The organism is Cruoricaptor ignavus (assembly GCF_900141665.1).
GTDB lineage: Bacteria > Bacteroidota > Bacteroidia > Flavobacteriales > Weeksellaceae > Cruoricaptor > Cruoricaptor ignavus.
Genome location: NZ_FQYI01000004.1, coordinates 56,730 through 114,400, shown reverse-complemented (window position 1 = coordinate 114,400; position 57,671 = coordinate 56,730). Strand labels below are relative to the sequence as shown.

At 46.8% G+C, this 57,671-nt stretch carries 52 protein-coding genes and 1 tRNA gene (2 of these 53 cut by a window edge); 41 read left to right on the top strand and 12 right to left on the bottom strand.

The window, feature by feature from the left end; all coding sequences use genetic code 11:
- The 12 genes from rffA to BUB43_RS05660 form a co-directional block, all read left to right on the top strand.
- A protein-coding gene (rffA, locus tag BUB43_RS05715; protein ID WP_073179158.1) for a dTDP-4-amino-4,6-dideoxygalactose transaminase crosses the window boundary here: on the top strand, nt 1-1,045 show its 3' portion. The gene continues 101 nt to the left of window position 1, outside the view; the window shows 1,045 of its 1,146 coding nt (coding positions 102-1,146); its start codon lies beyond the left edge, outside the window; the stop codon is at nt 1,043-1,045.
- Nucleotides 1,042-1,875: a glycosyltransferase family 2 protein gene (locus BUB43_RS05710; RefSeq protein ID WP_073179157.1), complete on the top strand. Its 834-nt coding sequence runs from the start codon at nt 1,042-1,044 to the stop codon at nt 1,873-1,875. The genes rffA and BUB43_RS05710 overlap by 4 nt, the downstream gene beginning before the upstream one ends.
- The gene (locus BUB43_RS05705; protein ID WP_073179155.1) at nt 1,872-2,684 is read left to right on the top strand and encodes a glycosyltransferase; all 813 of its coding nucleotides are present in this window, start codon (nt 1,872-1,874) and stop codon (nt 2,682-2,684) included. The genes BUB43_RS05710 and BUB43_RS05705 overlap by 4 nt, the downstream gene beginning before the upstream one ends.
- Nucleotides 2,681-3,628, top strand: a complete 948-nt coding sequence (locus tag BUB43_RS05700) for a glycosyltransferase family 2 protein (protein ID WP_073179153.1) — start codon at nt 2,681-2,683, stop codon at nt 3,626-3,628. The genes BUB43_RS05705 and BUB43_RS05700 overlap by 4 nt, the downstream gene beginning before the upstream one ends.
- On the top strand, nt 3,628-4,419 hold the full coding sequence (locus tag BUB43_RS05695; protein WP_073179151.1) for a glycosyltransferase family 2 protein: 792 nt from the start codon (nt 3,628-3,630) through the stop codon (nt 4,417-4,419). The genes BUB43_RS05700 and BUB43_RS05695 overlap by 1 nt, the downstream gene beginning before the upstream one ends.
- Before the next feature lie 4 nt (nt 4,420-4,423).
- Nucleotides 4,424-5,395: a glycosyltransferase gene (locus BUB43_RS05690; protein ID WP_073179149.1), complete on the top strand. Its 972-nt coding sequence runs from the start codon at nt 4,424-4,426 to the stop codon at nt 5,393-5,395.
- A gap of 3 nt (nt 5,396-5,398) precedes the next feature.
- Nucleotides 5,399-7,189, top strand: coding sequence for an asparagine synthase (glutamine-hydrolyzing) (gene asnB / locus BUB43_RS05685; protein ID WP_073179147.1), 1,791 nt, complete (start codon nt 5,399-5,401; stop codon nt 7,187-7,189).
- 48 nt (nt 7,190-7,237) lie between these two features.
- On the top strand, nt 7,238-7,486 hold the full coding sequence (locus BUB43_RS05680) for a hypothetical protein (RefSeq protein ID WP_073179145.1): 249 nt from the start codon (nt 7,238-7,240) through the stop codon (nt 7,484-7,486).
- 137 nt (nt 7,487-7,623) lie between these two features.
- A complete protein-coding gene (locus BUB43_RS11435; protein ID WP_260200469.1) occupies nt 7,624-7,752 on the top strand; it encodes a type II toxin-antitoxin system RelE family toxin in 129 nt (42 codons plus the stop codon).
- Nucleotides 7,753-7,764: 12 nt separating this feature from the next.
- Nucleotides 7,765-8,706, top strand: a complete 942-nt coding sequence (locus BUB43_RS05670; protein WP_073179141.1) for a glycosyltransferase family 2 protein — start codon at nt 7,765-7,767, stop codon at nt 8,704-8,706.
- On the top strand, nt 8,703-9,833 hold the full coding sequence (locus BUB43_RS05665; protein WP_143154046.1) for a hypothetical protein: 1,131 nt from the start codon (nt 8,703-8,705) through the stop codon (nt 9,831-9,833). Before BUB43_RS05670 ends, BUB43_RS05665 begins: the two co-directional genes overlap by 4 nt.
- Nucleotides 9,833-10,774 (top strand): glycosyltransferase family 2 protein, encoded by a 942-nt coding sequence (locus tag BUB43_RS05660; RefSeq protein WP_073179266.1) that lies wholly within the window; start codon nt 9,833-9,835, stop codon nt 10,772-10,774. The genes BUB43_RS05665 and BUB43_RS05660 overlap by 1 nt, the downstream gene beginning before the upstream one ends.
- Before the next feature lies 1 nt (nt 10,775).
- On the opposite strand, the gene BUB43_RS05655 is transcribed toward BUB43_RS05660, so the two are convergent.
- Nucleotides 10,776-11,546 (bottom strand): class I SAM-dependent methyltransferase, encoded by a 771-nt coding sequence (locus BUB43_RS05655; protein ID WP_073179138.1) that lies wholly within the window; start codon nt 11,544-11,546, stop codon nt 10,776-10,778.
- Between the two features lie 75 nt (nt 11,547-11,621).
- Between BUB43_RS05655 and BUB43_RS05650 the strand changes: the two genes are divergently transcribed.
- From BUB43_RS05650 to BUB43_RS05615, 8 genes are all read left to right on the top strand, one after another.
- On the top strand, nt 11,622-12,905 hold the full coding sequence (locus tag BUB43_RS05650; RefSeq protein ID WP_073179136.1) for a nucleotide sugar dehydrogenase: 1,284 nt from the start codon (nt 11,622-11,624) through the stop codon (nt 12,903-12,905).
- Between the two features lie 3 nt (nt 12,906-12,908).
- Nucleotides 12,909-13,748 carry a glycosyltransferase family 2 protein gene (locus tag BUB43_RS05645; protein WP_073179134.1) on the top strand — a complete coding sequence of 280 codons (840 nt, stop codon included), beginning with the start codon at nt 12,909-12,911 and terminating at the stop codon, nt 13,746-13,748.
- The gene (locus BUB43_RS05640; RefSeq protein ID WP_260200468.1) at nt 13,727-14,923 is read left to right on the top strand and encodes a glycosyltransferase; all 1,197 of its coding nucleotides are present in this window, start codon (nt 13,727-13,729) and stop codon (nt 14,921-14,923) included. The genes BUB43_RS05645 and BUB43_RS05640 overlap by 22 nt, the downstream gene beginning before the upstream one ends.
- Before the next feature lie 2 nt (nt 14,924-14,925).
- On the top strand, nt 14,926-15,489 hold the full coding sequence (locus tag BUB43_RS05635) for a DapH/DapD/GlmU-related protein (protein ID WP_073179131.1): 564 nt from the start codon (nt 14,926-14,928) through the stop codon (nt 15,487-15,489).
- A gap of 4 nt (nt 15,490-15,493) precedes the next feature.
- Nucleotides 15,494-16,558 (top strand): Fic family protein, encoded by a 1,065-nt coding sequence (locus BUB43_RS05630; RefSeq protein ID WP_073179130.1) that lies wholly within the window; start codon nt 15,494-15,496, stop codon nt 16,556-16,558.
- A gap of 134 nt (nt 16,559-16,692) precedes the next feature.
- A complete protein-coding gene (locus BUB43_RS05625; RefSeq protein ID WP_073179129.1) occupies nt 16,693-17,889 on the top strand; it encodes a glycosyltransferase in 1,197 nt (398 codons plus the stop codon).
- Nucleotides 17,890-17,912: 23 nt separating this feature from the next.
- Entirely contained in the window at nt 17,913-18,464 is a 552-nt protein-coding gene (locus tag BUB43_RS05620; protein ID WP_073179127.1) for a serine O-acetyltransferase, read from the top strand.
- A gap of 38 nt (nt 18,465-18,502) precedes the next feature.
- A complete protein-coding gene (locus tag BUB43_RS05615) occupies nt 18,503-19,183 on the top strand; it encodes a carbonic anhydrase (RefSeq protein ID WP_073179125.1) in 681 nt (226 codons plus the stop codon).
- 15 nt (nt 19,184-19,198) lie between these two features.
- On the opposite strand, the gene pth is transcribed toward BUB43_RS05615, so the two are convergent.
- The 4 genes from pth to BUB43_RS05595 form a co-directional block, all read right to left on the bottom strand.
- A complete protein-coding gene (gene pth, locus BUB43_RS05610; RefSeq protein ID WP_073179123.1) occupies nt 19,199-19,762 on the bottom strand; it encodes an aminoacyl-tRNA hydrolase in 564 nt (187 codons plus the stop codon).
- Nucleotides 19,763-19,798: 36 nt separating this feature from the next.
- Entirely contained in the window at nt 19,799-23,227 is a 3,429-nt protein-coding gene (gene mfd / locus BUB43_RS05605; protein WP_073179121.1) for a transcription-repair coupling factor, read from the bottom strand.
- A gap of 84 nt (nt 23,228-23,311) precedes the next feature.
- A complete protein-coding gene (locus BUB43_RS05600) occupies nt 23,312-23,794 on the bottom strand; it encodes a PIN domain-containing protein (RefSeq protein WP_073179119.1) in 483 nt (160 codons plus the stop codon).
- On the bottom strand, nt 23,787-24,032 hold the full coding sequence (locus BUB43_RS05595; protein WP_073179118.1) for a UPF0175 family protein: 246 nt from the start codon (nt 24,030-24,032) through the stop codon (nt 23,787-23,789). The genes BUB43_RS05600 and BUB43_RS05595 overlap by 8 nt, the downstream gene beginning before the upstream one ends.
- An 82-nt stretch (nt 24,033-24,114) precedes the next feature.
- Between BUB43_RS05595 and BUB43_RS05590 the strand changes: the two genes are divergently transcribed.
- The 3 genes from BUB43_RS05590 to BUB43_RS05580 all read left to right on the top strand — a co-directional run bounded on the left by BUB43_RS05590 (nt 24,115) and on the right by BUB43_RS05580 (nt 26,980).
- Nucleotides 24,115-24,360, top strand: coding sequence for a hypothetical protein (locus BUB43_RS05590; RefSeq protein WP_073179116.1), 246 nt, complete (start codon nt 24,115-24,117; stop codon nt 24,358-24,360).
- 66 nt (nt 24,361-24,426) lie between these two features.
- Entirely contained in the window at nt 24,427-25,932 is a 1,506-nt protein-coding gene (locus BUB43_RS05585) for a GH3 auxin-responsive promoter family protein (protein WP_073179264.1), read from the top strand.
- A gap of 88 nt (nt 25,933-26,020) precedes the next feature.
- Entirely contained in the window at nt 26,021-26,980 is a 960-nt protein-coding gene (locus BUB43_RS05580) for a T9SS type A sorting domain-containing protein (RefSeq protein ID WP_073179114.1), read from the top strand.
- Between the two features lie 33 nt (nt 26,981-27,013).
- Here BUB43_RS05580 and BUB43_RS05575 read toward each other — a convergent pair whose 3' ends face one another.
- Nucleotides 27,014-27,352 (bottom strand): DMT family transporter, encoded by a 339-nt coding sequence (locus tag BUB43_RS05575; RefSeq protein ID WP_073179112.1) that lies wholly within the window; start codon nt 27,350-27,352, stop codon nt 27,014-27,016.
- Between the two features lie 66 nt (nt 27,353-27,418).
- On the opposite strand from BUB43_RS05575, the gene BUB43_RS05570 reads away from it, so the two are divergent.
- From BUB43_RS05570 to BUB43_RS05540, 7 genes are all read left to right on the top strand, one after another.
- Nucleotides 27,419-27,856, top strand: a complete 438-nt coding sequence (locus tag BUB43_RS05570; protein ID WP_073179262.1) for a hypothetical protein — start codon at nt 27,419-27,421, stop codon at nt 27,854-27,856.
- Nucleotides 27,857-27,921: 65 nt separating this feature from the next.
- Nucleotides 27,922-29,499, top strand: a complete 1,578-nt coding sequence (gene dnaB / locus BUB43_RS05565; protein WP_073179110.1) for a replicative DNA helicase — start codon at nt 27,922-27,924, stop codon at nt 29,497-29,499.
- A gap of 109 nt (nt 29,500-29,608) precedes the next feature.
- Nucleotides 29,609-30,079, top strand: coding sequence for a ribonuclease HI (rnhA, locus tag BUB43_RS05560; protein ID WP_073179108.1), 471 nt, complete (start codon nt 29,609-29,611; stop codon nt 30,077-30,079).
- A 62-nt stretch (nt 30,080-30,141) separates the two neighbouring features.
- Nucleotides 30,142-31,722 carry an L-aspartate oxidase gene (nadB, locus tag BUB43_RS05555; protein WP_073179106.1) on the top strand — a complete coding sequence of 527 codons (1,581 nt, stop codon included), beginning with the start codon at nt 30,142-30,144 and terminating at the stop codon, nt 31,720-31,722.
- Between the two features lie 42 nt (nt 31,723-31,764).
- Nucleotides 31,765-32,400, top strand: coding sequence for a Type 1 glutamine amidotransferase-like domain-containing protein (locus BUB43_RS05550; RefSeq protein ID WP_073179104.1), 636 nt, complete (start codon nt 31,765-31,767; stop codon nt 32,398-32,400).
- 48 nt (nt 32,401-32,448) lie between these two features.
- A complete protein-coding gene (rseP, locus tag BUB43_RS05545) occupies nt 32,449-33,933 on the top strand; it encodes an RIP metalloprotease RseP (protein ID WP_073179102.1) in 1,485 nt (494 codons plus the stop codon).
- A gap of 73 nt (nt 33,934-34,006) precedes the next feature.
- Nucleotides 34,007-34,080: transfer RNA gene (locus BUB43_RS05540), tRNA-Asn, on the top strand.
- Nucleotides 34,081-34,249: 169 nt separating this feature from the next.
- Here BUB43_RS05540 and BUB43_RS05535 read toward each other — a convergent pair.
- Genes BUB43_RS05535 through BUB43_RS05525 form a run of 3 tightly spaced genes read right to left on the bottom strand, consistent with a single transcriptional unit; the run spans nt 34,250 to nt 39,615 of the window.
- Entirely contained in the window at nt 34,250-35,551 is a 1,302-nt protein-coding gene (locus tag BUB43_RS05535; RefSeq protein WP_073179100.1) for an alkaline phosphatase family protein, read from the bottom strand.
- A gap of 6 nt (nt 35,552-35,557) precedes the next feature.
- Nucleotides 35,558-36,970, bottom strand: coding sequence for a hypothetical protein (locus BUB43_RS05530; protein ID WP_073179098.1), 1,413 nt, complete (start codon nt 36,968-36,970; stop codon nt 35,558-35,560).
- Between the two features lie 2 nt (nt 36,971-36,972).
- A complete protein-coding gene (locus BUB43_RS05525; RefSeq protein ID WP_073179097.1) occupies nt 36,973-39,615 on the bottom strand; it encodes a TonB-dependent receptor domain-containing protein in 2,643 nt (880 codons plus the stop codon).
- A gap of 255 nt (nt 39,616-39,870) precedes the next feature.
- Between BUB43_RS05525 and BUB43_RS05520 the strand changes: the two genes are divergently transcribed.
- From BUB43_RS05520 to porW, 8 genes are all read left to right on the top strand, one after another.
- Nucleotides 39,871-40,422, top strand: a complete 552-nt coding sequence (locus BUB43_RS05520) for an RNA polymerase sigma factor (RefSeq protein WP_073179095.1) — start codon at nt 39,871-39,873, stop codon at nt 40,420-40,422.
- Nucleotides 40,423-40,432: 10 nt separating this feature from the next.
- Nucleotides 40,433-40,981: a hypothetical protein gene (locus BUB43_RS05515; protein ID WP_073179093.1), complete on the top strand. Its 549-nt coding sequence runs from the start codon at nt 40,433-40,435 to the stop codon at nt 40,979-40,981.
- Nucleotides 40,982-40,985: 4 nt separating this feature from the next.
- Nucleotides 40,986-41,435 carry a hypothetical protein gene (locus BUB43_RS05510; RefSeq protein ID WP_143154045.1) on the top strand — a complete coding sequence of 150 codons (450 nt, stop codon included), beginning with the start codon at nt 40,986-40,988 and terminating at the stop codon, nt 41,433-41,435.
- A gap of 151 nt (nt 41,436-41,586) precedes the next feature.
- Nucleotides 41,587-43,383, top strand: coding sequence for a translation elongation factor 4 (gene lepA, locus BUB43_RS05505; RefSeq protein WP_073179090.1), 1,797 nt, complete (start codon nt 41,587-41,589; stop codon nt 43,381-43,383).
- 107 nt (nt 43,384-43,490) lie between these two features.
- Complete coding sequence (locus BUB43_RS05500) at nt 43,491-46,193, top strand: TonB-dependent receptor (RefSeq protein WP_073179089.1); 2,703 nt, start codon at nt 43,491-43,493, stop codon at nt 46,191-46,193.
- A 34-nt stretch (nt 46,194-46,227) separates the two neighbouring features.
- Entirely contained in the window at nt 46,228-46,749 is a 522-nt protein-coding gene (locus BUB43_RS05495; protein ID WP_073179087.1) for a KdsC family phosphatase, read from the top strand.
- Entirely contained in the window at nt 46,749-47,324 is a 576-nt protein-coding gene (locus BUB43_RS05490; RefSeq protein WP_073179261.1) for a Maf family nucleotide pyrophosphatase, read from the top strand. The genes BUB43_RS05495 and BUB43_RS05490 overlap by 1 nt, the downstream gene beginning before the upstream one ends.
- 62 nt (nt 47,325-47,386) lie before the next feature.
- The gene (porW, locus tag BUB43_RS05485; protein WP_073179085.1) at nt 47,387-50,056 is read left to right on the top strand and encodes a type IX secretion system periplasmic lipoprotein PorW/SprE; all 2,670 of its coding nucleotides are present in this window, start codon (nt 47,387-47,389) and stop codon (nt 50,054-50,056) included.
- Nucleotides 50,057-50,110: 54 nt separating this feature from the next.
- Here the strand turns inward: porW and miaE are convergent, their stop codons facing one another.
- Nucleotides 50,111-50,689 carry a MiaE family protein gene (gene miaE / locus BUB43_RS05480; RefSeq protein ID WP_073179083.1) on the bottom strand — a complete coding sequence of 193 codons (579 nt, stop codon included), beginning with the start codon at nt 50,687-50,689 and terminating at the stop codon, nt 50,111-50,113.
- A gap of 103 nt (nt 50,690-50,792) precedes the next feature.
- On the bottom strand, nt 50,793-52,622 hold the full coding sequence (locus BUB43_RS05475) for a fibronectin type III domain-containing protein (protein WP_073179081.1): 1,830 nt from the start codon (nt 52,620-52,622) through the stop codon (nt 50,793-50,795).
- Nucleotides 52,623-52,848: 226 nt separating this feature from the next.
- Between BUB43_RS05475 and rplU the strand changes: the two genes are divergently transcribed.
- Nucleotides 52,849-53,223, top strand: coding sequence for a 50S ribosomal protein L21 (gene rplU / locus BUB43_RS05470; RefSeq protein WP_073179080.1), 375 nt, complete (start codon nt 52,849-52,851; stop codon nt 53,221-53,223).
- 27 nt (nt 53,224-53,250) lie between these two features.
- Complete coding sequence (gene rpmA, locus BUB43_RS05465; RefSeq protein WP_073179078.1) at nt 53,251-53,508, top strand: 50S ribosomal protein L27; 258 nt, start codon at nt 53,251-53,253, stop codon at nt 53,506-53,508.
- Nucleotides 53,509-53,575: 67 nt separating this feature from the next.
- On the opposite strand, the gene BUB43_RS05460 is transcribed toward rpmA, so the two are convergent.
- Nucleotides 53,576-55,855, bottom strand: a complete 2,280-nt coding sequence (locus tag BUB43_RS05460) for a DUF5686 family protein (RefSeq protein WP_073179076.1) — start codon at nt 55,853-55,855, stop codon at nt 53,576-53,578.
- A gap of 167 nt (nt 55,856-56,022) precedes the next feature.
- Here BUB43_RS05460 and BUB43_RS05455 point away from each other — a divergent pair, with 167 nt between their 5' ends.
- Nucleotides 56,023-57,671, top strand: the 5' portion of a protein-coding gene (locus BUB43_RS05455) for a glutamine synthetase III family protein (protein ID WP_073179075.1). The gene runs 553 nt beyond the window's last position; the window shows 1,649 of its 2,202 coding nt (coding positions 1-1,649); its start codon is at nt 56,023-56,025; its stop codon lies beyond the right edge, outside the window.

Here is a 57,671-nt window from a genome sequence, read left to right as displayed (position 1 = left end):
TCAAAAATGCCAAAAGTTTTTCGAAAACCGCTACGGCTTCCGCAAAACGCTGCTGACCACATCCTGCACCGATGCGCTGGAAATGTGCGCCATCCTTGCAGAAATTGGCACCGGGGATGAAGTCATCATCCCGAGTTTCACCTTCGTTTCCACGGCGCTTGCCTTTGTGCGCGAAGGTGCCAAAATCGTTTTTGCAGATTCCTGCGAAGAACAGCCCAACATAGATGCTGAAAAGATTGAAGCCCTGGTTACGGAGAAAACCAAGGCCATAGTTGCGGTGCACTATGCCGGTGTAGCCTGCGATATGGAGAAGATAATGGCTATAGCTGAGAGGCATAACCTGATTGTGATTGAAGATGCTGCACAGGCTATCGACAGCTACTACACTTTTAGCGACGGCAGCAGGAAGGCCTTAGGCAGCATTGGGCATCTCGGCGCGTTTTCCTTCCACGAAACCAAGAACATTATTTCCGGTGAAGGCGGAATGCTCACGATTAACGATGAGCGCTTCATCAGCCGTGCAGAGATTATCTGGGAAAAGGGTACCAACCGCTCCCAGTTCTTCCGCGGCGAAATCAACAAATATGGTTGGGTAGATACAGGCTCTTCCTTTCTTCCGAGTGAAATTATCTCAGCATTTCTTTGGGCGCAGCTTGAAAACCTTGACAGCATTCAGAAGCGCAGGCTGGAAATCTGGCATCAGTATTACACCGAACTGAAAGACAACTCAGAATTTTCCCTGCCAGTAATCCCTGGCTACGCCACGAACAATGCCCATATGTTCTACATTGTTTTCCCAAATCAGGAAAAACGCTCGGCGGCCATACAGGCTTTGAAACAGCGGGATATTCTGGCGGTATTCCATTACCTTTCGCTTCACCAAAGTGAGTTCTACAAGAATAGGCACGATGGTAGAGAGCTCCCGAACTCAGACAGATTTGAAAACTGCCTGCTGAGGCTACCGCTGTACTTCGAACTTGAAAATACCGAAGTGCAGGAGATTGTTGATGTTTTAATCAGTAAAAATATTATTCGTTTACAATGACCCAAAAAGTTTCAATAATAGTTCCCTGCTACAATCAGGAAAATTTCATAAGAGAAACCTTGCAGTCTGTACTAGACCAGACTTATGAGAAATGGGAATGCCTGGTGATAGACGATGGTTCGCAGAACAACTCTGCAGCCGTGATTAAATCTTTTGCAGAAAAAGACGACCGCATTAAATATTTCTACCAGGAGAACGCAGGAGTCTCTGCCGCAAGAAACAACGGGCTGAGGCACGCCACCGGAAAGTACCTGCTGATGCTGGATGGTGACGATGTGCTGAACCCAAGAGGTGTGGAAGAGGCCGTGGAAGAATTTGAAAAAGACCCAGAACTTTTAGTAGTGTTTTCGGACACCACTTCCTTCGGCGAAGGCATAGAGCCGAAAAGCAGTAATTCTGCGCCGCAATTTGGGCTGAAGGAAATACTGCTTACAAATATGCTACACACCAGTTCAATGTTCCAACGCAAAGATGCAGAAGGCGTTTTCTACGATGAGCCGCTTGGACAGCCAAGGCAGGATTGGGACTACTGGATAAGGCTTTTCACGAAAAACCGCGATAGGAGCAGCAATGTAAAAAAGATCGATTATCAGATTTACCGTTACAGGAAGCATCCTAAATCTGCACACGATTTAAGCAAGAAAGATCCGGCCAGAATCAAACGAGCTGAAATTTTGATATTTGAAAATCATAAAGATGTGATTTATGAGTTTTATCCAAGCTACTACAGAGCGCTAAGCCGGATGCTTTTTTACGAGCAGAAACTTGAGAAAATCTACAGCAGCAAGCCGTATAAGATTTATGATAAAATCGTAAAACTTTTTAAATGAACACCTATACCCACATCATCACCACGCGCTTTAATGTGCCCACAGAAAGCTGGACGACCACAAGAACCGGCCACAAAGCGCTTTCCGAAGAATGGCTGAGAGACCGCTTTGAGATTTTCGGCAAATACTGCTTCCCGTCTTTTAAAAATCAGTCGGAGAAAAACTTTGTCTGGCTGGTGTTCTTCGATGAGCAGACCAACGATTTCTACCGTGAAAAAATAAAGGTTTTTAAGAAAGAATTTCCAAACTTCACACCGGTCTTTGTAAAGGATTTCCCTGCGATGGCAGCCTTCGTGGAAGATTTCGCCCAAAGCCAAAATACGGATTTCATCATCTCTGCCGATATTGATAACGATGATATGCTTCATCGCGATTATGTAAAAACGGTGCAGCAGTATTTCCAGCCGCAGCACGATTTCGTGATTGATTTAAGGATCGGCCTGCAACTTGCAATTCTTCCGGGAAACAAGGCCACAGTAAGCGAAGCCTATATGGCGGGAAGCCCTTTCGTAAGCCTGGTAGAAAAAACACGGCAGGCAAAAACCGTGATAAAGGACAAGCACCCTGTGTACGCCAAATATCCTGAGATTGCAATTGAGAATAAAAACCCGATGTATATCCAGCTGATCCATCAGTTTAATATGGTGAACAACGAAACCAAAGGCCTGAAACGCCTTGCCTCTTTTCCGCAGCAGGAATATGGAATTGTGGGAGAACGGATGCTGGAGGTTTCAAAAACCGATGCTTTGCTGGCGAATTTGAGAAGGCTTTCTGGCAAAGTGCTGAAAAAACTTAAAGTAAAAATATGAAAGCTAACTTCTTCGTCATCATTGCTACTTACAACGCTATGAAGTGGGCAGAGCGGTGCTTCGGCAGTTTGCGCCGCAGTTCGCTGCCGGTGAAAATCATCGTGGTGGATAATGGCTCTACGGATGGCACGCAGGATTTTATTAAAAATAATTTCCCAGAGGTAGAGTTCATACAATCCGAGGAAAATCTTGGCTTCGGGAAGGCGAACAACATCGGCATTGAAAAGGCTTACCGGCAGGGCGCAGAATTTTTCTACCTGATGAACCAGGATGCCTGGATTTTTGAAGATTCGTTTGAAAAGCTGCTGGAGGTTTACGAAAACCATCCTCACAAAGAAGAAATCGGGATACTGAGCCCGATGCATCTGGATGGTAGCGAATTGCGGCTGGACCCACATTTTGAAATGTATTTGGCGAGAGAAAGCACTTCAACCAGGGTACTTTCCGACCTATTTTTTAACCGGCCTGAAAATACTTATCCCTCAAAATTCATCAATGCTGCGCACTGGCTGCTCCCTAAAACTACGATTGAAAATGTGGGCGGCTTTAATCCTTACTTTTTCCACGGCGCTGAGGATCACGATTATGTGAACAGGGTGCATTTTCACGGTCTGAAAGTCTTTTTCACCACACATTCCAAAGTTGTGCACGATGCAAGACCGCTGATCGATGAAAGCAGATCGGCAGAAAAAATACGAAAAGACACTGCCGATGGATTACGGCTTAGGACGGAAACAAGATATCTAGACCCTAATTTTAGTTTTGATATAAATACAGCAAAAAAGGAGTTCCGAAACGATGTCATTAAACTTTTACTAAAAGGGAAAAGGTATGAAAGTGACATCTATGCTGAAGTGTATAAAAAGCTGAGACCGCAGATGAACAAATTCGCGAAATTGCGCAAAATATCTGAAACCGATCCGCACGCTTTTCTAAAACTGTAATGGAAAAACTTCCCATCAGCATCTGCATCCTTTCTTGGGATAACCGCATATCTCTAGAAAATTCCCTGAAATCCTACCGAAAACACGGGCTTCTGGATCTGTCGGACGACATCACCATCCTCTTTCAGGAAGGCAGCACACACGATGAAAAACTGGCGGAGAAATTCGGTGTGAAATTCATCAGCCTGAAAGAAAACATCGGCATAGGCAAAGGAATCATCAGGCTTGCAGAAAATGCAGGATACGAACATTTCCTTTTCCTGGAGAACGATTGGGAGCTGGTGGAAAACCGCGAAACACTTTCCGCAGAACTCAGCGAAGGCCTGGAACTTCTGAATAACGGCTTTCACATCATCCGTTTCAGGAGCCGGAAAAAGCCCGGGCATCCGCTATATTCCATCAGGCACAAAGGCAACGAGCTGAATTATTACGACGACTGGCACAAAGTATCTTCACCGCACTTGCTTGAATCGCTACACTGGCTGGATCCCGCCGAGCAATTTCCGGATAAAATCCAGAAGAAAGGAAAATTTTTTGTAACTACATCCCGCTGGGCCAACTGGACGAACAATCCCTTCCTGATGCGGAAAGAATTATTTTTGCAGAAAATTGCGCCCTTTGCAGGAGAGGGCGTGCAGTTTGAAAGAATCATCGCACCGTGGTGGGTACAGCAAGATTTTAAAATTGCACAGGGCGAAGGCTTGTTTATGCACAACGATTTGAAGAAATATCCTACGCCGCGCATTTTGGCGAGAATTAAAAAACGAATCAGGCGACTATTGAATTTGTAGAAATATGAAAATCCTTTTTCACGAGAACGAGCTGAACTACCGCGGGCAATCTACCGCGCTGTACGATTATGCACATTTCAGTGAAGAATTCTTTGGGCATCAGGCCGTCATTATCTACAACAAGACCCTGCCCACCAATCATCCTGCCGGCATCGAAAAATTCAAAAAACGCTTCGAAGTTCTCGAATATTCTGACCCGAATGAAATTGACGGCTTCATCCGCAAAGGAAATTTCGACCTGTTCTACAATATTAAAAACGGTAATATCGACGGCATCGACACCAAAGAATGCCGAAGCGCCGTGCACACGGTTTTCAAATATTACGAGCCGCACGGCGATGTGTACGCCTATGTTTCGGAATGGCTGTCTCAGGTGATGACTGGTGGCAAAGCACCCTTCGTACCGCATATGGTGAACATCCCGCTAAGTACGGACGAAAACTTGCGAAGCGAACTGAACATACCGCAGAATGCCAAAGTATTCGGCTATTACGGCGGCGCCGCAAGCTTCAACATAAAATTTGCGCAGGAAGTGGTGGAGAAAACCGCGAGGAAGTACCGCGATATTTTCTTCATCTTTATGGGCGTAAGCCCTTTCGTGAAAAAATCCTGGTGGAGTAGCCTGCCGAAAAACATCATCTTCCTGCCGCCTTCATCGGATATGCTGCAAAAGGTGAAATTCATCAACACCTGCGACGCACTGCTTCACGCCAGAGAGCGCGGCGAAACCTTCGGCATTACCGTGGCGGAATTTGCGCTGATGGGCAAGCCTGTGATTACCTTTGCCGGTGCGCCGGAAAAAGCGCACATAATGGAGCTTGGCGAGGAGGCGCACTACTATACCGACAAGCGCAGCCTACAGGAAATACTGCTGGATGCGGATTTAACGAAAAACGCAGCCCACCGTTTTAAAAAATTTTTGCCGGAAACCGTGATGAAGAAGTTTAACGAAGTTTTTTTGAGATATAATCAATAATCTATGTGCGGAATAGCAGGCATCATCACACCAAATGCAGAAAATTACAGAGAGCATCTGAAACGGATGACCGACAGCATTGCGCATCGCGGTCCCGATGCTGAAGGTTTCCAGTTCTTCCAGAATGCAGCCCTGGGGCACCGCAGGCTTTCCATTGTGGACCTTTCTGAAAGCGGCGCACAGCCAATGTTTTCCGCTTCCAAGAAGGAATGCATCGTGTTCAACGGGGAAATCTACGGCTACCAGGAACTGAAGAAAAAATACGGCTACCCGTACAAAAGCAGCACGGATACAGAAGTAATACTGGCGATGTACCAGGAGAAAGCTAGCGAAATGCTGAACGAACTTCCCGGGATGTTTGCTTTCGCAATCTGGGATGAGGCACGACAGGAACTCTTCTGCGCAAGAGACCGCTTCGGCGAAAAACCCTTTTATTACGCCTTCGGAAAAAATGGGGAATTCCTCTTCGCATCAGAAATCAAGGCGATTTTAGCTTCCGGATTGGTGCAGCCGGAAATCAGTCCAGATGCCCTTTATCACTTTCTGAAATATGGCTATGTAAGCGCACAGCAAAGCATTTACAAAAACATTTCCGTAATTCCGCCCGCACATTTTTTAATTTTCAGGGAAGGCAAAGTTTCGCTGAAGCGCTACTATTCCTTACCGAAAAACGACGGGCAAATTTCACTTGCCGAAGCGAAGGAAGAATTCACACACCTGCTGAAAAACGCAGTAAAGAAACAGCTGGTAGCCGATGTGGAAGTCGGCAGCTTTCTGAGCGGTGGGCTGGATTCTTCCACGATTGTTGCAATGGTGAACGAATTTTTACCAAAGCAAACCACGATAAGTTTCGGCTACGAAGGCGAAAGAAGCGAGCTGAAATTTGCCCGGGAAATTGCCGATAAATACAAAACGAAACATATAGAAATCCACGAAAACCGCGGCGATATTGCCAAAGAAATTCTGCGGGCGGCAAAATTCCTGGACGAGCCTTTTTCCGATATGAGCTACACGCCGCAGTTCCACATCAGCGAAGCGGCAGCCAGGTACCTCACGGTAATTCTTGCGGGAGATGTGGGCGATGAGCTCTTCGGCGGCTACGATTTCTACAGGGTGGAACATCAGCTGAGGAGCCATTTCAGCTATAGAAACATTGTCGCAAAATTCGGACTGAAACTCTGGTCGAAATTTAGAACGACTTCTTTCATTACGCAAAAAAATCTTGAGTACAGCAGCATTCTGGATTTCCACCAGAACTTTGTGCGGAATTATTTTGCCGCTTCGGAAATCGAAGCGCTGGGCATTAATGCAAAATACCGGCAGGCCTATAGCTTCACCGCCCATCCTGATTCGCTGAATGACATTATGCGGACCGACTTGGAAAAATATGTACCAGGGAATATGCTGGTAAAATCCGACCGGATGGCAATGGCCAATTCACTGGAAGTGCGCACACCCTTTCTGGATAAAGAATTTGCAGAATTCTGCATTTCGCTGCCTGAAAACCTGAAGATTGACGGTGAGAATGATAAAATAATCCTTCGCGAAGCGGTGGGGGAATACTGGACGGAAGGCATCCGCCAACGCAGAAAGCAGGGCTTCGGTTCCTCGGTTTCTGCCTGGCTGAATACAGATTCAATGAAAATTCTCAGCAATGAAATTCTGGGAAGTAAGCAGAACAAAGTTTATGATTTAGTAGATTACAACGCTGCCCAGCAGTTTTTAAACGGCGGCAAACAGCACTGGAACCTTCTGCAGCTGGGAATTTGGGCGAACAGCTTTGGAACCAAATAACCACGGCGTATATTGTATACATTATATATCTTTGCTGAAAGTTTGTGTATGAGAAAAAATATCGACATAGACGAAAGCTTGCTTACAAAGCTGAAAATTATTTCGGCGTTTGAAAACCTGAGCGTGAAAGCTTTGATGGAAAAAGCCGTTAAATCCTATGTGGACAATCGTGAAAAAGAAAGGCAGCAGTCCCTGAGCGATGAAGAAAAAGAAGACCTGGGCTTGCTTCTTCTAATGCAGCAGGCGGACAGAACCGATACCGTGAGTCGCGAAGAAATTCTGGATGCGCTGAACTGATGGAAGTGGTCTTTTTACGAAGTTTTCTGCAGGATATTAAAAAGATTAACGATAAAAAGCTCAAGGGAAAGCTGCAAGAATTAATCACAAATATTGAGAATTCCGATAGCTTGGAAAGCATTGAAAACATTAGAAAAATGAAAGGACACACTTCAGCGTACCGCTGGCGTTTTGGCAACTACCGTGTGGGATTTTATAAGTCAGAAAACAAAATCGAACTTGCCAGACTTGCCAAGCGGAATGACATCTACAAACTCTTTCCTTAAATTTTTCTTTCAATGAACATCTCCGTCATCATCCCTGTCTATAACGCTGAGCGCTTTCTGGAAAAGGCGGTGGCTTCTGCGCTGCAGTTTCCGCAAGTGAAGGAGGTGCTGCTCGTAGAAGATGGCTCGCCCGATAATTCGCTGGAAGTTTGCCAAAATCTTCTGAATAAAGACGAACGCATAAAACTTTTTCAGCATCCCGATAAGCAAAATCACGGGGCAGGAGCTACACGAAATCTTGGGCTGCAAAAGGCATCACAGGAATTCATCGCCTTTCTGGATGCCGATGATTACTACCTTCCCAACAGGTTTGATGCAGAGCGGGAAATTTTTAAAAACGAAAATATCGACGGTGTGTTTGGCGCCATCGGAACTGAATTTCTCACCGAAAAAGGCAGGGAGGAATTTTCCGAAAAATTCAAGCATAATAAACTCACCACGGTGAAGTATGCTGCCGAAGGCAAGGATGTTCTGCTTGGCATTACCGGTGTAAAGGAAGGTTTCGGTAGTTTCTTTCATCTTGATACCTTAACAATCAGGAGTGAAAAACTGCGGCAGTGCGGGCTGAAATTTAATGATAGCCTGAAACTTCATCAGGACAGGGATTTCATCGTAAAACTTTCCCATAAACTCATCCTGAAAACAGGCATTATCGACGAAGCCGTGGCAATACGCGGCGTGCACGATGATAACAGGATTACGAAGATCAGGCAATATTCCACAGCCTTTTACCAGAATATTCTGAAACTGTACCAGTCGCTCTACAGCTGGACTTTGAGCGAGAAGGATCTGCCAGAAGAAGTAAAAAACCACATAAAGCTGCGGTACCTCACTTTCACCGCTGCAAACAAAAAAGGGCTGAGCAAAGTTCTTTACTTTGCATACCAATCAATTCTGCATCCGCAACTTTTGCGGACGAGATACCGCTTCCACGCCTTAAAAAAACATTTATGACAAAACGAAGATTAAGGCAGATCCAAACCCTGATGAAAGATGCCGCCACCTTCCTTCGGCTAAAAATGAAACCGCAGGGAGCTACGGTGAAACAGCTACTGGTACAATTTGAAAACCCAAACATTTACCACCGCTATTTTTACCTGTTGCTGAAATTTTATAAAATCGCCGGGTATACAATATATTATCCGATGGGCTTCCAAAAATTCCGCAACTTGAGAAACGGCGAGCCCTATCTTTCGCTAATTTTAAAAGAGAAAGATTTCCTTTCCATAAAAAACCCGCCCAAAAGCAGCGAAGCCATTTTACTGAGGGATGATGATTTCAGCGCTGATTATTTCGCCGATCATTTTGCCAGGCGCTCAGAAAGCGGCTTCCACTTGCCGATGAATTTTCATCCGCTGATGTATCACCAAAACCTTTGGAACGAAAAAATTGACACGGAAAAACACCGCATAAACTCGGTATTTTTTTACGGAAATTTCGATGATGAGGCTTACCGTGATATAGAAAAAACGCCGTTCGATATTTTAGGCAGGATGCAGATCTTGGAAATCCTGCAGCCACAGGAAAACTTTATCAGCGTAAAGAGCCAATCGCAATTAAATCAGCTGATAAGCGCAAAGCCAGATGGAAAGCTTATTTTTGCCATCAAGGAGCAGTATATGGTGCCCATAGAAAAGGTGCGGGAAACGCTGTCGCACTTTCGATTTTTCCTCTGTTGTCCCGGTGTAATTGTTCCGCTGTGCCATAATTTTGCGGAAGCGATCTCAGTAGGAACGGTTCCCGTTCTGCAGGCAGAATATGCAAGGGTTGTATATCCTGAACTAAGGCATTTAGAAAATGCGGTTATCTTTGAAGATGAAGCTGATTTGTTCAAAAAACTTGATGAAATTTTCAGGATGAGCCAAGATGATTATTCTAATATGCGCCGCAATGTGCTGGAATATTACAGCAGGCATTACACGCCGGAAAATGTGCTAAAAAAGGTGAACGCAGCGATTGGCAAAAAAACCATCTTCCTCAATGGGAACCACAGAAAACTGAAGGCAGCTATTCAACGAAATAATTTTGAGCCGCAGGCACAAGACTGGATTGTAAAACCGTGGCAAAACAACGCTCAGTAATGAAAATCTCCGTCATAATACCAGTTTACAACGCTGAGAAATATGTAGGCAACGCGGTGGAATCTGCGCTGCTGTTTGATGAGGTTTCGGAAGTGATTTTGGTAGAAGACAAATCCCCGGACAATGCGCTGGAAGTTTGCAGAAACCTCGAGAACAAACACAGCAGGGTGAAGCTTTTTCAGCATCCGGACAAGGAAAATCATGGTGCTGGTGCCTCCCGCAATTTGGGCATCGAGAAGGCAACGGGCGATTTCATTGCCTTTCTGGATGCCGATGATTTTTACTTGCCGAACCGCTTCGATGCGGAAAAGAAACTTTTTGAAAATCAGGAAGTTGAAGGCGTTTACAATGCGGTGGGAATTTCCTACTATTCCGAAAAAGCCAGAGCACAGTACTTTTCCACCTATGGTGAACGGCTGGACAGGGTTTATAAAAATCACCCGCCGGAAAATGTGTTTCCCGGGCAGCTACATATGCTCGGTGCTTTTGGGATGCTGCATCTGGATGGGCTTACAGTTCGGCGCGATGCCCTGAAAAGTAAGATGCCCTACTTTTTTAACGAAAACCTGCGGCTTCATCAGGACACGGATTTTACCGTTAGGCTCGCCTATTACCTGAAACTTTTCACAGGAAATTTTGAAAAAGCCGTGGCAATGCGTGGCATTCACGAAAGCAACCGCATTTCTCAGGTGGATACAAAGAAAATAAAGCCAGCTACAACCCGCATGAAACTCTGGAAATCCCTGAAAGACTGGTCAGAAGCTGAAGCTGGAATTTCAGATGACATAAAAACGCACATCCGCAGGATGCACCACAGCTTTGAAATTGCCAATGCCGATGGCATTAGAAAATGGCAGATGATTCTCGGCGGCCTCCTCAGCGATTATAAGGGCATCCGCTCAGGATTATACAACATCAATTTCCGGAAGGATCTGTTTTGAGCTACTTCACGAAAACCCCTACAAACTTTCCTTCAAAATCCACAACGGTGGGCTGGATGTTCTGCGCCTCGCAGAAATCCTGAAATGCAGAATTATCATTTATGTCGTCACTGATGAAAACGCCGCCCTTGTGCAACCGCGGATAAAGCTGGCTGTACGCCCACTTCATTCCCTGGTAGGATTTGTCGGAATCGTAGTGCACCACATCAAATTCGTTCTGCTCCTCAAAAATCTTCGGCAGAGATTCCCGGTCTGCATAGCGGAAAAGCTTCCAGTTTTTACGCAATTCGTCGGGAACAACGCAGCCTACAAACCTGTCACCATCAAGTGCAAGATAAGGCATATCCGAACTGTAAAGCGTGCCTGCCCTTTTCTCTAAAGACTTCAGCGCCGCGAAAGACGACCAGCCATAGGCCACACCAGTTTCCAGAACATTCTTCGCCTTTGTAAATTCGCAGGCGTAATAAATAAGCTCCAGCGCACCGGCGCCGCCCATTTTCACAGGGCATTCTGCCTGGCGCTTTTCTGCGGACGCAAAATCCTGCGGGAAGCTCTCGGAAAACTTCTTCGGCACCGTCCCGAAAAGCTGCTTTATCGCCTCTTCCTGGCTTACCGCCCTGGCTTTTGCCCAGGCATTGGTTTTCTCCTTCCCTTTAAATGCGGCATTTCTGCGGAAAATATTTTTATAAACCTTCCGGGCAAGTTCTGGATAAAGGTCCGGCCTTTTCAGATAGGCCAAAAAAGTTTGGGCAATGCGGGAAATTTCGCTCATGAGTTCTAATATTCTGCAAAAATAAAAAATTTAGTGCTGCGTTTTTTATCTTTGCAGGGATCAATAAAATTAAAGATGACAAAAGAGCCAAAAATAGCAATAATTGGCTTGGGCTATGTAGGCCTTCCGCTGGCTATTGAATTTTCCAAGAAATACCCCACGGTGGGCTATGATATTTCAGAACGCCGGGTAAGCGAACTGCGGGGCGGAAAAGACAGCACAAGGGAAGCCGATGAAGCCGAACTAAGGGAAGTTTTGAGCTCTGAAGGCAATGGCCTTAGCATATCAGATGATTTGTCAGACATCAGGGACTGCAATGTCTTCATTATCACCGTTCCGACACCGATTGACGCGTCCAACCGCCCGGACCTGAAGCCTCTGGAATCTGCGAGTAAAAGCATTGGCTCCATCCTGAAAAAAGGGGATACGGTAATCTACGAATCTACTACCTATCCGGGCTGTACTGAGGAGGTCTGCGTGCCGATACTTGAGCAGGAAAGCGGGCTAAGGTACAATGAGGATTTTTTCGTGGGTTATTCTCCGGAGAGAATTAATCCGGGGGACAAGGTGAATACTTTAACCAAGATAAAAAAAGTCACCTCCGGTTCTACCCCGGAAACGGCAGATTTTGTGGATGAACTGTATCGCTCCATCATTACGGCGGGCACCTACAAAGCGGCTTCTCTAAAGGTTGCGGAAGCTTCTAAAGCCATCGAAAATGCGCAGCGCGATGTGAATATCTCTTTTGTAAATGAGCTGGCACTTATCTTCGATAAAATAGGAATCGATACCACCGAAGTGCTGGAAGCTGCAGGCACCAAATGGAACTTCCTGAAATACCGCCCGGGGCTTGTGGGTGGGCACTGCATAGGTGTAGACCCTTATTATCTCGCATACAAAGCGGAGCAGGCAGGATACATACCGAATGTGATCCTCTCTGGGAGGCGGGTAAACGACTATATGGGTGAATACATCGCAAATAAAGTTGTAAAAATGATGATTGGCAAGGGTATGCAGATTAAGGACGCGGAATGCCTGCTGCTGGGGATTACCTTTAAAGAAAACTGCCCGGACTTCCGCAACACGAAGGTGGTGGATATCTATTCGGAGCTGCAGGAATTCGGCTGCAGGGTAAGCGTGTATGACCCCTGGGCAGATCCTCAGGCGGTAGAGCACGAGCTCGGCATAAGCCTGATCTCTCGCGAAGAACTGACCGGGAAAAAGTTTGATTCTATCATACTGGCAGTGGCTCACGATGAATTTTTGAAATTTGAACTGCCAAACTACATTAAAAATCCTGGGGTCGTGTATGACTGCAAGAGCGTTCTGGAGAGAAATACGGTAGATGCAAGACTGTAAACTATGAAAGTATCACTCCTCATCGCTAATTACAACAACGGCAAGTATTTTCAGGACTGCTATAACTCCATCATTGCGCAAACCTACGGCAATTGGGAAGCGGTAATCATTGATGATAAATCTACGGACGATTCCGTGGAAATCATCAAAAAAATCATCGGCAGCGATGAGAGGTTCCGGCTGATGGAGCTTCCGGAAAACAAAGGCGTGGGCGTTGTAAAGCACGAATTAATAATGCTTGCCCAGGGCGAAATTTGCGCCTATGTTGATCCTGATGACACGATAGCACCAAACGCTCTTGAAGGCCATATTAAAATTTTGCAAAAAAACAAGGATGTAGTTCTCACCTATTCTCGATTGGTAAAATGTGACGAGCAGCTGAAGAAGCTTAACAGCTTTAAGGCGGCGCAGCAAGTTCCAAACGGTGAGCAGTTTTTCTTTAACTTTCCTGTTCAAATAGCACCACTAGTATGCTTCCGCAAGGAAGTTTATAGCCGTTGTGCCCCAATGAACCCGGAATTTAGAATTGCCGAAGATCAGGATTTATATCTAAAATTCTACGAGAAAGGAAAGGTGGCGTTCATCAATCAGGAAGATTATTTTTACCGTGGGCATCCTGGTGGAATTTCCCAGAACCAAAACAAGGAAAAATCTTATAACTTCTGGGCGAAAGCCATCTATTCCGCAATGAAGCGCAGGAATCTGAAATCAATCAACGGCGTACCTGTTCCAGACGAATATCCGGGAAGCGCGAAAATTTTCGAGATGCTGGAATACCAGAATAAAATTCCATACAGAATCCAAAAGAAACTGAAAATTTTTTGGCAGAAAATTACGGGCTGATGACTGCAAATAGGAAAAAAACCAAAATACTTTTCCGGCACCGCTCTATGGAAATGGGCGGCGTAGAGAAAGTGATGCTAAGCCTGCTGAACAATCTGGACAGGGAAAAGTTTGAAATGGCGGTTCTGCTAAGCCTGAATCAGGGTGAACTGCGTGATGATTTCCCGAAGGATGTGCGCAAAGTTTTCCTGGCAAAAGGAAGGGAAGATTTATCCAAAAATCCGCTAATCCAAAAAATACAACTGTTTCTTCGCCAAAGGAAACTGGCAGGGCTGAACAGAAAGCCGGCAATCATCGACAAAGAAATTCTGAAAGACAGCTACGATGTGGAAATCGCGATGACCTACAATGATTTCCCGATGGTTCTAAATTCTTCCAATAAAAATTCGAAGAAAATCGGGTGGTTTCATTCGGATATCACCGTGCCGAAACTTCAGCCAAAGGTTCCGCAAATCCTGGAGCATTTTCCACAGTTTGATCATATGGTGTACTGTTCCCAGCGCATCAAAGACCTCATGCACAGTCATTATCCCGATTTAAAATATCCGCCGGAAAGCGTCATCATCAATGCCATTCCTATCGACGAAATCAAGGAAAAATCACAGCAACCCATTTTAGATAAGTGGCCTGTAAACAACAGTCATCCTGTTTTCATTTCTGTTGGCCGTCTTCACACCCGCAAAGGATATCATAAACTGATGGACGCTCACGCAAAACTGCTGAAGGACGGCTTTCTGCACTCCGTAATCATCCTCGGTGATGGCGAAGAACTGCCCAACCTGCTGCTGCAACAGAAAAAACTGGGTGTGGAAAGTACTTTTTTCTTTGCCGGCAATAAAATGAATCCTTATCCGTATATGAAACAGGCAGACTTCTTCATTATGCCTTCCGAAAGCGAAGCCTGGCCCTTGGTCCTGGCAGAAGCCTTAATATTGCAAAAACCTACCATTGCTACTAACACCGGCGATGTTGCCACCATGATCGAAGACCGAAAAACCGGTTACCTCATCAGCTACGATACAGATGATATGTACGCCGCCATGAAAGAATTCCTCACCAATGAAGAACTCGTAGCCGGAATCCGAAAAAATCTGGAACATATTGAAGAAAAATTTGACAACCGAAGGATCTTCGCAGAAGTTGAAGAAATCCTTCTTAATTTAGTAAAAAAATAACGATGATTTTTCTATACAGAATTATTCTTAAGGTTCGTGATATTTACCAGAATTTGGTGAAGACGGCCACCATTGAAGTCGCCAAAAAAAAAGGCATGAAGGTAGGCGAAAACCTGTATGTACAGGGGATCCCCAACTTCGGTTCGGAACCTTTCCTGATTGAAATCGGCGACCACGTGACCATTGCCGAAAATGTAGGTTTCATTAACCACGGCGGCGATGCACGGGTAACCAAACGAATTGAGAAATATAAAAAGGGAAGAAATTTCGGACGTATCAAAATCGGAAACAATTCCTTTATTGGCAAAGGAAGCATCCTGATGCCGGGTGTTTCCATTGGCAGCAATTGTATCGTAGGCTCGCTAAGTCTGGTCAGCAGCTCAAATCCCGACAATTCGGTTTACGGAGGCACACCCGCAAAATACATCTGCACTATTGATGAATATGGCGAAAGACTTTTGAAAAACAACACCGCGTACCCCCGTGAATTGGAGCGGGACAGAAAAGCCCTCGAGAAATACATCAGCGAAAACCTGCCGCACAAATACAAGCCTGTGAAATTGTAGCGCGATGAAAGACTTCCAGCTAAAACCATTGCCGCCGGATTTTGATTTCGACACGGTGAAAATCCTAAAGCAGCTTGTGCGCTCTCACAAAGCCTTAGCTGAACTGAAAGGTGTGGCACAAACAATCCCGAATGAAACCATTCTGATCAACACGCTCTCTCTACAGGAAGCCAAAGACAGCAGCGAAATCGAAAACATTGTTACCACGCACGATGAGCTCTATAAAGAGAACATTGACATCCACACTTCTGCCGCTTCCAAAGAAGCGTACAATTACTCCAGGGCATTGCAGTTTGGGTTTGAAATCGTTCGCTCAGAAAATATGCTGCTGAATAGACATATCGTGCAAATTCAGGAACTCCTAGTGGAGAATTCTGCCGGAATTCGTAGCCAAAGTGGCACCGTGCTAAAAAACAGCGCCGGTGAAACGGTTTATACACCGCCCCAATCCAAAGAAGAAATCTTAAGCCTGCTGGCAAATTTGGAGCAATTCATCAATAACGGTGATTTTTCCACCCTGGATCCACTTATTAAAATGGCCGTAATCCATTATCAGTTTGAAAGCATCCACCCGTTTTACGACGGCAACGGAAGAACAGGCCGGATTATCAATATCCTTTACCTCGTTCTGCAAAACCTGCTGAACCTGCCCATTCTTTACCTTAGCCGCTACATCACTCAGAACAAACAGGCTTACTATACAGTTTTGCAGAATGTGCGCGATAACGAAGACTGGGAAACTATGGTCTTGTATTTTCTGGAAGGTATTGAAAAAACAGCGGGAGAAACCGTGATAAAAATTGATGAAATACGCACGCTGCTGCAGCGCTATAAGAACAGAATGAGAGCAGAGCTCCCAAAAATCTACAGCCAGGATTTACTTAACAACCTGTTCAAGTTTCCCTACACAAGAATTGATTTCCTTGTGAAAGATTTGGGCATTTCTCGGCAGACCGCATCCAGCTACCTTGATCAGATTAGCGAAATCGGCTTACTGGAAAAAGTGAAAGTAGGCAAATACAATTATTTTATCAATGTAAATTTAGCCAGTATTTTATCCGGACAATAACAAGTTAACTAAACTCATTTTTTTTAACACATATTTTTTTTATGTTAAAAAAATTCTATTTTCTTAACACGAGAGAACATCAGGCAAGGCACAGATAATCCGCAGATAAAGTATAGATAAAGTATGGATAGTGTATGAAAACGGCAGGGAAAAAGAAAATTCTAATCCGTATTGGTTCGCTAAGGCACGGTGGAGCAGAGAAGGTGCTGGCTACTTTCCTGAAGAATCTTCCGCCGGAAAAATACGAAATCGACCTGCTGCTGAACCTGTATTCCGGCAAGTATCTCTCAGAAATCCCAGAGTGGATTAATGTTTTGTACCTAAACAAAGGCGAAATGATTACCACAAATCGCCCGAAGGACATCCCGAAAAAAGCCTGGAGAGTTGCCTATCAGTGGCTGCTAAAAAGCTTACCTCAATTGCTCTATAAGTTCATTCTCAAAGGTAAAAATTACGACATAGAGTTTGCGGCGATACACGGTTTCCGCGACGAAATCCTGAATTCACCACTGAAATCGTCCAAAAAAATCGTGTGGATTCACAATGACCTGCGCAAAACCGAGTTCCACAACTATACCGATGAGGAAATCCGCAAGTTCTTCGGCTTTGATAAAATCCTGGTAATTTCCGAGCACATCCAAAGCGATTTCGAATCCTTAGCCAAAAATGATGAAGAGCGCAGCAAAATCGTGCGCATCTACAATCCGCTGGATACGGAAGAAATCTTATCCAAAAGCCAAGACACGAGAACCAAGAACCGAGACGCCAGAAGTGAGATATCGGATGGAAGCCAGCAGCCAATAGCCAGCAGCCAAACGCCGCTGTTCCTTTCCGTAGGCACGGTTTTCCCACAGAAAGGCTTCGACAGATTGCTGAGGGTGCATAAAAAATTGCTGGAAGAAGGCCTGCCGCACCGAATCCAAATCGTGGGCGATGGCTATGATTTCGAGAACATTAAAAAGCTTCGCTCAGAGCTTGGCTTGGAAAGTTCGGCGGAAATGACTGGCTTTACAGATAACCCCTATCCCTACTTCAAAAACGCGGACTACTTTGTGCTGAGTTCGCGCTACGAAGGCTTTCCCACCGTACTTTTCGAAGCCATCACGCTGAAGAAAAACATCATCGCTACGGATGTTTCGGGAGTTCGCGAAATGCTTCTGGACGGAAAGCTAGGGCTAATCGTAGAAAATTCGGAGGAAGGAATTTACCTGGGAATGAAAAAGGCACTCACCGAAAAATTTAGTTATAAAAACGCGCTGGAAAACTATGAGCCGCCATTTAAACTAAAATCTTCGGTGAAGAAAATCACTGATATTATCGACAGCCTTTAGTGGAGAAAGTTTAAATTTGCGCTATGCCTTACACCACCATCCAAAAAGATTTTTTCCGGGAAAGCGGAAAGTGGCTGAATTCGCTGCAAGTCCGGCAGAAACTCATCAACCCAAACTTGCACTACATCTATGTTTTGAGGAAATGCCAGCAGCACCGGAAGAAAAATCCGCTGGGAATTTATTGGCGTGTCTTGCTACGGAACCTGCAAATCCGCTACGGTTTTCAGATTTATCCGGAAACGCAAATCGGCGAGGGCCTCTACCTTGGGCATTGGGGAACGGTAGTCATCAACAAGGCCGTGAAAATCGGCAAAAACTGCAATATTGCACACGGTGTAACGATTGGCCAATCCAACCGCGGCAAGAAGAAAGGCGCACCGATTATCGGCAATGAAGTTTGGATTGGTACAAATGCCGTGGTTGTGGGGGCCATCACAATTGGCGATAATGTGCTGATTGCGCCGAATGCCTATGTAACGACCGATGTGCCTTCAAACTCTGTAGTGGTGGGCAATCCCGCAAAAATAATCGCAAAAAATAACGCGACCGAAGGCTACATCAATAATAAAATTTAAATTACAAATTCCGCAATAATTCCGAATATTTTTGAAGAATGAATAATTCGAAAACTTACGAGAGTATTTTTGAAAATAATAAATCCTGGATTCAGAATAAGCTGAATGCTGATGCTGATTTCTTCAAAAAATTAGTGGTCGGCCAGTCTCCGGAATACCTTTACATCGGCTGCTCAGATTCGCGCGTAACCGCAGAAGAGCTGATGGGGGCAGCACCCGGTGAAGTTTTCGTGCACAGGAATATTGCCAATGTTGTGAACTCGCTGGATATGAATTCCACCGCAGTAATCGAGTATGCGGTGCGGCATCTGAAGGTGAAGCACATTATAGTTTGCGGGCACTATGGTTGTGGCGGTGTAAAGGCGGCGATGACGCCGGAAGACATGGGCTTAATGAATCCGTGGCTGCGGAACATCCGCGATGTTTACAGGCTGCACCAGAATGAGCTGGACGAAATTTCCGACGAAACCAAGCGCTACGACAGGCTTGTAGAGCTAAATGTGCAGGAGCAGTGCATCAACATTATCAAGATGGCGTGCGTTCAGGAGCGGTATATTCTGGAGCAGTTCCCGATTGTTCACGGCTGGGTTTTTGATATGCGGACAGGCAACCTCATCGACCTGAACATTGATTTTGAAGAAATCCTAAAAAATATTCAAAAAATTTACGATCTTACAAATTCACATTGGGTGATGAGCAGGAGAAATTTGGAACCTTAAACCGTGATCTTTATCTTACTTCCCATTAAACGCCGACATCGTATTGGCACCGCCAGCAAAGGTGAATGAGAGTGCGGCTTTCGCAAAGGTCTCGATGCGTTCCGGAAGTTTTTCCGCTTCGGTTTCCGTCCATTTTCCAAGCACATAATCCACCTGCCTTCCTTCCGCAAAATCTGCCGAGATTCCAAACCGCAACCTCGGATAATTCTGTGTTTCAAGCTCTTGCTGCACGCTTTTCAGGCCGTTGTGTCCGGCATCGGAGCCCTTCATCTTCAGGCGCAGGGTTCCGAAAGGCAGCGCCAAATCATCGGTGATGACCAGGATGTTTTCCACTGGGATGTTTTCCTTCTGAATCCAGAATTTTACCGCCTTTCCAGAAAGGTTCATATAGGTATCGGGCTTCAGCAGCAGGATTTTCCTGCCCTTGTATTTGCCCTCGGCAATCCATCCGAAATTCGCGGTTTGGAATGGCGCCTCAATTTCTGCGGCAATCTTCTCCGCCACATCAAAGCCGATGTTGTGCCTTGTGCCCTTATATTCATCGCCCTTATTTCCCAGCCCGATTATCAGGTATTTCATTTCGCTATTTTTTGATAAAATTCAACCAGTAAATCTTCACCCTTCATCACTCAACTTCTCCACCAGTTTTTCCATTACAGGCATTATCTGCTGAAGGCTGCGCACGCTTTCTTTGCGGAGCAGCAGCTGATTGTTCTTTTCCTTTATCGTAATGCCCTCTGGATTTTGTGTAATGTGCCGCAGTATCTTTTGGAATTTTTCGCTTTGGTAATATTTATCTTGCGGATTTTCAGGGAAGTAGCCCAGGAAAACGCCGTTCTTCATCACCACTTTTTCAAAACCGATTTCCGCGGCAAGCCACTTCAGCTCTACGGATTTCAGCAGGTTCTGCGCTTCCTCCGGCAATTTTCCGAAGCGGTCCATTAGTTCATTTTCAAAGCGGCTCAGGGTGAATTTATCGGTAATCTCCGCCAGTTTTTGGTAAAGCAGCAGCCGTTCTTCCGTGCTTTGTACGAAATCGCTTGGCAGCATCAGCTCAAAATCCGTATCGATGTTCACATCCTTCACGCTGCGGAATAGCTTTTTCCGCTCCTGCTCATTATCGAAAACACCCAGAAATTCCTCGTCGTACTGCAGTTCTTCCAGCGCTTCCTGCATTATTTTTTGGTAAGTTTCAAAGCCCATCTCATTGATGAAGCCGCTTTGTTCCCCGCCCAATAAATCGCCGGCACCACGGATTTCCAAATCCTTCATCGCAATCTGAAAACCGCTGCCCAAATCCGAAAATTGCTCCACGGCCTCTAGCCTTTTCCGCGCTTCGGTAGAAATCAAATCGTACGGCGGCGTTATCAGGTAGCAGAAGGCCTTACGATTGCTCCGCCCTACTCTTCCGCGCATTTGATGCAAGTCTGCCATTCCGAATTTCTGCGCATCATTGATGAATATCGTGTTCGCATTCGGCACATCCACACCGCTTTCCACAATTGTGGTAGAAACCAGCACATCGTAATTTCCCGCCATAAAATCCAGCACATTCTGCTCCAGCTTCTTGCCCTCCATTTGTCCGTGCCCAGTGATGATTCTTGCATCGGGTACCAGCCTTTGTATCAGCCCGGCTATTTCCTGCAGGTTTTCAATTCTGTTGTTGATGAAGTACACCTGCCCGCCACGCTGAATTTCATACGAAACCGCATCACGAATGGTTTCCTCATCAAAGCCAATCACTTGTGTTTCAACAGGTTGTCGGTTTGGCGGCGGCGTTTTTATTACGGATAAATCCCGTGCTGCCATCAGCGAAAACTGCAGCGTTCTGGGTATGGGCGTTGCCGTCAGCGTCAGCGTATCCACATCGGCTTTCAGGGTTTTTAGTTTGTCTTTCACTGCCACGCCGAATTTATGTTCTTCATCGATGATGAGCAGGCCTAAATCCTTGAATTTCACCTTGTCCGAAACCAGCTGGTGCGTTCCGATGATGATGTCCAGCTTTCCTTCTTCCAAATCTTTCAGGATTTGCGTGCGCTGTTTTGCCGTGCGGAATCTGTTCAGATAGGCGATGTTCACGGGAAATTCCGCCAGCCTTTCGCTGAAACTTCGGTAATGCTGAAACGCCAGGATTGTGGTGGGCACCAGCACTGCCACCTGCTTTCCGTCCGTTGCCGCTTTGAAAGCCGCCCGTATTGCCACTTCGGTTTTCCCGAAGCCTACATCGCCGCAAACCAGCCTATCCATCACGGTTTCCGCTTCCATATCGCGCTTCACATCGTGCGTTGCCTTTTCCTGATCGGGCGTGTCTTCGTATATGAAGCTGGCCTCCAGCTCGTCCTGCAGGTAGGTGTCCGGCGAGAATGCGAAGCCTTTTGCTGTCTTGCGTTTGGCGTAGAGCTTTATCAGGTCGAAGGCTATTTCCTTTACCTTGTTTTTCGTTTTTTGCTTTAATGATTTCCACGCCGGCGAACCAAGCTTCGAGAGCGCAACCTCCCTGCCTTCTGGGGCATTGTACTTGGAAATTTTGTGTAGCGAGTGGATGGAAACATACAGCAGATCGCCGTTTTTGTAAACGAGTTTAAAACTTTCCTGCACCCTGCCATCGTTGTTCAGCTTCACCAGGCCCATAAATTTCCCGATGCCGTGATCAATGTGCGCAATGTAATCGCCGACTTTCAGGGACATCAGGTCTTTCAGCGTGAGCTGTTCCGATTTTGCGAAAGAATTTTTCGCCTTAAATCTTTGGTAGCGCCCGAAAATCTGATGGTCCGTATAAACTGCGATTTTCTCTTCGGAATCGATGAAGCCCTCGTGAAAGTCCTCACTTTTAATTTCCCGCCAGCTTTTCCACTCGTCAACATTTCCTGAAGCCTCAAACTCAACCTCAACCTTCTCCCGCTCTGCTTTCAAAATCGCATCCAGTCTTTCCTGCTGTTTCTCGTTGGAATAGGCAATCCAGACTTCGTAGCCGTCCTTTTTCTTCTGAATTAAATCTTCTGCCAGCATCTCAAAATTCTTGTTGAATACTGGCATCGGCGATTGAGAAAGCTGAATTAAACTTGAGCTAATTAATTGATTATCAGCATTTGCCTCTAAACTTTCCGAAGTAAAATCGATGGTTTTAAACTGAGAAAAATTTTTGGTAAAATCATCAGAATTTACGAAAAGCTCCTGCGGTTTTTCGTGCTGAATGGCCTCGCTGAGTTTTGCAAAATTCTCTTCCGCCTTCCCAAAAATCTGCGTTAATTTCTTCTGAATCAGAAATAAATTTTTCGTAATAAACAGCGTCTCTTTTTGCAAAATCTCTAAAAGCGAAACCTTACTTCCAGTGACCGCGTAATTCATATTTGAGATAAGTTCAAACGAATCGATATTCTGCGTGGAAAGTTGGGTTTCGATGTCAAATTCCCGAATGCTTTCCACCTCATTTCCGAAAAAAGAAATGCGGTATGGTTTTTCGTTCGAGTAGGAAAACACATCCACAATTCCTCCACGAACACTGAACTCACCGGGCTTAGAAACGAAATCCGTCATCTCGAAATCAAACTGTGTGAGCAATTCTTCTGTGAAATCGAAATCAAGTTGGTCGCCGGTTTTTATCGTGTGGGAAATCGCTTTGAAATCTTCCTTTTTCAGCACTTTTTCGCTGAGCGCCGCAGCATTTGCCACGATGATTTTAGGATTTTTATCATTAGTGATTCTGTTTAAAACTTCCGTCCTTAATACGATATTCGCATTTTGAGTTTTCTCGATATGGTACGGTTCTCGGTTGGTTTCCGGGAAGTAGAGCACGCACTTTTCGCCGAGCAATTCTTCCAGTTCTGCCGTGGCATAGTGCGCATCTTCCTTGTCATCGAGCACGAAAAGGATGTCCTGCCGCAGCGCCAGGAACAATTCTGCGGCGAAAAGCGAAGGTGCAGAACCGGCGGCACCTTTCACCTTTGTATGCTGGTTTCCCTCTAAACTTTCAAAAATTGCCCTGCCGAAATTCCGCTGCAGCATAGCAGGCAAAAAACTTTCTCTGATACTTTTCAATTCCATTGTCACGAACGGCAAAAACGATTCCGCACAAACGCACGAAACCGCCGCGCAAAGGTAAATTTTTTCGCAGGAAGCAGGCTTTAGCTATCGTTCGCCCGCCAAATCAATAATTTCGGAGAAAAATTTGTCGCTAATCCAAGTACTAGAATTGCGAAGCTCAATAAGCAAAGGCTGGATTTGTTGAATAATTCCGTGCGATTTTGCTTTCAGGAGAACGCCAATTGTTCCTGTAATTTTTAATCCGGCGTGCTTTGCGTGAAACCGCCCGAGTTTTTCATCAATTATCAATAAATCCGCATTGGTTTCTACAGCCAAAGCGATGGCTTCCGCTTCACCTTTATCCAGGTCGAGAAAATAAGCAAGCGAATTTTTATTTTGCACCTCTTCAATTTTCACCCAGGAAATCAGCGATAAATCTTGATAAAATAGCTTATTTTTTCCAGCTTCAATTTCTTCAAAAACAGCTTGCGGAACAAGAATCTCACCGTAAAGTTCTCTCAAAATCTCCAGTCTGCCGATTTTCAAAAGAGACAAAACTGGCGTGGTATTGCTTACAACTTTAAGCATTGGCTAAATCTTCTGAAAGCGCTTCGCTAAAAAGGGTTTCCACATTTTCCGTTCCAGCCAATTCCAGAAATTCCAGGCGGGAAACACCGATGGCTTTCGCTGCGTTTCCGGATGAAATCTTTCCCTGCTCAAAAAGTTTCAACAGCGTGGCAAGCCTTGCCTCTTTCGCAAAATCTTCCGAGCTGATACGCATCGCATCAGCAAGAAAATCAGGGTATTGAACCAAAATATAATTCATCGTGAGACAAAGTTAATTTATTTTTCGCGAATCTTCTCCTCTATTTCAAAAACATTACATTTGCAGCCTAAACCTACTGAAAATGAAAAAGTTAATTGCAACGCTTGCCTTCGTTCTTGCTATGGGTATGACTTCGGCGCAGCAAACTCACCCTCACCACCCTCATCCAACGAAACATCACAGGGAAAAACCTGCAAAAGATGAGCTTCCAACCCCTCCACACCATCGTCATTTGAAGAAAGACGGAACACCGGACAGACGCTATAAAGAGAACAAAAAACTGAAGAAAGACGGTACGCCGGACAGACGGTACAAGGAAAACAAATAGCCCGCAAAAAAACCGAACAGCCTGCATTGCGCAGGCTTTTTTTTATTTTTGGCTAAATTTTCTGCCGTGCTGAATTTCATCAAGAAAAATGCCGCCAAAATCTGGGCGAAGAATCATATCAAATCTTCCGAAAACTTCAAGCGGAATGCTGCGGAAGACCAGGAAAAACTACTGATGAACCTGGTGAAAACCGCCGAGAAAACGCTTTTCGGCAGAGTGCATCAGTTTGAAGAGATCCGCTCCGTGAAGGACTTTCAGGCGAAAGTTCCAGTGCAGGATTATGAGGGCCTGAAACCTTTTATCGAGAAAATAAAGCACGGCGACAGGAATATTCTCTGGCCCGGAATTCCGGAATATTTCGCGAAAACTTCGGGCACAACTTCCGGCGCAAAGTACATTCCACTCACGAAAGAAGGGATGGATTTTCAGGTGAGGGGCGCACAATCCGCACTCTTCCACTACATCGCCAAAAAAAACAACGCCGATTTTGTAAACGGCAAGATGATCTTCCTTCAGGGAAGCCCTGTGCTTGAAGAAATGAACGGTATAAGAACCGGGCGGCTTTCCGGCATCGTGGCGCACCACATCCCGAATTATCTGCAGAAAAACCGCCTGCCAAGCTGGGAAACGAACACGATAGAAGACTGGGAAACGAAGGTGGATGCCATAGTGCAAGAGACTGAAAACCAGGATATGACGCTGATTTCCGGAATACCGCCTTGGCTTGTGATGTACTTCGAAAAGCTGACGGAAAAGCACGGCAAAACCATCAAACAAATTTTCCCAAATCTTCAAATCATCGTAACTGGCGGCGTGAATTACGAGCCCTACCGTGAAAAAATGCAGCAGCTTCTCGGCGGAAAAGTGGACATCGTGCAGACCTTTCCGGCGAGCGAAGGTTTCTTCGCCTTTCAGGATGATTTTGAAAATGACGGCCTGCTGCTGCTCACAAACCACGGCATCTTTTACGAATTTATTCCGCTGGAAGACTATGGCAAACCGAATGCTAAAAGACTGACAATCAGCGAGATTGAGCTGGACAAGGATTATGCAATGGTGATCTCTACAAACTCCGGACTCTGGGCGTATTCGATAGGCGATGTGGTGAGGTTCATCTCGAAAAATCCGCACCGTGTCTTGGTTTCCGGCAGAACGAAGCACTACACCTCGGCTTTTGGCGAACACATAATCGGCTATGAGGTGGAAGAAGCGATGAAGCGCACTTTGGCAAAGCATCCAGCGCAGATTACGGAATTTCACCTGGCACCACAGGTTAATCCGCAGGAAGGCCTGCCATTTCACGAATGGTTTGTGGAATTCAGTTCGGAACCTGAAGACTTGAAGGAATTTGCCAACACCCTAGATTTCGAAATGCGGCAGCTGAACGCCTATTACGATGATTTGATTTCGGGAAATGTGTTGCAGCCGCTGAAAATCTTTAAGCTGAGAAAGGGCGCCTTCATCGATTACGCAAAATCCGTGGGAAAATTCGGCGGGCAAAACAAAATTCCAAGATTAGCGAATGATAGGGAGATTGCAAAAAAGCTAGAGATGATAAAAGTTGGAAGTTAAGAGTTATGTCTGCGACAATTCATTTTAAACTATTATTTCATCTTGCAAATTCCAACAAATCACCTAACTTTGCTTAAAAATCATTCCAATGAAAAAACTTCTATTTTCCACGCTGGCTCTTTTTACTGCGCTTAGTCTTAATGCTCAATTAAAGCCGCAAAAATTTAGTGGCAAGGAAATCAAGACTCATCTTAGCCGAGATACGAACCCAAACCTTGTTTACATTCAGCAAGCGGATTGGCAAAACGGTTCCGGCTCTTTCGTTACGGAAGACAATAAGGGGTTTTTCTCCGCTGATGATTTCACGCTCAGCGAAACCAAGGAAATCAAAAATATAGAATTCCTCGGGTATCAGGTAGAAGACAATCTTGCGGAAAGCTTTCTGGGTGCCCAACTTTACATTTATGAAGACAATGGCGGCAAGCCTGCCGGTGTTCCGGGAAATGGCGTGCAGCCTGTGCTTACGCTAAAGCTGGAGAAGAACAGCCCTAAACTTGCCATTGAAAAAGTGGAAGACCTGGTTTATGATTTCGTGGTAGATACTTCCGGTTTTGTGGCAGAGGCCAATAAAACTTACTGGGTGCTTTTCGCGCCAAAGGTGAAGATGAAAAGCCTGTATGACACGACTTCGATGTGGAACTGGTTTTTCTCGCCGGATTTCAAAAGTGCGGATGCAATGTTTGTTGATGCCGACAACTATTATGGTGCCAACCTGACCAATTGGTATTCGCTATATGCTGCTTACGGAAGTGAGCTGGGCGAAAACCTGAAAGGCCTCTGTATGGCGCTTTACGATTACAACTACCTTTCCGCCGAAAACCTGAAACTTTCGAAAGATGTGAACATTTATCCAAACCCTGCGGTTTCAGAATTCACGGTAAAAGCAGGCGATTTTGTAAAGGCGGAAATCCTGGATATGACAGGACGACTGATTAAAACTTCCACATCTAAAACTACCGACATATCGTCGCTGAGTAAAGGAATTTACAATGTCCGGATTGAACTGAAAGACGGAAGATTAGTACTGAAAAAGCTGATAAAAAACTAAGCCCACCACAAACCGTCCAAATGGACGGTTTATTTATTCCCCGCTTACAAACTTAAGCCCCACCACGGACGCGATGAGGGTAAAGGCAAAAAACAGCCGCCAGAAGGTGGCGGGTTCATCAAAAAACAAAATACCGACAAGCACGCCGCCCACCGCACCTATGCCCGTCCACACCGCGTAAGCAGTGCCTATGGGAATCGCCTGCGGGCCGCTCACGGCGCGGAACATCAGCGCCATACTGGTGCCCATACAAACCACAAACCCCAGCCACCACAGCACCGCGGATGTGCCGGTAGCCTCCCGCGCCTTCCCCATACAGAAGGCAAAACCAGTTTCAAAAAGGCCTGCGATGATGATCAACAACCAGTTCACAGCGCAAAGATAATTTTTGCATTATAAATGAGGTGCAAATGTAAAATTTACGCTAAATTTACGCTTATGAAAAAGCTGTTGCCCATCCTTACACTGATCTTACTCGCTGCCTGCTCGGAAAGCAAGCCCGCCGCCGGGACTCAATTAGAAACAAAAAACGAAGACAAACCCAGCGCACTAACCGGCAACTCCAAGGATGAGCACGGCTGCCTGGGCGCCGCCGGGGAAAGCTGGAGCGAGCTGCTGCAGACCTGCGTGAGGATCTTCAATGTGGGAGACAGGCTGAACCCTACCGAGGCCAAGCCCGGCGAGGCGGTGATCAGCGCGTTTATACTTTTTAACGAAGAAAAATCCAAGGCTGAAATCTTCCTGCCGAATTCTGAGGAAAAATCTTTTATAATGGAAAGGGACAGCACGGGAGTTTACCTAAAAGATTCGGTAAAATATGATCCTGGCGAGCGGAGCATCTACATCAATGAAATAAAAAAATACCGTGCGGAATAACTGCAAAGGTTTTCCACATTTGCACATTATGCAGCGGCGCAGATTAATAAGCGTATTTTTGCAGAATGGCACAAAAGGAAACCCTATCTTCTCTCACCCATGGCAATTTCGCGCGGGAGCTTTCGATAGCCGACGGCAAAATGCCCCCCAATGCCGTTGATTTCGAGCGCATTGTTCTCGGCACGATCCTCATAGACACCAAGGGCCTGAACGATGTCCTCGACTTGCTGACGCCGGAGGTCTTCTACGACCCGCGCCACCGCGAGATTTTTACCGCCATACGCGCCTTGTTCGAGGCCAACAACCCTGTGGATATGATGACGGTGATACAGGAACTGAAGCGTACTGAGAAACTCAATGCCGCGGGCGGGGACGCCTATATCATCGACCTGACGCTCAGCGTATCCTCCAGCGCGCACATCGAGTATCACGCAAGAATCGTATTAGAGAAATTCATCCTGAGGAGCCTCATCAATGTCTCTGCGAATGTGATCGACAGCTCTTACAAGGAATCCACGGATGTATTCGAACTTCTGGACAAGGCCGAGCAAAGCTTTTTCGAAATCACCAACGGGACAATAAAAAAAGGTTTCGCCACTGCGAACAACCTCGTGAAACAGGCCATTGACACCATTAAAAGCCTTAAGGACAAGGAGGGAATTTCCGGGATCCCATCGGGCTTTACGGCGGTGGATAGAGAAACTGGCGGCTGGCAGAATTCCGACCTCATCATCATCGCGGCGAGGCCGGCAATGGGTAAAACGGCATTCCTCCTTTCGATGGCGCGGAACATAGCGGTGGAAAGGAAAATCCCCCTGGCGCTCTTCTCCCTGGAGATGGCCTCCGTGCAGCTAATAACAAGGATGATATCTTCCGAAACGGGCATCTCCTCCGAAAAACTCCGAACGGGAAAGATGAGCGATGAGGAGTGGGAGCGGCTTTTCTCCAACATCTCCGAGCTGGAAAACGCGCCGCTCTACATCGACGAAACCCCCTCCCTCTCCATCTACGACTTCCGCGCCAAGTGCCGCAGGCTCGTGATGCAGCACGGCGTGAAAATCATTATGGTGGATTATCTGCAGCTGATGACGGCAAACACCGGCGGCAAGGCCATAGGCAACCGCGAGCAGGAAATCGCAACCATCTCGCGATCCCTGAAGGCCATCGCCAAAGAACTTAATGTACCGGTAATCGCTCTCTCCCAGCTTTCGCGCACGGTGGAAACAAGGCCCGGGAAAAGGCCGCAACTATCCGACCTGCGGGAATCCGGCGCCATAGAGCAGGATGCCGACATCGTGTCCTTCATCTTCCGCCCGGAGTACTACAAAATCACCGAGTGGGATAATGATGAAGAGGGTATGAAATCCTCCACGGAAAACCAGGCTGAGCTGATCATCGCCAAGCACCGCAACGGCGCCACGGCAGATGTGCGGCTCTCGTTCTTCAAAAACATCGGGAAATTTGCCGATCTGGACCTTTACGGAACCGGCGGCTTCTCGCAGGCTCCGGGGCCAAGCGGCTATGAACAGATCCGGACGACCATAGATCCCGGCGCGGCATTCGGTATGCCGGATACCGGCAGGCTGAGCGGCTCTGCACTGAACGATCTGGATGAGGACGACTTCAGCGAAATGCCGTTTTGATGAGTGATGAGTGGTAATCGATAGTTAATGAGGTTTATTAATTATAAAGGTTAAATTTTCAGACAGTTGCTGCACTCTATCATTTATCAATGATCAATTATAAAATGCGATGACCATCGAAATATTCACGGACGGTGCCTGCAGCGGAAACCCTGGGAAAGGCGGATATGGCGTACTGATGCGCGTTGCCGGCACAAATTACCAAAAAACCTTCAGCCAGGGCTATCGTAAAACGACTAATAACCGTATGGAACTGCTCGCCGTAATATCGGCGCTGGAGCAGCTGAAGGAGCCCGGCCACGAGGTGCACATCTATACGGACAGCCGCTATGTGGCAGATGCCATCAACCAGAGGTGGATTTTCGGATGGGTGAAGAAAGGCTTCGCCAAAGTGAAAAATCCCGACCTTTGGCAGCGTTTTTATGCGCTGATGAAAGTTCATCACCCAACATTCCACTGGATAAGGGGCCACGCCGGACACGCGGAAAACGAGCTCTGCGACCGCCTTGCCGTAGAAGCTGCCAAAGGCGAAAACCTGAAAATTGATGAAGGTTTTGAGAAAATGGGCGGGTTTTTTTAAGTTTTGCTATAAGCCTACCCTTCTTCAAGTTTTTCTTAATTTCGTTTAAAATTTTTTGAGGGATGATAAAAGCGGATGTGCTGGTTGTAGGCTCGGGAATTTCCGGCCTTACCTATGCGATAAAAATTGCGGAGCAACTGCCCGAAGCGAAGATAATGATCGTAACGAAATCCGACGAGGATGAGAGCAATACGAAGTATGCACAGGGCGGGCTTTCCGTGGTGATGAATTTCGCGCAGGATAGTTTTGAGAAACACATTGAGGATACCATCCGTGCTGGTGACGGCGAAAATAACCGCGAAGTTGTGGAGATGGTAATCCGCGAGGCACCGGCACGCTTTCAGGAACTTGTGGAATGGGGTACGCATTTTGACCAAAATAAAATCGGCGAGTACAAGCTGGGCAGAGAAGGCGGACACTCGGAGAACCGCATCGTGCACCACAAGGACATCACGGGCTACGAAATCGAGCGGGCACTGCTGGAAACCGTGCGCCAGCTGCCGAACATCGAGATGCTGGATCATCATTATGTAATCGACATCCTTACGGAGCACCATGTTCCCGGAAAGTCCTTCGACAAAGAGAATATTAACTGCTACGGTGCGTACATTCTGGATGAAAAACAGAAGCAGATTAAGAAAATCACCGCAAAAATTACGATGGTGGCTACAGGTGGTGCAGGCCATGTGTACAAGAACACCACGAACCCGAAAATTGCGACAGGAGATGGCATTGCCTTTGTGCACAGGGCCCGCGGAAAAGTGAGTAATATGCAGTACTATCAGTTCCACCCCACGGCTTTGTATTCGAAAAGAGACGGGATGCTGTTCCTGATTTCCGAGGCAGTGCGTGGAGACGGCGCGAAACTTCGCCTGAGAAACGGCGAGAAATTTATGCATAAATATGATGAGCGTGAGGAGCTGGCTTCGCGGGACATCGTGGCAAGGGCGATAGACAACGAGCTGAAAATCAGCGGTGATGATTTCGTGGGGCTGGATTGCCGTGAGATGGACAGGGAGAAATTCCGCGAGCATTTCCCGAACATTTACCAAAAATGTCTGGACGAGGGCATCGATCCGTTCCGCCAGATGATTCCCGTGGTTCCGGCGTGCCATTATCTGATGGGCGGAATCGATATTGATCTGGATGGACAGAGTAGCATCAAAAACCTCTTTGCCGTGGGAGAATGCACGAATTCCGGACTGCACGGCGCAAACCGGCTGGCTTCCAATTCCTTGCTGGAAGGCCTGGTCTTCGGGCATAATGCAGCGATGAAAAGCATCGAGCTTCTTCGGAAAAATGAGTTTAATTTTGATGACCTGAAAGCCATACCAGAATGGAATGAGGAGGGCATACGAACGCTGGAGGAGAAGGTGATGATTTCGTATTTCCGCAAGCAGCTGCAGGAGATGATGAGCGATCTGGTAGGCATAGTGCGCAGCAATCACCGGCTGGAACTGGCACGGAAAAAGCAGCGCGAAATCTTCGAAGCGGTAACGGAACTTTACAACCACTCCAAAATCTCGCCCGAGCTTTCCGAGCTTCGCAACCTGGTGAATGTGAGCTACTTAATCATAAAACATTCCCTGGCGATGCAGGAAAATAAAGGCAGTTTTTTTAATAAGGATTTGGTGAGGAATTAAGGAATTGGGAGATTTAGAGATTAAGAACTTGGAGATTGAAAGATGAAATTATTTTTAACATCCCATCTTGCGGGAACTAAAAATCTGGTCAGAGATTTTTTGTCGGAATCGAAATCGAACAAAATCCTATTTGTGCCTACCGCTTCCAATTTGGAGGAATATAAAAGGTTTGTGGATGAGGCGAGGGAAGCTTTCGTGGGCTTAGGTTTTGAGCCGGAAGAAATGGATTTGGCTACTTTTTCGGAAGCCGAAATCAAATCGAAAATTTCCAATTTTGACATCATATACTTTTCCGGTGGAAACACCTTCTATTTACTTAAAAATATTCAAGAGAAGAATTTAGGAAAAACCATCGCAGAACGCATAAAAGCCGGGATGCTATTCATCGGAGAATCTGCAGGTGCGGTTATTGCATCGCCCAACATCGAGTACATCGGAAAAGCGGATAAAAAAATTGATGACATTTGGGATTTCAAAGGTTTATCGCTGGTCGACTTTTACACGGTTCCACATTTTGGGGAAGAGCCTTTTAAAGAACCTATGCAGGAAATTTTCAACGAGTACGGCAATAAGCTTAAACTGAAAACAATTAATAATTCACAGGCGATAATTGTGAATGGCGAGGATGTGCAAATCCTGGATGAAGCTGCCCGCCAAAATCCCCCGAAAAAACCTTAATCCAAAATACGCGCAACATTCGCTATCTTTGCAGGATTATTTTTACAGATGGAGATAGCTATCAAGATTTTTCAGTTCGTGCTGTGCATCTCAATTCTCGTGGTGCTGCACGAATTTGGCCACTACCTTCCGGCAAAGTGGTTCAAAACCAGGGTGGAGAAATTTTTCCTGTTCTTCGATCCCTACTTCTCGCTGTTTTCAATGAAGAAAATCAACGGGAAGTGGCAATACAAATTCCTTTCGCCCAACCAGCCTGACACCGAGAAAATTATGGTAGATGGCAAGGAGAAGGAAATCCCGATAGACATCAGCAGGCTTCCGGAAAACGATTGGCGAAAGCACCCAGAAAGCACGAAGTACGGCATCGGCTGGCTGCCGATGGGTGGCTATGTGAAAATCGCCGGGATGGTGGACGAAAGTATGGACACCGCACAGCTGCAAAAACCCGCAGAACCGTGGGAGTTCCGCAGCAAACCAGCGTGGCAGAGGCTCATCATAATGCTGGGCGGCGTTACCGTAAACTTCCTGCTTGCCTGGCTCATCTATTCCTGCCTGAGCTTTTTCAACGGCGAATTTTTCACGGATTTAAAGAAGTTTGATGATGGAATTTCCGTATCATCATCCGGGAAAAAAATCGGATTGCAGAACGGAGACAAAATCCTAAGGCTGGACGGAAAGCCGGTGGAGCGCTTTGAAGAAACTGCCATCAACCTGCTCTTCAGCGATGAAGTGACGGTGGAGAGAAACGGCAGCGAAGTAACCTTCCCCGTGAACGAGGAAGGCATAGCGGAAGTGATACGGCAGAGAGAAGCCGCGCTGTATATGCTGCCGAGATTTCCGATGGTGATAGACAGCGCATTTTCCGAAGGTGCGAAGAATGCAGGGCTGAGAAAGGGCGACAAAGTAACGGCGGTGAACGGACGACCGGTGAATTTTGACGATGAGGTGAAGGATTTTTTCAACCAAAATAAAGGGAAAACCGTGGAACTCTCGCTGGAGAACGGCGGTGAAATCCGCACGGCGAGCATTCCTGTGGATGCCAATGGAAAAATTGGCGTGATGCAAAACCTGGAGCCGATGACGAAATTTGTGACGGAGCGGCAATACGGCGTTTGGCAGAGCATCCCGCGCGGTTTTACGCGCACGATAGAAGCGCTCACGATGCAGGTGAAGCAGTTTAAAATAATATTCAATTCCAAGGTGCAGGGCTACAAAAATGTGGGCGGCCCGATTGCCATTGTGAATATGATGCCTGTGGATAAGAAAGCGGACGGCAGCATCGCGATAAACTGGGCGGGCTTTTGGAAGTTTACGGCGATGTTTTCCGTATGGCTGGCATTTTTAAATCTCATCCCGATTCCTGGTTTGGATGGTGGCCATGTGATGTTCACACTGTGGGAAATCATCACTGGGAAACCCGTGCCACAAAAGGTTTTGGAGCACGCACAGCTGATAGGCGTCATCTTCCTTTTAGGGCTGATGCTGCTGGTTTTCGGCAATGATATTTACAAGCTTTTAACGGGCGGATTTTAAAAATAATTGCAATAAAATTTGGTAGGAAATAAAAACTGCCTTATATTTGCACACGCTTTCAGGAAAAGCACAATCCTCCTTAGCTCAGTCGGTTAGAGCATCTGACTGTTAATCAGAGGGTCGCTGGTTCGAGCCCAGCAGGAGGAGCCCTGATAATCAGCCACTTACAGAGATTTGTGAGTGGCTTTTCTTTAAGAATCCCTGATTATTAAATGAAACTTCCGAAAATATTCTAACAATTTCGATTATTTTGATATAAAAAACTCTGCAGAGATATTACTCCACAGAGCCAATCGAATAATGAAAAAGTGAATAACTACTTTCGGATGATAAAATCATTCTTCACCTTCTGGGTACCGAAAAATATGTCCTGAACTAGGTCATAAAAATCTGTAAGGCTAAGGTTTTCGGCTTTCGCACCCTTTTTAAAACTTGGTCCGTAACCAATGAATCCGGTATAAATGTTATGAAAATCCGGATAATAGCCGTGCGTACCGCCTTCGGATTTTTTAATAACATCACCATCAGCAGCCGCAGAGAAGGCATATCCGTCTGCAGCTGTCAGCGCTAGAGAAACAACAGGATCTACCATAGCATCGGTAAGTTTTTTTCCTTCAATTATTGTAAAGGTTTTCCTCTCCTCTGCAGGCAGTTTAGCGAGCATATCTTTCACTTTTGCCAGGGTGGATCTGTCCTTCGGATTACGGAGATAAAGGAATACGGATCCGCCTGTGCTTACGAAATAGGCTTTATCATACAAATTATTTCTCTTCAGCCAGACATTTGGTGAAACACTGAATTTCCTGGTCACAAAGCCGTGATCTCCGGTGATGATGACATCAGTTTTTTCGGAAAGCCCGCTTCTCCTGACTGTTTCGAGAAGGAAGCCAATAGCACTGTCCGCATTGGCCACTGCCATTCTCACCTTATCACCCTCTCTACCTTCCAGATGCTGTGCGCCGTCCACAATTGGTAGGTGAAGCGTCATAAAGTTCGGCCTGTACTTAGTAAAGATAAACCCGGAAAGTCTGCTGAGATTCTGATCCATCACCATAGACGAAAGGTTAAACTCCGGGATTTGCATATGCCCTGTAGCATTCTGCATTGCCTCATCAAATAAGCCTGCGGGCGTGGAATACTCTCGGCTTGCGGAGATTCTGTCTTCACCGTTTTCAAAAGACCAGATTTCCGGAATGTTATAGTCTATAAATTTATTTCCCACGGTAATCGGCCAGCTTACAGAAGCTGTTGTCAGGCCTTTCCCTTTCAGGGTTTCCCAAATGGTAGTGGCTTTTATTTCCTTTGAATCGTAAACCCAGCCGGACATTTGTCCGTTCTCATCAAATTTCGTGTTGTAATAAATGCCGTGCTTCGCGGGAAGTACGCCGGTAACGATTGTGGTGTGAGATGGGTAGGTAACGGACGGAAAAATAGTTTTCACCTCATCTGCAGAAGCACCCTCTTTTGCCAGCCACTGCAGTGTAGGCGCAGGAAAGTACTGGTCTCTGTAAAATTCCGGACGGAAACCGTCAATTGTAATCAGTATCAGATATCTGTCGCTCTGTGCTGAAAGTACGGATGAAACAATGATAAACAGGCTTATTATTAACTTTTTCATATCATTCTACTTGAAAAATGGTGCTATAAATGGCGATTTGCGGTTATTCACAATGATGCGGTTCATATCATTTTTAATGGTGACAGTGCCGCTGGCATCGGTGGAAAAATCATCCAAACCTAAATCCTTTGGTACAAATTCCGGGATTTGAACCTTTGTAAATTCCGCAGTTACATTAGGATTATTGTTCTCCTCAATCTGAGAAATCGGGTACTTGATGCCAAGATCCAAAAGCCTCCTTCCTTCAGAGATGAAAATTTCCTGGCGCAGAAGGTAAGTGAGATAAAGCAGACTTTCCACAGAATCTGCTTTTGCCACATCGTCAGCGGTCACACTTGTTCCTGAGACTGTATAAACTTTCACATCTCCTGCCTGTCTATCGAGCACCAGCCCGGTTTTCACCGGAGCATCTGCAGAAAACTTTACACCTACGGCTTTCAGCGGATAATCTTTTCTGTTGCCTCCGTTTCTGGTTTCCTTTTTATCATTCACCATCGCTGTAGGCCTTTTTGCCACCACATCGTTTATGAGGTTGATAAGAACATCTTTCGCAAAGGAGAGATTGTTTTCACTAAGGTAGGCTTCTGCAAGGATCAGATAGGCTTCTTCGCTTTTGCCGATTGCAATGCTCTTCTGCTCCAGAGCTGCAGTACCTTTGTAAAAATATTTCGGATCCAGGAAATCGAGCCTTGGCAGAGGCGCCAGGCGGTTTGGCAGCGCTTCGAATGTGGCATTCTGCATCTCATTGCCCACTCCGTTTTGACCGTCATATTTAATAGTGTAAAGCATCTGAGGGTTTGATGAAATGACGGTGGTAGCCATTTTCTTAGCATTGGATTTATCACCTAGATTGTAATAAGCCCTGGCCAGCAGCAGGTTGGCAAACTGCGCTTCATTTGCACCCAAGCCAAGCGATATGGCATTATTGATATCATCTACAGCCTTCTGGATTAGCTGCTGGGATGTTAAAATCTTGCCTTTTGGAGATTCCGGCAGGGCAATAAAAAGCTCGCCGCCCAGAATCCTTGCATACCCTCTCATCAGATGCAGGTAGGCGATATTGGCTTTCGTGGTGGTATTATCGGCAGCGGCTACTTTTGTAATTCCGTAATCTGCCATTTCATACAGCGCAGAAACCTGATTCTGCAGTTGGTTCACATCATAGTCGAAATACTCGATCTGCAGCCGGTCGAAAACCTTGGTATATTGCGAATAATTGTTGAAGTAATTATCGGAAGTAATCTCAGCATTGATGATTACGGAATTCATTGTAAGTGCGGCCTGCCGGTTTACACCTACAATCCAGCTGCTCATAGAGTTTGGTGTTGTCAGGAAAACATCTTCCGTTACATTCGGATTGTCCCTGCAACCGGTGATTATGGATGCTAATACTACTGAAGCGATTATGATTTTTTTCATGGTCAGAAATTGTATTTAAGTGAAATTAGAAATTCTCTGGGAGCGGAATAGGTAGCGTAGGAAATACCCCCTGTAGTGGCGCCACCCTGTCCCTGGGCACCTCCCGGTATGGTAGCCTCCGGATCGAAGGAGGATTTAGCAAAGTTAAACGGATTGATAGCGTTAAAACCTGCTGTGAGGCTTTGATTGTTATTAAGGTCAAAGGTATAGGTCATACCGATATTTCTGATTTTCAGAAAGTCCGTTTTCTCAATAAATGCATTGGAAAAACTCAGCCAGTTTTTTCTGCCATTCTGATTGATTTCCCCGGCAGGCACATTATCATCCGAGGCACCGTATAGGAAACGGAACTGCGCATCCCAGTTCGATGCATACGCACCCATCTGATAGCTGCCCGATGAAAACAGATTAAAGTTTTTATACCGGAAATTCAACCCTACATTACCATAATATTCTGGGATTGTAGTTCCAAGATAAGACAGCGGAATGCTTTCCTTTAGAACACCGTTGTCATCAAAAATTCCGTAGTAGCCGCGAAGAAACCCTACAGGATAGCCTTCCTGCACCACAGTCTGAATAGTTCTTTCGCTAAAACCGTTGATGTTGAAAGCAGGAGCGCCTCCTGTATCCAGCACCTTATTTTTCACCGTGTTGAAGGATCCGCTTAAAGTCAGTTCTGTATTTTCGGTACGCACCGGGACAAGGGACAGCCTGGTTTCCCATCCTTTGTTTTCAATTTCACCAATGTTAAAAAGCTGATTGGATGAATATCCGTAAGATGGTGCCAAGCGCAGATAGAAAAGCGCATCTATAGTTTTTGCATTGTAATATCCAGCGGAAAGATTCATTCTGTTATCCAGGAAATTAGCATCTATACCGGCTTCCCAGGTTTTTGTTTTCTCCGGTTTCAGGAATTCATTCCCGAGTTGCCCGAAAAATGCAGCCTGCTCACCTCCGAAACCTAAGAACCTCACGGTTTTATCATTGGCATAGGCCGGCGGAAGATTTCCTGCGACACCGTAATTGGCTCTCAGCCGCAGGGTAGAAAAGAAATCCCCCATCCAAGGTTCGCTGGAAAGTACATAGGAAAGCCCGGCTTTCGGGTAAAACTGCATACCGACTTCCTTCCCGAAGGAGGTATTTTTATCTCCGCGAATTCCTAAATCTATAAAGGCTTTATTTTTGAATCCGATGTTTTCCTGGAGATAGATACCATAGTTCACGGACTGGTTTAAGAAATCATTGGCGGTTTTCACAGCAGCTTCTGAGACCAGCTTTGCACCGTCGCGCACATTGGTGCCGCTGTAGGAAACCTGATAATCCTCCGTGGTGAAAACCTGGGCACCTGCTGTAGTGATGAAGGAAAAATCACGCGCTTTTGCAGTATGCTGCGCTGTGAGTTCACCGGTAATCCCCAGATAATACCGCGTAAGATTTGAGATGCTGCCCTGGTTGGTAACCGGTTTACCTGTGGTATGGGATAGATACTGATTTGTAGTGATGATGTTCTGCTTCTGCGTACGATAATCCAAACCTCCGGTCAGCTTGATGTTAAGACTGTTAACTGGTTTGTATTTCACCGTCTGGGAAGTAAAAAATCTGTTGACAGTAATGGCATTGTCCTGCAGTCTTTCAGCTTCGCGAACATAATCGCGGATGGCCTGAAATTCTTGATCCGTAAGATCGTCCAGCCGGTTATTAAAGCCCGGCCCCGTAATCTTCGACGCACCGGATTCCGTAAACCAAAGACCTGTATATCCGCCTAGGTTTCCGTTTCGGTTATGTTTATATTCGTTTCGCACATAGCTGAAAGAGGATTCGTAATCCATTCCTTCAAAAAGTTTCGTGCGGAAGCCGGTGCTGATGTCTATTTTCTGATTTTCATTCTGCTTAAAAATCTGCACACCACTGCTGTTCAGATAGCTTGCGGAGAAGCTGTACCCAAAGTCTCTGCCGGATTTTCCGTTCATGTTGAACCGGTATTTCTGGGTATATCCATTTTCAAAGAGAAGATCTTTGGTTCTCTTAAAATAAAGAAAATCGGCAGTCGGTGTCTGAAACCCTGTCTCAGCCAATAATGAATAATTTGTTCCTCTGCCGCTGCCTTTCTTAGTAAAGATCTGGATTACGCCGTTGGCCGCATCAGCACCGTAAAGTGTAGTAGCCGCACCACCGTTGATGTATTCAATCCTTTCAATATTATCCATAGGGATGTCTGCAATTGAACTCATCGCCGAGGCTTGGGAAGTACCGAATGCAGATCTGGTATTCATATTATCCATCCTTACCCCATCCACATATATTATAGGGGTGGAATTCAGAAATGCGGAATTTATACCCCTGGCTTTTATGATGGAAGTGGATCCTGCCTGGCCGCCACTAAGATTAATCTGGGCATTCGGTACTAAAGCGCTCAGCTGAGCATCGAGCCTTTGTGACGGTACCTTTTCCAGTTCCTTGCTGTTGATGGTTGTGACAGTGTTGGAAATTCTCCGCTTGGAGATTGCAGCACCCTGCCCCGTGATTACAACCTCATCAATCTGTCTCGTTTTAATTGAATCCTTGGTCTGCGCCATCGCATTCTCGCCGACAATAAGGACACCAAATGCCAAAAGAAATTTGACTGCCTGAACTTCTCTTTTCATTTATAATTAAATTTTTACAAACATACAATTAGGTCTTTTCTTACATATTAAGAAAACATTAACCGTATAATAATTTTGTGTTAATAAAATTTCTTAATTGACAAGATCAAAATCAGAGAGTTGTTTAGCAAAAGCTAAATGGAAGAACTGTATACATCTAACTATTCAGAATTCATACGGGTAATTTCGAGATTAGGAAAATAGTCTCAAATATTTAACTTTATCCGAAATTTTGCATCAAACTAAAACCAGCGGATGGATAACCAGGATGACCGGATTTTGGAATGGATGGCAGAGCCACGCACCCGCGAGAAAGGCTTGCGTGCGCTGATGGACGCCTACCAGAGCCGGCTTTACTGGCATATCCGCAGAATGGTGGTAGAGCATGATGCCGCTCAAGATATCCTGCAGGATACTTTCATTAAGGCTTATGAAAACTTTCATCAGTTTAAAAATGAAAGCAAAATATACACTTGGCTCTACAGAATTGCGACCAACGAGGCGCTTCAATATTTAAAGAAGGCGAAGCGATTGCAGAAGGCGGGAGATGATGCGGAAATCATCCTGCAAAATATGGTGGCGGAAAATGCGGCGGGCGATGCGGAAGAAATACAAATATTACTGCAAAAGGCAATACAAACGCTGCCGGAAAAGCAGAAGGCTGTTTTCACGATGCGGTATTACGACGATTTGCCGTACGATACGATGAGCGAAATTATGGAAATGTCGGTAAATACACTGAAAACCAACTACCACTACGCGAAGCAAAAAGTGGAAGATTTTATAAGGCAGAACTACGAATTATAATTTTTCAGCGATGGAAAATATTGATATTGAACGACTTGAGCGGAAAAACATCTACAGCGTGCCCAAAGATTTCTTCGGGAAGATGCAACAAAATGTTCTGGATAAAACGGCGGCGCAAAACCATTCATCCATCATCCCAGTAGCCAAAAAGAAAAATGGCTGGTGGTATGCTGCTGCAGCGGCAATAGTGGCGGTCTTTGGGCTGGGCTACCTTTTCACCAATGAAAAACCGGCACAGCAAACTTTGGCCAAAACCATTGAAACCGAGCAGGTTGCAGAACCATTGATTCAAAAAGCAGAACCGGCAAGCATCCCGGAAAAGAATTTTGCGGATGAAAGCCAGCCGGTTTTAACTTTTGCGGAAAACATTAATCCAAGCCAAACCGAACGCCCCGAAAAACCCGCCGCTTCACCAAGGAAAATTCAGCCGAAAAAAGCGCCAAGCGGCGCAAGGCAGGAAGTTCTGGTGGAACAGGTGATAGCAAGGATGACGCAGGATGAGGTGGCGGACTACATTAAGGGCGCGGAAAACGATGTGTATCTGGACATATACTATTAATTCTATGAAATCAAAATTATTCTGTTTAGCGGCGTTTTTCGGCACAGCGATGATATGCGCACAGCAGTTCCACACGGAAGAGCGTATGCAGGAAATGCGCGCTGCAAGGGCAGATATGATGGTGCAGAGCCTGAAGGTTTCACCGAAGGAAGAGGCGGAATTCCGCAGGATTTACTCGGAATACCACGATTCTCAGCGGAAGATAAAATCGCGCTTCAGCACGGATTTCAACCCGGAAAAACTGAGCGATGACGCAGCCCTGCAGAAGCTGAACGAAAGCTTTGAAGTAGGCCAGGCACTACTGAACAACCGCCGTGCTTACTCGCAGAAAATGCAGAGCGTGCTTTCGCCGCAGCAGGTTTTAAAGCTATTCAGCACGGAAGGTATGGTGCGGCAAAAAATCATACACCAGCAGGCAGCGCACGAATGCAAAGCCTTGGAGAAACACCCATAATAGTTTGTTTTTTTAATGTTGGGCAACCCTTGCGGAGCGATTCTGCAAGGGTTGTTCAATTTGTAGGCGATAACTTAAATGCTTAAAGCATATTGCTTACAGCCTAATGCAAAACGCAAGTTTTACTAACTTTGCGCACATTTATCTTTTAATGAAGAATATACGCAATTTCTGCATCATTGCACATATTGACCACGGAAAATCTACGCTGGCAGACCGCCTGCTGGAATATACCAACACCGTTACCCAGCGGGAACTGCAAGCCCAGACGCTGGATGATATGGAACTGGAAAAAGAGCGCGGCATTACCATAAAATCTCACGCCATACAGATGGACTACGAGTACAAAGGCGAAAAGTATGTGCTGAACCTCATCGATACACCGGGTCATGTGGATTTTTCCTATGAAGTTTCCCGCTCTATCGCTGCGTGCGAAGGCGCACTTCTGATTGTGGATGCAGCACAAAGCGTTCAGGCTCAGACGATTAGCAATCTTTACCTGGCGTTGGAGAACGACCTTACCATCATCCCTGTTTTAAATAAGATAGACCTGCCTTCCGCAAATCCGGAGGAAGTGACGGACGAAATAATGGGCCTTATCGGCTGCGATTATGAAGATGTTCTGCGCGTTTCCGGGAAAACCGGTGAGGGCGTGCACGAACTTCTGGAGCAAATCGTGGAGAGAATTCCTGCACCGCAGGGAGATCCCGAAGCACCGCTGCAGGCGCTGATTTTTGATTCCGTTTACAATCCATTCCGCGGCATTGAGGCTTATTTTAAAGTGGTGAACGGGAGCATCCGCAAAGGTCAGAAAGTGAAATTTATGGCCACCGGAAAGGAATACGATGCCGATGAGGTGGGCACTTTAAAACTGAAACAGCAGCCGAAAGACGAGATAAAAACCGGCGATGTAGGCTACATAATTTCAGGGATAAAGGATGCCCGCGAAGTAAAGGTGGGCGATACCATCACCGCTACGGAAAAACCTGCCGAGAAACCGATTGAAGGTTTCGAGGAGGTGAAGCCTATGGTTTTTGCCGGCATCTATCCTATTGATTCTGAGGATTTTGAGGAATTAAGATTATCGCTGGAAAAACTTCGGCTAAATGATGCATCGCTGGTTTTCGAGCCGGAAAGTTCCGCGGCGCTTGGTTTCGGTTTCCGGTGCGGTTTCCTCGGGATGCTGCATATGGAAATCGTGCAGGAAAGGCTGGACAGGGAGTTTAATATGAATGTCATCACCACCGTTCCCAATGTATCCTACCACGGTTTCACGAAGAAAGATCCCGAAACGCCGATACTCATCAATAACCCTTCCGAAATGATGGACCCCGTGACCATGGACCGCGTGGAAGAGCCGTACATCAAAGCCACCATCATCACCAAAGCGGAATTCGTAGGGCCTGTGATGACGCTATGCATCGAGAAGCGCGGCGAAATCGTAAACCAAAGCTACCTGACTGCAGACCGCGTGGAACTTGTTTTCAATATGCCGCTGGCAGAAGTGGTTTTCGATTTTTACGACCGCCTAAAATCCATTTCAAAAGGCTACGCATCCTTCGATTATCACCCCATCGGTTTCCGCGCATCCAAGCTGGTGAAGATGGACATCCTTATCAACGGTGATATGGTGGATGCGCTCTCATCCCTCATCCACGAAAGCAACGCCTACACAATCGGCAAAAAAATGTGCGAGAAACTGAAGGAGCTGATACCAAGGCAGCAGTTTGACATTGCTGTGCAGGCAGCCATAGGAACGAAGGTGATAGCGCGCGAAACGATAAAGGCGCTGCGTAAGGATGTAACGGCGAAATGCTACGGTGGCGATATTTCGCGGAAGCGGAAACTTCTGGAAAAGCAGAAGGAGGGCAAGAAGAAGATGAAGCAGATAGGCAGGGTGGAAGTGCCGCAAAGTGCATTTATGGCAGTGCTAAAGCTGAATGATTAATTTTTTTTTAGAAAAAACCGAAAAAAATTGCATATTCGAATATTATTTTTAATTTAGCCAACAATAATGATAAGTGAGATTTTTACTATTTTCACATTAACGAACTTATGAGGCTGTTTTTTACCTTTCTTTCAACCTTTTTTGGTATTTTTTTCTTATTTGCCCAAAAAACCATCTCTGGGAAGGTTACGGATTCGGAGGGTGCCGCCGTGCCCAGCGCATCCGTTACCATTTCTGATGCTGGCAAGGAGACGATAATTGCCTACGGTATTACAAATACAAAGGGGGATTATAAGCTGACCTTTAGCACGGCAGAGCCGAATGTGGAAATAAATGTAAAGGCGTTCAACCATAAACCTCAGAAGCAGGTGGTGAAAAATACCGACCAGACGGCAAATTTTTCGCTCCAGGGCGAAGCTACAGAAATCAAAGAGGTAAAGCTGAAAACGCGCATCATCACCAAAAAAGGCGATACCATAAGCTACGACATAAAAGCCTTCGAGAGCAAGGCGGACAGAAGTATTGCTGATGTTCTGAAAAAAATTCCCGGGATCGAGGTGCGGGCGAACGGTACCGTGCTCTACCAGGGCGAGCCTATCAACAAATTTTATGTAAACGGCAAAGACCTGATGGAGGGCCGCTACGGCGTGGTGAACAATTCCCTGCCGAAAGATGCCGTGCAGAAAGTGGAAGTGATGGAAAACCACCAGCCGGTAAAGGTACTTCAGGACAAAGTGCCCAGCGAGCAGGCCGCGCTGAACATCGTCCTGAAAAAGCAGGTGACGATGACCGGCCGTGGCGAGGCAGGCGCAGGTTTTAACGAGGATGATTTCCTCTGGAATCTGAAGCTCACGCCGATGTTCTTCGGGAGCAAAAACCAGTGGGTGGCCAATTATAAGACCAACAATTCCGGCGAAAGCGTGGAAAACGAGGGAAATATGCTTGCCTTTGGCAACGCCTGGGAGGGGCGCCGCGTGCAGGCAGGGCAGAACATCTGGCTGAACCTGGAGCAGGCCGGTACGCCTTCCGTGCCGGAGCAGCGCTATCTTTTAAACAATGTGCACTTCCTTTCCGCGAACATCCTTACCAACCCTTTTAAAAACCAGGAGTGGGAGCTGAAGGCGAATGCGAATTACACAAATAATTTTATAAAACGGGGGGATTTCAGCCTGACCCGCGACCTGGAATTTAACCAGACCTACTCCTCCTCCACCTACAACCGGTTTTTCACGGACCAGCTGAAAGGCGAATTGATCTTTACCAGAAATGCCAAGAAAGGTTTCTTCAAAAATGTGACAAGCTTTACACAGTTTTGGAATGCAGACCGCGCCGGGGCGCACCGGGAGGATGCCCTTTTCGGCAGCCGCGATGCCTGGCAGACACTAGAGGCGCCCACCACGGCTTTGCAAAATTCCCTGAGCACCGTGATCCCCTGGAAGGAGAAACTCGTCAACCTGAGATCTTACATCAGCTATCAGGATGATAAGCAGACGCTCAGCATACTTCCGGCGGACTATATACGGATTCCCGAGCTGCGGAGCAACGCACAGATAGGCTATTTCGACTGGCTGGGTGCACAGACTGCCCGCCAGGATTTCAGGATAAAGACCTTCCACGCGCAGCATTCCGCCAATTTAACCTTCAAGGCACTAGGGCTCAACATAACGCCGGAAGTGGGCTTTGACATCGAGACCAATGATATGAACTCGCTCCTCAGCGGAGAAAGCGCTACATCTGATATAAACTACGGCGAGAGATTCCGAAACGATCTGCGCTTTACCCAGTCTGTACCGTATGCAGCGGTGGGCATCAGTATGAAAAACAATGCGCTGCAGCTGATGGGCCGGCTACCGGTGAGCTTCAACCATATTTCGGCAAAGGATGATTTCAGAAATTTCGAAAAGAAGCTTGATAAGGCAACCTTCGACCCGAACCTCTTCGCGATGTATTCTTTTGCTTCCTTCTGGAAGGCCGGGATAATGGGCTCCTGGAACCACAGTTTCGGGAGCATCAGCGATGTATATGCCGGCAGCATCCTGCGAGATCCTCTCAGGTTCAGCCAGATGAATCCTGAAAATCCTATCGCGGAAAACAGCAGCCTGAGCGCAGGGCCGAGGCTGGAGTACCGCAACCCTCTGAACAATCTTTTCTTCAATACCACCTACCGCCGGAGCCACACGAGCAGAAACCTTACCCCAAACTTCCTCACCGCGGGCATCGGCACCAGCACGGTAGAGTACCTCCTGCGTGACCTGGATTCTGACAGTAATTCTTTCAGTGGAGAAATCGGCAAGTATTTTCCGAAAATTAAAACCAATGTTTCAGTCAGCACGAGGATCAACAGCACAGAGAGCGAGCAGATGCGCAACGGTCTTTTGCTAGGGACGAAACTCAATACGCAGAGCCTTGGGCTGAAATTCAACAACACTTATTTTAAGTGGATGAGCCTGGATTATAATGCCAGCCTGAGCTGGAACAAGCAGCGCACCGCAGACCTTACAATAAAGAGCAATGGCTATACTCATACGCTTGCGGCGTTCTTCTATCCTTTTGAAAATCAAATCATTGGCTTTAATTGGGATCAGATTAACAGTGGCAGCGGCAGCCAGGACTACAGCAATGCGTTTTTCGACCTCTCCTACCAGTATACACTTACGAAGCGCAAGATAGACCTGGAGCTGCGGTGGGTGAATATCGGCAACAGGAAGGCTTTTGAAACTTATTCGGTAGGCACATTATCGGAGCAATATTCTAAAATAGAGCTGCGCCCGGCACAAATATTGGCAGTAGTAAAGTTTAATTTTAAGTAAGAGCTTCGCCTAAATTTTTTACTTTTGCTTCGCTATGAGCTACAAGGAAAAACTGAAAAACATCACAACCTTCGTGCTGGATGTGGACGGCGTTTTTACGGACGGCAGCATTATGCTGCTGGAGGACGGGCAAATGTGCCGCACAATGAACGTGCTGGATGGGTATGCCGTAGTAAAGGCCATCAGCAAAGGCTATCGCTTCGGCGTGATTACCGGTGGTGATAATCCCGGCGTGAAACACAGGATCCATTATCTCGGAATTTCTGATTATTACCCAAAATCACCAAACAAACGGATTGATTTTGAACACTTTAAGGCGAAATACAACCTGCAGAACGAGGAAATCCTGATGATGGGAGATGATATTCCGGATAGGGAATTAATGCGGCTTTCCGGCATCGGTGCCTGCCCTGCCAATGCAGTTCCGGAAATAAAGGCGGTGGCAGATTATATCTCGCCAGTTTTCGGAGGGAAAGGTGCGGTGCGCGATGTGATAGAGCAGGTGATGAAGGTGCGTGGCGATTGGAAGGAAGAAGACAACATACAGTCTCAATGATGAAAATACTGCTGGGTTCCAAATCGCCACGCCGCGCAGAATTGCTGAGAAATCTGGGCTACCGCTTTGAAATTGCGGAAATCAATTCGGATGAAGAATTTCCCGAAAATTTACCGGTGGAAGAAATCGCCTTCTACCTTGCAGCGAAAAAGGCCAACGCCTTCCGAAATCTGGAAGCCGACGAACTCCTGATAACGGCGGACACCATTGTTGTAAACGATACCAAAGTTCTCGGCAAGCCAGAAAGCGAAAGCGATGCGGTGCAAATGCTGCTGGATTTGAGCGGGAAAACGCACAAGGTTTTCACAGGGTTTTCCGTGAAAATTCAGGGAGGCATCACCACGAAAAGCGATGTGGCAGAAGTGGTTTTCGATGAAATATCGCCCAAAGAAGCGGAATATTATGTCAGAAACTTCAGGCCGCTGGACAAAGCCGGAAGCTACGGCATTCAGGAATGGCTCGGTATGGCGAAGATTTCCGCGATCAAAGGCAGCTACTACACCATAATGGGCCTGCCTACTCATTTGCTATACAATGAGTTACGAAAGTTTCCAGCATTGCCGCAAATTCATTAGTTTTGGAAACTATTTCCGCCGGCCCACAATAAACGCCGCAGAAAAAAGTTATCTTTTTCAGGATGAAAAACAGAATCTTACTGCTGCTGAGCATCGCCACACTTTTGGCCTGCTCATCGAAGAACAATTATAAAAAAGAGAAAAATCTCGGGCTGAAGAAATACACGGCCTACTACAACACGCTCTTCAACGGGCAGGAAGCGCTGAAAGCGGAAATCGACGGGCGCAAGAAATCTCACCAGGACAACTTTTACCAGCCCTACATCAAAATCCTGAAGGAAGAAGATCAGCCTATCGGCAGTAATTTCGATGTTTCGAATTCTTTCTTTTCGGATGATGATGATCCTTCGTCAGCGCTGGGTAGGAGAAACCCTACAAACCAAGCTGGGAGGCAGCTCGCGCGCCCGGGATTCATCAGTCAGCAAAATGCTGGTACATCCGTGCTGGATATCGCCGCTGCCAAGGCGCAGAAAACCATTACAAAATATTCTGTCATAAAAAATGGCAGGGAAAAAAACAAAACCATTTTCGATGCCTACATCACGCTGGCCCAAGTTCGCCTGCTTCAGGACAGGCCTCTCGAGGCTCTGGATGCCCTGAACAATATTTTCACGACGATGCCGGAGGACAAGCGCATCGGGCTGGCAAAGGTATACCAGGCGCAGGCATACACAAAGCTCGGCGACTACTTCCGTGCGGATGAAATCTTCCGCTCGCTGAACGGGATGCCACGGTCTTACGACAAACTTAAAACCATTTATTACTCAGAAATGTTGCTGGCAGCAGGGAAGAAAGAGTCTGCTATCAATGAGCTGGAGAACGCATTTACTGCCAACAAAAACCGCTACCTGAGGAGCCGTATCGCATTTCTTCGCGGGCAGGTTTTGGCGGATTTGAACCGGAATGAAGATGCCCGGGAAAGCTTTGCCACGGCTTATAAATACTCGAACGATTTTCAGTTTGAAGTACGCTCCCAGGTTGAAATCGCTAAAACTTTCCGCGGGAAAAATGACGACTATGAAAGTGCGAAAAACTACCTGGAAAATATCAGCAAGAAGGGAACCTACTCTTCGCGGAAAAACGAGTTTTACTATGCGCTTGGCCTGATGGCGAACGAAGCCGGAAAGCCCGAAGATGCGCAGAATTTCTTCCGGCTTGCCCTTAGGGAAGAGCTTTCGGATCCGCAGCTTCGCGGCCTTACCTATTATGAAATCGGCAGGGCGTACCTCAGCGAAAGCGACTACATTGCGGCAGGCGCCTACTACGATTCCGCTGTTGCGGTGATGACCTATCAGCCGCAGAAAGCACAGCTGGAACTTCAGTCCCAAAACATAAAGGATATTACCAAAAATTATTACTTGGTAAAGCGCAACGATTCCATCTTGAATTTAGTGCAAATGCCTGAAAATGAGCGCAATGCATTCTTTGCGAAACACATCGACGAGATTCGGAAAAAAGAAATGCGCGAGGATGAAGAGGCGGCGAAACTTGCACGGCAGCGCGAAAGAACGAAAGGTTTTGACACCGGTGATTACGATACAAACGCAGCAATGAATTCTGCACCGAGGGGCTTCCAGGATTTTTCCGCAGGGGGAAGCAGAGGGGGGTTTTACTTCGCTAACCAGGGTACGGTAGCAAGAGGCCAGGCAGATTTTAAGCAAATTTGGGGAAGCCGCTCCGCGCAGGACAACTGGCGCTACAGCAGCAGAAACCGAACGCTGGAAGATGCAAAAAACGAAAGTATGGGCATCGCTTCCGTGCGCGACCCGAGAAGGTACGAGGTAGAATTCTACACCGAAAACCTGCCAAAAAATCCCGAGGAAATTGCTTCGCTGAAAAAGGCCAGAGACACGGCGAGCCTGGGACTCGGCAGGATGTACAATGCCTACTTCGGCAACCGCCCGCTCGCTACGGAGACCCTCTACAGCCTGGCGGATGCCAAGCCCGAAGATGAGGTTAGGCTGCAGGCACTATACCAGATTTTCGCTATGAATTATGAACAAAATCCGCAGGCCGCCGAGCGTGCCAAGCAGATCATACTGAGCGATTATCCCTATACTTCCTATGCGGAATTTGTGAAAAACCCGAAGAATACGGATTTTACGCAATCTTCAAAGGAAGTGGTAAAAGCCTACACCGATGCATTCAGCCTGTATGAAGACGGGAAGTATGAAGAATCCATGTCGCTGATTTCCAAATCATTAGAGCAGTATCCAAAAGATGCGTTGGTTCCGAAATTTGCATTGCTGAACGCTTACAACACCGGGAAAACTGCAGGTAAGGAAATTATGATCCTCCAACTGGAACAGCTCGCCCTAAACTATGCCAAAACGCCGGAGGGGATGAAGGCGGCGGAAATGCTGAACTACCTGCAGAGCGACCTACAGATGGAAATGACGGATGAAAGTGGCAACCGCATCCCTGCTGCCGAAAAGGCCGCGCCGCAGGCGCGGGCAGAAAACCCGCTAGACGGGGATGACCCCGCGGGCATCGAGAGGGAATCCGTGCCTACCTCCAGGGTAAGGCTCGAGGAAGCCAACCGCCCCATACCGGAAATCAATACCACGCAAGATGTGGTGCAGCCAATGCAGAATTCGGAAATGCCTACCTCTCCCGTGATGCGGCGCAACCAAGAGAGGCCTCCACTCCGCACGCCGGGGATGAGAAAAAACGACGGCTTTGGCAACCCGGCTCAGGATGTGGAATCTATGAGGAAATCTGCAGAGAGATAAGTTTAAAAATCAAATTAAAAAAATAAAAAAACCCGGCAAAACCGGGCTTTTTTGTTACCCGTGTATCGTCTCCCTCTTTCCGTAGGAAGCGATGACGCCCGCCTCATATTCCAGCCACTGCTCCCAGCGGGCATTTACGGTCTCAGGATCGCCGAGCTGCCTTGCGAAGCCGATGAAGGTGGTGTAATGATTTGCCTCAGAAATCATTAGCTCTCGGTAGAATTCCCGTAACTCATCATCCTTAATATACTCCGTTAAAACCCTGAACCGCTCGCAGCTGCGCGCTTCAATCATTGCGGCAAACAGCAGCCTGTCGATAATATATTCCGCGCGCGTTCCCTGCACGATGAATTTAGCCAGATCATTTACATAATCATCCTTGCGCGGCCTGCCGAATGTGTAGCCCCGCTTCAGAATTATCTCGTGCACCATTCCGAAATGCTCCAGCTCTTCCTGCGCGATGGCGAGGAGCTCGGTGATGATTTCGGGGTACTCCGGCAGCATAGTGATGAGGGTGATGGCGTTGGTGGCAGCCTTCTGCTCGCACCAGGCGTGGTCCGTCAGGATTTCCTCGAGGTTGCCTTCGGCGATATTCGCCCACCTGGGGTCTGTAGGAAGTTTTAATCTGAACATTTTTTTAGTTTGGGCAAAATTAAAGATTCAAGGGTAAAAATTTGCAAATGATAAAAAAATCCGCCCCAGGCTTAGGAGCGGATTTACAGTTTATTTAGTAAACTTAGTTTACAAGGATTTTATGCGTGCTTGCGGAGCCGTCTTTCAGTACTACGCGCACCACATAGCTACCTTTGGTCAGTTTTGAGATATCTATTTTGCTTTTAGGGGAGCTAAGGACTAGCTTGCCTTCCGTGGTGAAAATATCTGCCTGCTGGATCTGCTCCGTGGAGATATTCAGTACATCGCTCGCGGGTACTGGGTACACGGAGGTGTGGCGGTTTGTGGCGAGGTTTGCGACATTCAGGGCTGTCTCTTTTTTTATTATTTTAATTTCATCGAAGAGCGTGGCATCGCCTTCATCACTTACCGTATAGGTGGCCACTTTCATCATATCGTCGGTTACTATTACATTGCTGAAAGTCGGCTCGCCAGTCTGCCCGAAACGCCCGGTGAAGAGCTTGTAATAGTCCTTCACATTGGTGAATCCCTCCAGGGCTTTCATCTGTGCCTCTGTTTTAGGCTCATATTTTTTCTTGCCCGCTGAGTTGTTTACAAGATAAAGTGTTCCTTTATAAACATTATAAGTGCCCCCGAGCTTCCCGGTCATATTTTCCCGTACGCCGCCTTTTACGGTTTCCTGTTCCGTTACGGAGCCCTCCACTACTTTGCCCCCGCTTACCGGGCCGATAACTTCATAAACATGATCGTGCCCCTGGAAGTATACATCAATGTTGCTTTTTTCTATGTACGGAAGAATTTTCTCGCGGATGAGCCTTTGGTCAGCATCTGCGTGGTGGCTGGCGCCGGTATATACATTTCGGTGAGACATCAGCACCTTCCATTTTACATCAGGGTGTTTCGCCACCTGTTCGGTGATCCACTCCCCCAGGGTCTCCAGGTAGCCCCCTTTTTTATATTCTTCATAGTTCAGCGCCATAAACAGCGTGTTGCCATACACGAAGGAGTAGTTAGCCCCGTCCATACGCGCTGCCACCTGCGGATGCTCCGCGTTCCAGCTAGTGTCGGTATTGAAATGGCGGTGGAAGTTTACATCTATCACGCTCATATCGTGGTTGCCAAGTACCGGTACCAGGGGCGTGGTGAGCCAGTGTTCCTGCATAGTGGCGAACCATCTTTCCCACTCCCACTCGGAGGCGTTGTTGGTAGTTGTGGATGTTGAAGCCGTTTCAATGAAATCGCCGGTATTCAGGTTGAAGAGCGCATTGGGGAACATCTTCATCGCACGGTTTATCGTCTTAGCAGAAATATCAAACATCTGAAGTGTGTTCGCCTGGGTGTCAGTTGTATAATTAAAAGTAAAACCGCCACCCTGGGGCGCGGTGCGGAAGGATCCGATGCCGCTCCACGCGCCCTCCTTGCCCACGCGGAATGAATAGTCCGTGTCTGGAGTAAGGTTTTCTACTACTGCTTTGTGCGAGGTATAGTTCCTGAAATTGGGCAGCGAGATACCATCTTTCTTTGCTTCCTGCTCCAGCGTTCTTTTCTCGTTTACATTTTTTGTACTCATGTAGTTCATAGAGAATTTCTGCTCTGCGGCAGGAATAGAGACAGCATTCGCGAAATCTGCCTCTGTAGCGTTTGCCTTAGCCACAATCTGGACCACGCTTCCGTCGTTCGCAGGAATCTGATTGGTAAACCAAGCGAAGCCCATACGCGTTCTCGGATCCCCGTGGATTGTCATATTAATGCTGAACGGCGTGGTATTCGGCTTCAGAGCTGAAGCATCTCTGCCGCCGAGATAATATTCGCTGACGGATGGGATGGAGTATTCATTCCAGTCTTTCGGTAGGGCCTGCGCCTCTGCGAGAGCCGAGGCGAAGGCGAGTAGTGCGGTAGCCTTCACCTTCAGGCTTGCTATTTTGTATTTCATTTGCTTAAAATTTGCAGTTACAAAATTGATGAATGGATACCAAGACAGCATTAAATTTATATTAAGAAATCATTAATTTAATCCTGGATCGCGGGGAGCGGAGGCAGGTCCTTCAGCTGAGAAGTTGCCAAGGTTTGGTTTTGTATAAAATATTTAAAAACAAGGGTGCTTTATTTAAAAAAAAATTCCTACTTTTGCAGCCTGATTTATAAACCAAATTTAAGACATGTTTGCAATTGTAGAAATAGCAGGGCTTCAATATAAAGTTGAGCAAGACCGCAAGCTGTTTGTAAACCGTCTGCAAGGGGAGATAGGCGACAAAGTGAGCTTCGATAAAGTTCTCCTGACTGTAAACGGCACAACCACAGTGGGCGCCCCGGCTGTAGATGGCATCTCCGTGGATGCAGAAATTATCGATCATGTGAAGGCGGATAAGGTGATCGTCTTCAAGAAAAAACGCAGAAAAGGCTACGCGAAGAAAAACGGCCACAGGCAGCAAATGACGCAGATCCGTATTACAGGGATCAATGGGCTTACCGATGGTACGGCGGCTAAGCAGACGCAGGCCGAAAACGCGGAAGAGGCTGCTGCAGAAAATTAAGTTTTAACCCAAAACCCTTAGAATAAGATGGCACACAAGAAAGGAGTTGGTAGCTCCAAAAACGGTAGAGAGTCAGAATCCAAGCGGCTTGGAGTAAAGATTTTTGGCGGGCAGAATGCCATTGCCGGAAACATCATCGTGCGGCAGCGCGGAACTAAGCACCACCCTGGCGAAAATGTGGGTATGGGCAAAGACCATACGCTCTTCGCACTGGTAGATGGCAAGGTGGTATTCACAAAGAAAGCCAACAAAAGGTCTTTCGTTTCTGTAGAGCCTAACGCTTAAGCAGATTACATAGCATTAAAAATCCCGACAGTTTTGCCGGGATTTTTTTTGTTTAATTTTTGCTAATTTAGAAATAGAATCTGTAGCCGAACTTTACCCCGAACCGTTTCGCCCCGGGGTTTTCCAAATAATTGCCCCGCCAGTTGAAATCTAGCCTGAAGAGGCGAAGATTGCCGACCCCGATATTTTCAATCCCGAAGCCATATTCATAATACGGGTGCTCTGCCGGCGCAGAGTACCGCCAGCCATCCACATTGATGGATTTCGCCTCGTCGCTCAGCGAGCCTACCGCCGAGCGAAACATCAGTATTTCTCTTAATTTCAATTTTTGCAGAATGGGCAGAAAGGAGAAAAGTTTCCCGTTGAAATGATGTTCAAGATGCAGGGTTGCATATTGCTCGGCTACGAATTCGTAATAATTCAGCTGTGCAAAAGTATTCTGCACCACCGAATAGGATTGGTTGCCAGGGATCACATTCTGAAGCGCCAGCGGCAAAGTCTGAAAATTTTTGCCACCCTCCAGGCTCAACTCCATCCTTCCCCAGCTCCCTGTGAGGAAAGGCTTATAAAGAAGCAGCTGAAGTTTATCGTAGGTAAAATCTGCATTGAAAAGCCCCTCGATGCCGCGGGAGTACCGTGCCACAATGGTGGCCGCCAGGGTGGAGTGCTCGCTGCGCTCCACGCCGCTCTTCGAGTAAAGCGCGCCCGGCCTGGCGATAACGCTGAAGCTTAGGTGAGAATCGTTCACTGTTTTCCGAAGCTCGCCCTGGCGGAAATATTCCAGATTGAAACCATCGGGGTTTGCGGATCGTATGCTTTGCAGAGTGCCGTCCAGCCGCAGCTGGATGTTTTTCCAGGGTTCTATTGATGTGAAAATATTCCCCTGCCCTACCTCGCTTAGGGAGGCATTTTCCCCACGGCTGAAAACAGATGAAGACGCAAAAGTCCTGCTCATAATGCCTTCGTCGCCAGTCAGCTGCACGCCCATCTGCACGATATCTTTGCGCCCCGCCACCCCGAGGGTAAGGCGGTTCACTTTATTGAACATATATTTGGCCTCTCCGCCGTACTTGAAATTCCCGTCGCGGAAGCCGTATGCCAGATAGCCCTGCACGCGCCACATATCATTTTGAGAAAAGTAAGTGCGAGCATCCAGCCGGATACGGTCGCCCTCCACAGCATTTCGGCCATAGATGCTGTAGAGATTCCCGATATCGATTTTATTTCCGAAATTCACATAGCCGGACTCCAAAGTTTCATAAGCCTTTACTACACGCTGAAATTTCGGATTTTGTTTCAGTTTTTCATGCATTTCGTAGATGGCCTTCTCCTGATTCGTAAGCTCCTCGGCGCGCGAATTTATCCAAAACTCTTCATCTCGCGATGCGAAATCCGGCTCTAGTTCCTCTTTTCTGGTTTCAAAGTCAGCATTGTTTAGCGGCACATTGAGTTCGTAATCGGAGATATTCAGCGTGCGTTTGGCGAGCATGGACTGGGCTTCTTTACTTTTGGATAAAATGGAGAGCTGTAGCTCGGTATAGATCTGCAGCGGAAGGAAGGTATGCTCATCCGGGTTGTCGTAAGAAAGCTGTAGCGCTATGGAGTTCACAAAATTTACATTCAGCTGCTTCGTGGAACGGAGGTTTGCCTGCACCACGGCATAGCTTTCCTTCGAAATATAAAGCACCCCGGCGAATGCCTGCACATCGGCACGCTTTGGCTGGAATTTTATCCGGTAGACTTCGGCACCGTTACGCACGGTTTCCTCCACCAGCTCGTAGTCGTAGGTGGAAAAGCCGTCGGAGGACACGGGACTCGGGAAGCCGATATCGAAGAAATTCAGCGTATTGTCGTAGATATTGATGTCGCGGTAGAGGTTTTGCGCGGTTTTGGTAATGACCTGGTTGCCTTCAAAGCCTGAATTTTTCTGCGCGATCAGCAGGCGCTTCCTTCTCTGCTGCGGTCGGTTCTCCCCGGTGGTTTTATATATCGACTCATTGATAAAAAGCGGGAGCAGCAGCTTTCCGCTTGCTGTCGAGTCTGCATAATCGAAGATGAAGTCCATATTGCGGAAGAGCCTTTTCTTCGTAAAAGCACTGTCGAGATTCGCCGCATCTATCTCGATTTTTTCATACTCTTTGTACCTGTAGGTATCGTACTGCGCCAGTCCGTTGCTTCGTTTCCGCCTCCACACTTCCTGCATTATGGCATAGGCAGGGTTCTCTCGCCTATTTTTGTACTTACTCATGCCGGATTTTATGGTAACGCCCTCTATCTCCTTCGTATCCTCCTGGGCGTGCAGCGGAATCGCGAAGAGTAATGGGAACAGCAGGTATCTGATTTTCATCAAAATTCAAAGGAAAAGATTTGCAAATTTAGGCAAATATTATATTTAAACACTTATTTGATTTTGGGCTGAAAACAATAAAAAAGTAATCTGCCAACAAAATTTTCGGGGCACTTCTATCAATTTATCCAAAAAAAACTAACTTTGCCCCATAAAAACAGGGGTATATGTCCACTTTAAGATTTAATGCGCTTAAAACGCTTCCATTCAGAGATTATAGAAGAGAAAATGCCGTGCAGGTACCTGAAAAACTTTCGGACCTGTTCGGAGAGAATGTTTTTAACGAAAATACGATGCGTGCCTACCTTACCAGGGAGGCTTTTTCCGCCATACAGTCTGCCATGAAATACGGGGAAAAAATCCCGCGGCACACGGCGGACCAGATCGCCGCAGCAATGAAGGACTGGGCGATGAGCAAGGGCGTCACGCACTATACGCACTGGTTCCAGCCGCTCACCGGTACCACGGCAGAGAAGCACGACTCCTTCTTCACGCCTACGGAAGACGGCCGCGCCATCGAGCGCTTCAGCGGCAATATGCTCATTCAGCAAGAGCCGGATGCCTCCTCCTTCCCGAACGGAGGCATCCGAAACACCTTCGAGGCGCGCGGCTACACCGCCTGGGATCCCACCTCCCCGGCGTTCATCATGGGTACCACGTTGTGCATCCCTTCTATCTTCATCTCCTACACAGGCGAGGCGCTTGATTATAAAACTCCTCTGCTGCGCGCTCTGAACGCTGTAGATGCGGCTGCCACGGAGGTTTGCAGATCATATTTTGATAAAAATGTAAACAAGGTGATAGCCACCCTCGGCTGGGAGCAGGAATACTTCCTCGTGGATACCGCGCTGTACCAGGCAAGGCCGGACCTTGTAATTACCGGGAAAACACTCCTTGGCCACGCCCCAGCGAAAGGGCAGCAGCTGGAAGACCACTATTTTGGCTCGATCCCCACCCGGGTGATGAATTTTATGAAAGAGCTGGAAATAAAATGTATAAAGCTGGGCATCCCGGTAACTACGCGGCACAACGAGGTGGCGCCTAACCAGTACGAGCTGGCACCGATGTTCGAGGAGGCCAATATCGCTGTAGACCATAACTCGCTGCTGATGGATGTGATGGCACGCATCGCCCACCGCCACCATTTCCACATCCTTTTCCACGAAAAACCCTTCGCAGGCGTGAACGGCAGCGGCAAGCACAACAACTGGTCCCTTAGCACAGATACGGGCGAAAACCTGCTGAGCCCCGGAAGAAATCCGAAGAAAAACCTTCGGTTCCTCACATTTTTCATCAATACTCTGAAGGCTGTACACGATTATGCAGATTTAATGCGCGCCAGCATAGCTTCCGCGAGCAACGATTACAGGCTTGGCGCCAATGAGGCTCCGCCGGCCATCATCTCCGCATTCATCGGCAGCCACCTCTATTCCGTGCTGGATGAGCTGGAAAAAGTGAACGACGGCAAACTATCCCCCGAGGAAAAAACCCAGCTGAAACTGAATGTGGTCGGCAAAATCCCGGAAATCCTGCTCGATAATACCGACCGAAACAGAACCTCGCCGTTTGCTTTCACTGGAAATAAATTTGAATTCCGCGCGGTAGGCTCCTCGGCAAACTGCGCTGGGCCGATGATAGTGCTGAACTCCATTATGGCCAAGCAGCTCCAGGAGTTTAAAAAGGAAGTTGACCGGCTGATTTTCACAAAAGATTTAAAGAAGGATGAGGCGATATTCAATGTGCTGCGGGATTACATCAAACAAATGAAAAAAATCTTGTTCGAGGGCGATGGCTACTCCTCCGAATGGGAGCAGGA

What these genes read in the sequence shown, in the direction of transcription:
- BUB43_RS05710 (WP_073179157.1), top strand. Translation starts at nt 1,042, where the DNA reads ATGACCCAAAAAGTTTCAATAATAGTTCCCTGCTACAATCAGGAAAAT.
- BUB43_RS05705 (WP_073179155.1), top strand. Translation starts at nt 1,872, where the DNA reads ATGAACACCTATACCCACATCATCACCACGCGCTTTAATGTGCCCACA.
- BUB43_RS05700 (WP_073179153.1), top strand. Translation starts at nt 2,681, where the DNA reads ATGAAAGCTAACTTCTTCGTCATCATTGCTACTTACAACGCTATGAAG.
- BUB43_RS05695 (WP_073179151.1), top strand. Translation starts at nt 3,628, where the DNA reads ATGGAAAAACTTCCCATCAGCATCTGCATCCTTTCTTGGGATAACCGC.
- BUB43_RS05690 (WP_073179149.1), top strand. Translation starts at nt 4,424, where the DNA reads ATGAAAATCCTTTTTCACGAGAACGAGCTGAACTACCGCGGGCAATCT.
- asnB (WP_073179147.1), top strand. Translation starts at nt 5,399, where the DNA reads ATGTGCGGAATAGCAGGCATCATCACACCAAATGCAGAAAATTACAGA.
- BUB43_RS05680 (WP_073179145.1), top strand. Translation starts at nt 7,238, where the DNA reads ATGAGAAAAAATATCGACATAGACGAAAGCTTGCTTACAAAGCTGAAA.
- BUB43_RS11435 (WP_260200469.1), top strand. Translation starts at nt 7,624, where the DNA reads ATGAAAGGACACACTTCAGCGTACCGCTGGCGTTTTGGCAACTACCGT.
- BUB43_RS05670 (WP_073179141.1), top strand. Translation starts at nt 7,765, where the DNA reads ATGAACATCTCCGTCATCATCCCTGTCTATAACGCTGAGCGCTTTCTG.
- BUB43_RS05665 (WP_143154046.1), top strand. Translation starts at nt 8,703, where the DNA reads ATGACAAAACGAAGATTAAGGCAGATCCAAACCCTGATGAAAGATGCC.
- BUB43_RS05660 (WP_073179266.1), top strand. Translation starts at nt 9,833, where the DNA reads ATGAAAATCTCCGTCATAATACCAGTTTACAACGCTGAGAAATATGTA.
- BUB43_RS05655 (WP_073179138.1), bottom strand. Translation starts at nt 11,546, where the DNA reads ATGAGCGAAATTTCCCGCATTGCCCAAACTTTTTTGGCCTATCTGAAA.
- BUB43_RS05650 (WP_073179136.1), top strand. Translation starts at nt 11,622, where the DNA reads ATGACAAAAGAGCCAAAAATAGCAATAATTGGCTTGGGCTATGTAGGC.
- BUB43_RS05645 (WP_073179134.1), top strand. Translation starts at nt 12,909, where the DNA reads ATGAAAGTATCACTCCTCATCGCTAATTACAACAACGGCAAGTATTTT.
- BUB43_RS05635 (WP_073179131.1), top strand. Translation starts at nt 14,926, where the DNA reads ATGATTTTTCTATACAGAATTATTCTTAAGGTTCGTGATATTTACCAG.
- BUB43_RS05630 (WP_073179130.1), top strand. Translation starts at nt 15,494, where the DNA reads ATGAAAGACTTCCAGCTAAAACCATTGCCGCCGGATTTTGATTTCGAC.
- BUB43_RS05625 (WP_073179129.1), top strand. Translation starts at nt 16,693, where the DNA reads ATGAAAACGGCAGGGAAAAAGAAAATTCTAATCCGTATTGGTTCGCTA.
- BUB43_RS05620 (WP_073179127.1), top strand. Translation starts at nt 17,913, where the DNA reads ATGCCTTACACCACCATCCAAAAAGATTTTTTCCGGGAAAGCGGAAAG.
- BUB43_RS05615 (WP_073179125.1), top strand. Translation starts at nt 18,503, where the DNA reads ATGAATAATTCGAAAACTTACGAGAGTATTTTTGAAAATAATAAATCC.
- pth (WP_073179123.1), bottom strand. Translation starts at nt 19,762, where the DNA reads ATGAAATACCTGATAATCGGGCTGGGAAATAAGGGCGATGAATATAAG.
- mfd (WP_073179121.1), bottom strand. Translation starts at nt 23,227, where the DNA reads ATGGAATTGAAAAGTATCAGAGAAAGTTTTTTGCCTGCTATGCTGCAG.
- BUB43_RS05600 (WP_073179119.1), bottom strand. Translation starts at nt 23,794, where the DNA reads ATGCTTAAAGTTGTAAGCAATACCACGCCAGTTTTGTCTCTTTTGAAA.
- BUB43_RS05595 (WP_073179118.1), bottom strand. Translation starts at nt 24,032, where the DNA reads ATGAATTATATTTTGGTTCAATACCCTGATTTTCTTGCTGATGCGATG.
- BUB43_RS05590 (WP_073179116.1), top strand. Translation starts at nt 24,115, where the DNA reads ATGAAAAAGTTAATTGCAACGCTTGCCTTCGTTCTTGCTATGGGTATG.
- BUB43_RS05580 (WP_073179114.1), top strand. Translation starts at nt 26,021, where the DNA reads ATGAAAAAACTTCTATTTTCCACGCTGGCTCTTTTTACTGCGCTTAGT.
- BUB43_RS05570 (WP_073179262.1), top strand. Translation starts at nt 27,419, where the DNA reads ATGAAAAAGCTGTTGCCCATCCTTACACTGATCTTACTCGCTGCCTGC.
- dnaB (WP_073179110.1), top strand. Translation starts at nt 27,922, where the DNA reads ATGGCACAAAAGGAAACCCTATCTTCTCTCACCCATGGCAATTTCGCG.
- rnhA (WP_073179108.1), top strand. Translation starts at nt 29,609, where the DNA reads ATGACCATCGAAATATTCACGGACGGTGCCTGCAGCGGAAACCCTGGG.
- nadB (WP_073179106.1), top strand. Translation starts at nt 30,142, where the DNA reads ATGATAAAAGCGGATGTGCTGGTTGTAGGCTCGGGAATTTCCGGCCTT.
- BUB43_RS05550 (WP_073179104.1), top strand. Translation starts at nt 31,765, where the DNA reads ATGAAATTATTTTTAACATCCCATCTTGCGGGAACTAAAAATCTGGTC.
- rseP (WP_073179102.1), top strand. Translation starts at nt 32,449, where the DNA reads ATGGAGATAGCTATCAAGATTTTTCAGTTCGTGCTGTGCATCTCAATT.
- BUB43_RS05535 (WP_073179100.1), bottom strand. Translation starts at nt 35,551, where the DNA reads ATGAAAAAGTTAATAATAAGCCTGTTTATCATTGTTTCATCCGTACTT.
- BUB43_RS05530 (WP_073179098.1), bottom strand. Translation starts at nt 36,970, where the DNA reads ATGAAAAAAATCATAATCGCTTCAGTAGTATTAGCATCCATAATCACC.
- BUB43_RS05525 (WP_073179097.1), bottom strand. Translation starts at nt 39,615, where the DNA reads ATGAAAAGAGAAGTTCAGGCAGTCAAATTTCTTTTGGCATTTGGTGTC.
- BUB43_RS05520 (WP_073179095.1), top strand. Translation starts at nt 39,871, where the DNA reads ATGGATAACCAGGATGACCGGATTTTGGAATGGATGGCAGAGCCACGC.
- BUB43_RS05515 (WP_073179093.1), top strand. Translation starts at nt 40,433, where the DNA reads ATGGAAAATATTGATATTGAACGACTTGAGCGGAAAAACATCTACAGC.
- BUB43_RS05510 (WP_143154045.1), top strand. Translation starts at nt 40,986, where the DNA reads ATGAAATCAAAATTATTCTGTTTAGCGGCGTTTTTCGGCACAGCGATG.
- lepA (WP_073179090.1), top strand. Translation starts at nt 41,587, where the DNA reads ATGAAGAATATACGCAATTTCTGCATCATTGCACATATTGACCACGGA.
- BUB43_RS05500 (WP_073179089.1), top strand. Translation starts at nt 43,491, where the DNA reads ATGAGGCTGTTTTTTACCTTTCTTTCAACCTTTTTTGGTATTTTTTTC.
- BUB43_RS05495 (WP_073179087.1), top strand. Translation starts at nt 46,228, where the DNA reads ATGAGCTACAAGGAAAAACTGAAAAACATCACAACCTTCGTGCTGGAT.
- BUB43_RS05490 (WP_073179261.1), top strand. Translation starts at nt 46,749, where the DNA reads ATGAAAATACTGCTGGGTTCCAAATCGCCACGCCGCGCAGAATTGCTG.
- porW (WP_073179085.1), top strand. Translation starts at nt 47,387, where the DNA reads ATGAAAAACAGAATCTTACTGCTGCTGAGCATCGCCACACTTTTGGCC.
- miaE (WP_073179083.1), bottom strand. Translation starts at nt 50,689, where the DNA reads ATGTTCAGATTAAAACTTCCTACAGACCCCAGGTGGGCGAATATCGCC.
- BUB43_RS05475 (WP_073179081.1), bottom strand. Translation starts at nt 52,622, where the DNA reads ATGAAATACAAAATAGCAAGCCTGAAGGTGAAGGCTACCGCACTACTC.
- rplU (WP_073179080.1), top strand. Translation starts at nt 52,849, where the DNA reads ATGTTTGCAATTGTAGAAATAGCAGGGCTTCAATATAAAGTTGAGCAA.
- rpmA (WP_073179078.1), top strand. Translation starts at nt 53,251, where the DNA reads ATGGCACACAAGAAAGGAGTTGGTAGCTCCAAAAACGGTAGAGAGTCA.
- BUB43_RS05460 (WP_073179076.1), bottom strand. Translation starts at nt 55,855, where the DNA reads ATGAAAATCAGATACCTGCTGTTCCCATTACTCTTCGCGATTCCGCTG.